Genomic DNA, 57,671 nt, shown 5'->3' on the forward strand with positions numbered 1-57,671 from the left:
CAGATGGAAGATCCGAAAGCGACGAAAGGGCTCGTCAAACGTGAAGTCATCCAAGTCATCACGCCGGGTACATATATGGCTGCGCTCGGTGAGAAAGAGAACCGGTATTTACTATCGGTCGTGAACGTAGCAGGCCGTTTCGGGATTGCCCGTGGCGATGTGACGACAGGTGAGTCATGGTTAACGACGTTGTCATCGCAAGAAGCTGTGTCCCGAGAAGTGGAAGGGCTTGCGCCGAGTGAGATTATTGTTGCCGACGACGAATTAAGACAACAACTCGCTCCGCTAGGCATCCCGTTGTCGGTGCAAACGGAGCGGCTAGCGAGCCCGTTGTCGAGCGGGGCAAAAGACGAGGCCCAAGTGAGCGCGTTCGAACTGCTTTTCGCGTATTTGACGCGGACGCAAAAACGTGCCCTCGACCATCTCCAACCGGCCGTCGCCTATGAAGTCGAGGCCCATATGCAACTCGATGCGAATACGGCTCGGAACTTGGAATTGTTCCGGTCGGCCCGGTCCGGTGAACGGAAAGGGTCGCTCCTCGCCCTGCTCGATGAGACGACGACGGCGATGGGCGGACGGTTGCTAAAACGTTGGCTCGAACAGCCGCTCTATACCGAGCAGGCGATTCGGGACCGGCAAGATGCGGTCGAGAACTTGGTCGATGATTTCATGCTTCGTGACCAGTTGCGTGAACAGTTGCGCCACGTCTATGATATCGAGCGTCTCGTCGCCAAAGTCGGATACGGGACAGCCAACGCCCGTGATCTCGTCCAGTTGCGGAACACACTCGAGCGTATTCCGACGGTACGTGCCTTGCTCGAAGGCGTCACCGCCTCACGTCTTCGTCAAATCGATGCCACGCTCGATACGTTCGACGACTTGGCCAGCGTGCTCCAAGCGGCGCTCGTCGAGGCCCCACCCATCTCGATTAAGGAAGGCGGTATGATTCGTGCCGGCTACTCGACCGAACTTGACGAACTGCTTGAGGCGAAAGCGAACGGAAAGACATGGATTGCCAACCTCGAACAACAAGAGCGACTCGCTACGGGTATCAAATCACTGAAAATTGGCTATAACCGTGTCTTCGGTTATTACTTGGAAGTCACGAAAGCGAACGCGCGCTTACTCGAAGAAGGTCGTTACGAACGGAAGCAGACGTTGACGAACGCTGAGCGTTATGTCACACCCGAGTTGAAAGAGAAAGAAGCGCTCATCCTTGGGGCCGAAGAGAAGAGCTGCACGCTCGAATACGATTTGTTCGTCGCCTTGCGTGACCTAGTCAAGCAAGAGACGAAACCACTCCAGCAACTGGCGCGCTCGCTCAGCGAACTTGATGTCTTGCTCGCGCTCGCTATCGTTGCCGAAAAACGGGACTACGTCCGACCCACGACGTCGACGAACGTACAAATTGACCAGGGACGCCATCCAGTAATCGAGACGGTGCTACCGCGCGGTGAATATGTCGCCAACGATTTGACGCTCGACGATACGCGGCGCATGCTGTTGATCACGGGACCGAACATGTCCGGTAAATCGACGTATATGCGCCAATTCGCCTTGATCGCCATCTTGCATCAAATCGGATCGTTCGTGCCGGCTGAAGCGGCCGAGATTCCGTTGTTCGATCGCATCTTTACCCGCATCGGTGCGGCGGATGATTTGGTGAGCGGCCAGTCGACGTTCATGGTCGAGATGACGGAGACGCGCCAAGCGGTGACGGAAGCAACAGCACACAGTCTCATCCTGCTTGACGAGATTGGGCGGGGGACGTCAACGTATGACGGGATGGCACTTGCCCAAGCCATCGTTGAGTACATCGCGTCAACTATTGGAGCGAAGACACTGTTCTCGACCCACTATCATGAACTGACCGTGCTCGAAGACACGATTCCCGCCCTTGAGAACGTACACGTCCGCGCCATCGAGCGTGACGGCCGCGTCGTCTTCCTGCATGAGGTCCATCCAGGACGAGCTGACAAATCGTACGGAATTCATGTCGCCGAACTCGCCGAACTGCCGCGTGATTTAATTGAGCGGGCGCGGACCATCTTGTCTGAACTCGAGACAGAACCGAAAACGGGGCAGCTAACTGTGAAACAGTCGGTGCCGGCTGAACCAGTGGCTCAGCTGTCGCTCTTTGAGGCGGAAGACGAGATTAAACGACAATTGCTCGCTCTCGATTTGTTAGCGATGAATCCGATCGAGGCGATGCAGGCGCTCTATGCGCTCCAACAATCCGCGAAGAAGGGGTGAGTCGATGGGAATCATTCAAGAGTTACCGGAACAACTGGCCAACCGGATCGCTGCTGGAGAGGTCGTCGAACGGCCGGCCTCGGTCGTGAAAGAACTCGTCGAGAACGCGATTGACGCCGGTGCCACGAAAATCGAAGTCGATTTGGAGGAAGCGGGCATTCGTCTCATTAAAGTCCGCGACAACGGTCACGGATTTTATGAAGAAGACGCCCCGCGTGCCTTTCTCCGCCATGCGACGAGTAAAATCCGAGACGAACATGACTTGTTCCGGATTCGTACACTCGGCTTTCGGGGAGAGGCACTCGCCTCGATCGCCTCGGTCAGCCATGTGACGCTTAAGTCACGTCGGGCCGAGGAAGACGGATTCGAGATGACACTTCAAGGGGGTGTCGTCACAGCCCAAACACCGGCTGCGACGAATGTCGGGACGGAGATTGCCGTCAGTCAATTATTCTATAATACACCGGCCCGGTTGAAATATTTAAAAACGTCGGCGACAGAACTAGCGAGCATCACGGATACGTTGAACCGGATCGCTTTGTCTCATCCGGAAGTGCGTCTTACGGCGTTCCACGAAGATAAGGAACTGCTCAGGACGAGCGGGAACGGGGACGTTAAACAAGTCATGCTCGCCATCTACGGTCGACAAGTCGCCGCTCAAATTGTCACGGCTTCGAGCAAAACGAACGACTATAGCTTGAGCGCCCATCTCGTCCGGCCGGAAGTGACGCGTTCGAACAAGCAGTACGTGACGCTCATTTTGAACGGGCGTAGCATCAAAAACTTTGCGTTGACCCAAAGTGTACTTGAAGGCTACCACACCTTGCTTCCGATCGGACGTTATCCGATTGCCGTCCTTGAGGTGAACATGGACCCGATGCTGATTGACGTGAATGTTCACCCGACGAAACGAGAAGTGCGGCTCTCGAAAGAGAAAGAGTTATGCCAATTGATTCGTGAGACGGTCCAACTGACGCTCCGGGAACAACGTTTGATCCCGTCGGTCAAACCGAAAGAACGACCGGCGCCCCGGACCGAACAAGAACGACTTGATTTCACGGTCGAACGCACCCCTGTTATGGTCGAACGCAACTCCGTCGCGGATGAACCGCCAACGTGGAACTATCCGATTCCGCGTGAACCGGTCACGTCACCGAGTCGTTGGTCGCCGACCCCGCTCATTAACGAGAAGACTGAACCGACAGCTCCAATCGTCGAATCGGAGGAAATCGAGACAGCGGGAGAGCGACTTCCACAGCTTGACGTCATCGGTCAATTGCACGCAAGTTATATCGTCTGTGGAGCCGAGGATGGGATGTATGTGATCGACCAACACGCGGCCCAGGAACGGATCAAATACGAATTGTTCTATGAACAGCTCGGTAATCCGGACAAGGAGTATCAATTGTTGTTACTGCCGCTCACGCTCGAGTTCACGCAAGAAGAGACGCTCGCCATCGAGGAAGTCTCTCCGCTCTTAAAAGAAGCAGGCCTCGAGTTGGAGCCGTTCGGCGGCAACACGTTCCTCGTCCGGGAGATCCCGACATGGTATCCGCAACACGATTTAGAAGGGACGGTCCGTGATTTGATCGAGATGGCGATTCGGGATCGCGCCATTGACATTGCCAAATATCGAGAAGACGCCTCGATTTTAATGGCGTGCAAACGATCTATCAAAGCGAACCATCCACTCAACCACGACATGATGCGACAATTGCTACACGATCTCAATCGGACGACGTCTCCATACACGTGCCCGCACGGTCGTCCGATTTTGGTGAAGTGGAGCACATATGAACTTGAAAAGCTCTTCAAACGCGTCATGTGACATGCCTGTAATCTTTTTTTAATCTCCTGTTACGTTTATGGATAGGTGCCTCTGGGAACAATATACACATGTCACTCAACACATCGAGGTTGAGAGGTGGCTTTTTCACTGCCTCACCCTCAAGATGTAGACATGATCGATAAACCAGTAGGGGGAAAAGATTATGGCAGACACGCTTAAAGTAACGAAACGAGAATTACGACCACGTTCGGTCCGGGCAAACTTACGTAAAGAAGGAAAAGTGTTAGGTGTCGTTTACGGCTACAAAGTTGAAAGCACACCGGTCGCATTCGAAGAGATGGCACTACGTAAAATTCTTCGTGAACACGGCGACAATGCTTTGATCGAACTCAATATCGATGGTAAAAAAGTGAACACGCTCGTTCACGGGACAGAAGTCGACCCGTTTACGAACGAATACAAGCACGTCGAATTTATGGCAGTGAAGATGGACGAAGCGACAGAAGTCGAAGCGGACGTCACGCTCGTCGGCGATGCAAAAGGTGCTAAAGAAGGCGGCTACTTGGCGCAGACGCTCTACAAAGTAACGGTCTCAGCGACACCAGCCAACATTCCGGAGCGCATCGAACTTGATGTTTCTGAACTCGGCATCGGTGACTCGCTCACAGTGGCCGACATTCCAGCGAACAAAGATTACGAAATCGTATCTGAAGGTGATCTTCAAATCGCATCGGTGAATGAACCGGTTGCGGTCGAAGAAGAGGAAGAAGCGACAGAAGGCGAAGCTACTGCGTCAGAACAGTCAGCTGAAGAGTCTGAAGAAGCCTCTGAAAACAAAGAATAATCGTTTTGAACGACCCTTTGCGAAGGGTCGTTTTTTTGTGGTCACAAATCCGACAAATGTAAACGATTACGATGTGAAAAATGTATCAACATATGGAAGGGACGATTGCAATTTAATCGATTCGGGCTTATATTGTTAATGATTTCACATATTTGTTCTTATTATAATGGTTTCATTCAAACAGAAAGAAGGGTTTGTGACATGGCATCAATGGAAATCCATGCACTCGAATCGTTGCGGAAAAAAGCGCAGGCTTCTTCGCAAATGATTCATTATCGACCAATGGAATACTTTTTACGGGCAATGCTCGCGGGGATCTTTATCGGATTCGCTTCAATTTTCACATTGAAAGTCGTCAACGGGATGTATTTGATCGACTCCCCGTTCACAACACTTATTGGTGGGTTCTCTTTCGGAATCGCCCTCGTCATGATCATCTACGGCGGAGCCGAGTTGTTCACAGGGAACACGATGTATTTCACGACGTCGACGTTGCGCGGCTATACGACGCTCAGCGACACGATGCTCGTCTGGTTGCTCTGTTTTGTCGGGAACGCCCTCGGCGGCATCTTGTTCGCTTTGTTGCTCGCTCCGACCGGTGTCATCCAAGAACTAGGGATGAACAACTGGTTGTTCGCGGTCGTCGAAAGCAAGATGCACCATACGACGGTCGAGATTTTCTTCCGTGCCATCTTCTGTAACTGGATGGTTTGTCTCGCCATCTTCTTACCAAAACAGATGAAAAATGAGTTCGCGCAAATCTTCTCGATGATTTTCCTCGTTGCCGTCTTCTTCGCGTCTGGTTTTGATCACGTCATCGCCAACTTCGTCTTGTTCGCGCTCACACTCGTCGTCCCACACCCTGAGGCGATCAGCTTTGCAGGCGCGATTCACAACTTGATTCCGGCTACGTTCGGGAATATCATCGGCGGCGCCTTGTTCATGGGTGCGATCTATACGTGGTTGAACGCGAAAGGATTGCGGGAAGCTCAGGAAACAGAAGAAAAGGAAGAAGTTGAATTAAAAATTGTGAAACCGGCCAAATAATGGTGAGTAGGTTTATCTCAAGGAACAGTCGAGTCCCAAACTAGGGCTCGACTGTTTTTGCGAATATCTCACAGTCAACGCTCACAATTTCGACTTCGCATTTTAACGGTGAAACGTGACATAATCTATATATAGAACATAAGAGAGTTAAAAACTCTTTTATAATCAATATATAGTGAGGTGATGCGGAGTGAATATGCTCCAGCTTTATGAAGATGTCTGTGTTCTCCCAGATCAAGATCTCGTACAAGAGAACGCCAACGTCGACGGGAAATCACCACTTGGCAAACTGGCGCGGTTATCCTCAGAAGTGTCGAAACAGTTGTCGACGTCGTACTTGTTGTCAGAGCGGTCACGTCAGGCCGTCGCGGACAATTTTTTGTATATCCATGATGCCGACTATTACGTGACAGGGTCGACGACGTGTTGTCAAATCCCGCTCGGCGAATTGCTGACGAACGGATTTCATACCGGACACGGGACGATTCGCCCGCCCCAAGACATCCGCTCGGCGATGGCACTCGCTTCAATTATCCTTCAAGCGAATCAGAATATGCAGCACGGAGGACAGGCGTTCCCGATGTTCGACGTCGATTTGGCTCCATATGTCGAAAAGACGTATGAACGTCAACTGGAGCGGCTCAAGAAGCTTCCAGTCGAATGGTCGAGCGAGCAACTCATTGAAGTCGCTGAGGCCGAAACAGTCACAGCAACGTATCAAGCCTGTGAGGCGTTCATTCATAATGCTAATTCGATGCATTCACGAGGCGGTGGACAAGTACCGTTCGTCTCGATCAACTATGGGACCGATACGAGCCGTTGGGGACGGATATTCATCCGGGAGTTGTTGCGTGCAACCGAACGGGGGCTCGGCAACGGGGAGACACCGATCTTCCCAATTCAAATCTTCAAAGTGAAAGAAGGCGTCAACTTCCATGAGGACGATCCGAACGTCGACTTGTTCCGACTCGCTTGTCGTGTGACCGGCAAACGGTTATTCCCGAACTTCTCGTTCGTCGACGCCCCGTTCAACCTGCAGTACTACGACGGGACGCACGCCTCGGAAGTCGCCTACATGGGTTGCCGGACCCGGGTGATGGGGAATCGGCATGGCGCCAAGACGTCGATTGGCAGAGGGAATTTATCGTTCTCGACCTTGAATTTGGTTAAGTTGGCACTCGTCGCTTCAGACATCCATTCATTTTATGAAACGCTCGACGTCTATGTCGACGTCGCCATCGAGCAATTGCTCGAACGGTTCGATTATCAAGCGAAGCGCCATGCCGACGAATTTCGCTTTCTTTACGCCCAGCACGTCTGGCGGGGGAGCGATACGCTCGGCCCGGAAGATGATCTTCGTGAGGTGTTGAAGCAAGGGACGCTCTCAATCGGATTCATCGGTCTCGCTGAGGCGCTGCGGGTGCTCACTGGGGGCACGCATGTCGAATCACGTGAGGCGGAACGGCTCGGCCTCGATATCGTCACGCATTTACGTAATCGGATGAAGCAGGCGTCGGAGCAGCACGATTTGAACTTTTCATTACTAGCCACTCCGGCAGAAGGGTTGTCTGGTAAATTTGTGGCAAGAGACCAACAAGCATTTGGAATCATCGAAGGGGTGACCGATCGCGCCTTTTACACGAACTCATTCCATGTACCTGTGTATCAATCGGTCTCGATTCGTGATAAGGTCCGTCTCGAAGCGCCGTACCATGCGCTCTGTGATGCGGGGCATATCACGTACGTCGAAGTCGACGGATCGCTCGCTCATAATCCGGAAGCGGTCGAAGCGATTGTCCGGCTCATGCGGACCGAAAACGTCGGCTACGGATCAATCAACCATCCCGTCGATCGGTGTGGCCGTTGCGGTCTCGAAGGCATCATCGATGAATCTTGCCCAACGTGCGGCGAGCACGAGCGGATTGAACGGATTCGTCGGATCACCGGCTATCTGGTCGGCACGATGGACCGGTGGAATTCAGCAAAACGAGAAGAAGAACGAGCGAGGGTGAAGCATCATGCGCGTCCTATCCGTACTTGACGAATCGGTCGTCGACGGGCCGGGCATTCGTTCCGTCATCTTTACGGCAGGCTGTCCCCACCGGTGCCTAGGGTGTCACAATCCAGAATCGTGGAATCCACGCGGAGGTCAAGACGTCTCGGTCGAGGACTTGCTTGGTCGAGTCGAACAGTCCGGCTGGGGCGGAGTGACGATTTCAGGCGGAGAACCGTTTCTGCAGCCGAAAGAACTGGCCCGGCTCGTCAACGGGTGTAAAGAGCTACAGAAAAATGTCTGGGTGTATACTGGTTATACGTTCGAACAGTTACAAGCCATGGAAGACGAGCATATCTCGAGCGTGCTCGACCGTGCCGATGTGCTCGTCGACGGTCGCTTCGAACAGCCGCTCATGGACCGGTCGCTCCGATTTCGGGGGTCGAGCAATCAGCGAATTATATTCTTGAACAAAGCGTAATCGGGGCCGTCGCGCCCTGATTTTTTGTATACTAGCAAAAAAGGGGGAATTTTGATGAAATGGTGTAGTTTTCAAGTTGAAGGAGAGCAAAGGGTCGGTGTCGTAGCTGGGGAGTTCGTTTATGACGTCAGCGATCAATTACATACGACTTCGCTGTTAGAAGTCATCGCGCGTGAGTTTGAACCGGACGTCGATTTAGACGTCGCGCCCCGGTCAACACTGAACGACGTCACGCTCGTCGCACCATACCGACCGCTTAAAAACGTCATCTGTATCGGAAAGAACTATGAAGAACATGTGAAAGAAATGGATACGGCGGGAGCAGGGAAACTCGTCATCTTCACGAAAGCACCGACTTCGGTCGTCGGGCCAGGGGCTGTCATCGAACGTCATCCTGAATTGACCGATCAACTCGATTATGAAGGCGAACTCGCCGTCATCATCGGAAAGTCGGGCCGGGACATCGATCACGTTGACGCTCACATTTTCGGTTATACGATTCTGAACGACATCACGGCCCGGGACGTCCAAAAACAGCACGTCCAATTTTTCCGCGGTAAATCGTTCGACACGTTCTGTCCGCTCGGACCGTATATCGTCACACCGGATGAACTTGAGTTCCCACTCACGATTCAAACGGTCGTGAACGGCGAGACACGTCAATCCGGCTCGACGGCGGATATGATTCGCCCAATCGAAGAGTTGATTCGGACATTGTCAAAAGGGATGACACTTGAAGCAGGTGATATCATCGCGACCGGCACACCGGCTGGGGTCGGCCACGGCATGAAGCCGCCTGTCTATCTACAATCAGGAGACACGGTCGAGGTAAGCATCACGGGGCTCGGGACGCTAAAAAACGTCATCGTTTGACCCAATTGACGCAAATTGTGAAGAATCTTGTAATCGATGCTTCATTTCCACAAATCGATGACTAGGCCTCTTATACTAAGGGTAGAACAAAGAGGAAACATCATATGGGAGATGATTACACATGGAACACAATGATCGTCCAACAGAATCAAATGAATCGAATCAACGCGAGGATTGGCTTGATACCGAGCTCGGCTCGTCGGAACAGCGACAACAACCGTCGCGCGCAGAGCAACCAGCCCGACCATCGTTCGTCGGACGGATGTTCCCTGGGTTTGTCGGCGGTGTCATCGGCGCCGTGTTGACCGGCGCGATCGCTTTCCCGTTCATCGATCAAATGCCGACGAATGTGTCGGATACGAACGTGACGTCGGAAGGGTCACCGGTCCAAACGACATCGACGAAGGCCGATAACTCAGTCACTGATGCCGTCGCAACTGCACAGCCGGCTGTCGTGACAGTGAATAATTTCGCGTCAAACGGTTTTTCAAGTGAAGCTGTCGAGGCCGGGGTCGGCTCGGGCGTCATCTATAAGAAAGACGGCGACTCGGCTTATATCGTTACAAACCATCACGTCGTCAACGGGGCCGATCGCTTGACCGTGACGTTCAATGACGGGTCAACGGCAGACGCCAAACTCATGGGTAGCGATGCCACCTACGACTTGGCCGTGCTTGAAGTCGACGCGGACAAAGTGTCGTCTGTTATCTCGATTGGTAAGTCTAGCGAGTTGAAACCGGGGCAGACCGTCGTCGCCATCGGTAACCCGCTCGGTCAGTTTGAGAACTCGGTCACACGCGGTGTCGTCTCGTCGACGTCACGTCTCGTACCGGTTGATACGGATGAGAATGGACAAGCCGATTTTAACGCCGAGGTCATCCAGACGGATGCTGCCATCAACCCGGGTAACTCTGGTGGCGCGTTAATCAACGAATCGGGACAGTTGATTGGAATCAACTCGATGAAGATTGCGACTGATTCGGTCGAAGGGGTCGGTTTCTCGATCCCGGTCGATATCGCCTTACCGCTCATCAATCAAATCGAACAGACTGGCGAAGTGAATCATCCATCGCTCGGCGTCTCGCTTCGAGACGTTTCGGAGTTCCCGCCGGGGTACTTGACCGAGCAAATCAAATTGCCGGAGTCGGTGACGGCGGGCACGATCATCGTCGAAGTACAGGCAAACAGTTCGGCCGCACGGGCAGGACTTGAAGCGCGCGATGTCATCGTGAAAATCAACGATCAGGCGGTCTCGTCATTCATTGATCTGCGGAGTGAACTGATTCGCGATACGGACGGAACGGTCACAATCGAATACGTTCGTGACGGCAAGACCGAGACGGTCGATGTCGAGATTCAAAACGCGAATGGAGACGCACTGTAAAGATGGGCACACAGCCCATCTTTTTTGTTATGCTTAGAAAAAAGGAGGGGTTCAGTTGATTCGTAAACTATATGGGATGTTATTTTTAGGGGCAGGTGTCATGCACTTCGTTCAGGAACGGGCGTTCATGTCGATTATTCCGAAGTCGTGGCCGTTTAAACGGTTCATGGTGCAGGCAAGTGGGGTCATCGAGGTCGTCTATGGGGTGTTGTTGCTCATGAACAAAGGGACGCGCTTCGTGAAAGGGACGTTACCTGCTTTCTTAATCGCGGTATTCCCAGCCAATATCAATATGGCGCTCAAACCGTCGAAACTTGGCAAAGTGCCACTCCCGAAATGGGTCACGTGGGCTCGATTGCCACTGCAGTGGGTCTTAATCAAAGGGGTCAAAAAAATATAAGTACATATGGGGGATCGATCATGACGACGAACGTATTGAACTGGTTTGAGCATTTTCATGCCCATCCGGAAGTGAGTTGGAAAGAAGTAGAGACGACGAAGACGATTGCCGACATCTTGACGTCATGGGATGTTCGGCACGAGACGTTTGTGGACGTGACCGGGGTCATCGCTGAGATTGGGAAAGGAGACGACGTCATCGCCGTTCGGGCCGATATCGATGCGCTTTGGCAACAAGTCGACGGTACGTTTCAAGCGAACCATTCGTGTGGCCATGACGCCAACATCAGCATGGTGCTCGGCGCGCTCGATGAGTTGAGACATGAGACGCTATCGAAGCGGATTCGCTTCATTTTTCAACCGGCGGAAGAGCAAGGGAACGGCTCACTCGCCATGATTCAACACGGGGCATTAAAAGACGTCAGTCAGCTGTACGGCATCCATTTGCGTCCGCTCGAGGAATTGCAGCGCGGACAATATACCGCTGCGATTCAACACGGAGCCGCATTTTTCTTAAAAGGCAAAGTCAGTGGCGATGACGCCCATGGTGCGCGTCCGCATCAAGGTCAGAACGCGTTAGATGTCATCTTCACGATTCAACAGATGTTAAAAAGCATGTACTTGTCGCCGTTCGAGCCGTATTCGATCAAGTTGACGGGTGTCCAGGCCGGTAGCGACAATTTGAATATCATCCCCGGGAACGCGACGTTCTCACTCGATGTCAGAGCACAACAAAACAAGGAGTTGCTGGCGTTGCGTGACCGGGTCGAGACGATGTTACAACAGATCGCTGTCCTTCACGGGGTCACCATCGACTGGGAGTGGCAAGACTTCACACCAGGTGCTGAAATTGGCGAACGCTCGAGCCGACATGCCGCTGAAGCGATTATCGACCGCTTTGGGGAACATGCGCTTGTCGACCGCATCATCACCTCAGGCAGTGATGATTTTCATTTTTACACTGTCGAACAACCGAATCTTGATGCGACGATGATTGGGATCGGTGCGAACTTGACGCCTGGGCTCCATCATCCTCACATGACGTTCGACCGTGATGTCTTACCGGAGGCGGCCGCTTTGCTCGCTGACACGTTACGACGGGCCGCAAATGATAACTGAATGAATGAACTAGATGGACGTGCTGAACAAGCCCGTTCATTTTTTTATTGCCAACTCTATATGTAAGCGTTATCATCTACTTATTAGCGACAATATAACGACAATTCTGAATTTTTCGCTATCGGGGAGGAAGAGACATGGAACAACAGGGGAACAAAGTAGACATGAAGCTTCGCTGGGCGGTATTACCGCTACTAGTCATGATCGGGGTCATGCTCGTAGCCATCGTTAAATTGGAACAAGGGCCACACATCCCGCTCATCGTTGGGACGGCGGTCGCATCGCTCGTCGCGTGGCGACACGGGTACAAGTGGAAAGAAATCGAGGAGATGATGTACAAAGGGATTCGGCTCGCACTACCGGCTGTCGTCATCATCATCTTAGTCGGTTTAACGATCGGTGCCTGGATCGGGGGAGGCGTCGTCGCGACGATGATTTACTACGGATTGACGATTATTTCACCAGCCTATTTTCTCGTGACGATTTGTATCATCTGCTCGGTCGTCGCGCTCTCGATTGGCAGCTCATGGTCGACGATGGGAACGATCGGTGTCGCCGGGATGGGCATCGGGCTGAGTATGGGGATACCAGCACCGATGGTCGCCGGAGCGGTCATCTCAGGGGCATACTTCGGGGATAAGATGTCCCCGTTGTCGGATACGACGAACCTCGCGGCGGGTTTGACGCACACGAACTTGTTCGAACATATCCGACATATGCTGTACACGACGATTCCAGGACTCGTCATCGCGCTCGGCGCCTATTGGTGGCTCGGAAGACGATTCAGCGAGACGTCGACGGATTCCTCTGAAATCGTCCAGACACTGGGTATCTTACAGGACAGCTTCGTCATCTCGCCGTGGCTACTGTTGATCCCGCTCGCTGTCATCGTTCTCGTCGCGCGAAAAGTACCGGCCATTCCGGCACTCGTCGTTGGAATCACACTCGGCTTTCTCGCGCAAGTCATCGTCCAAGGGGGTTCGCTTGCGGACAGCGTCGGGGCGCTCCAGAGCGGCTATGTAATTAATACTGGTAACGAACTCGTCGACAACTTGTTCAGCCGGGGCGGGCTCGACGCGATGATGTACACCGTCTCAATGACAATCGTCGCCATGACGTTCGGGGGTATTCTAGAGTACTCGGGAATGCTGCAATCGATTATGAATCAAATCGTCAAACTCGCGAAGACGGCCGGTTCGATGATTGCATCAACGATTCTCGCTGGTGTGGCAACGAATGCGACGTGTTCGGAACAATATATCTCAATTGTCGTCCCGTCTCGCATGTTTGCCGGTGCCTACGAAAAGATGGGGCTTCACTCGAAAAACCTATCCCGGGCGCTCGAGGACGGCGGGACGCTGACATCTGTGTTCATCCCGTGGAACACGTGCGGGGTGTTCATTCTCGGGACGCTCGGAGTCGGGGCATTCGAATATGCGCCTTACGCGATCTTGAACTTCATCGTTCCGGTCATCTCGATCATCTATGCGTTCACAGGCTTCACGATTGCGCGGATTGCTGTGCAAAGTGTGGAGGCACCGCTCGAACAACAAGCGGCACAATGAAAAATTTCCCGGCCTATTCAGGTCGGGAAATTGAATTTATAGACGGCACGCGGTCGTCCTTGGTTGTAACTCATCTCTTCACCAATCACTTCAATCAGTTGCGCATCGTGCAGTTTTTTGATGAGACGTTCCGTCGTTCGTCTCGAGACGGCGAGGTGGTCGGTCAACTCTTTCGCCGTGAATTCGAGACGGCGCTTTGAGAACTGCATAATTTTACCGATGTTGACCGGGCTGATCCCGGCTTGTTTGATCACGTCAAACACCGACGCTTCAGTCACGCGATAAGGGATGTGATCTTCGCGATTGGGGAATGACAACCGTTTTGAATCGTCAACAATTCGAATGCGTTCTTTGCTCGCGGCTGACCGGGCAATTTCAGCATGTTCGTATGCTTGTTGATACTGAGTGCCATAGCCGATGCCGATTTGATATTCTCCTGGTGGGGCGAGCGTACTCGCCTCGAGGGCGTTGTTGACCTCGCCTCGTGTCGTGAGCAACGTGACGCGACCGTCTTCGGTCGATTCGATATGTCCGCCAAGATAGCGGACCACTTTCAAATGGTCGAGTAATGATTTGGCTCCGGTCTCGAAGCGAATGATGGCGAACTGGGCGTCGTCCGCAAACTGACGTCGAATTCGCTGAATCAACATATCAAGATGGCGCTCGACCGTGGTGCGTGGTTCGATCATTAGTAGACTATGATACCCATCGCGGACGAGTTGACGATGAACTTGTTCGATGCTCGTCACGGCCAGTTTCGCCTCTTTGGCCCGGTGCCCCGCATGAAAAGTGATCACGTCTTCGAAAGCGATATGCGGTTCGATTTTCATCACGGCAGGAGTCGAGGCACGATCCGGGAACGAATCAAGGATTGACGTCAAGCGCTCCGGCTCGACTAAATCGATGGATAAATGATCAAGAGAAATTGAGTGGGTGAGTGTCGCATACAGAAGTGTCGTCAACAGGACCGTCTCATCTTGGACCACGTGATGGGTCGCCACGTCCTGAAGGTAGGGGGCCGCGTAGGTGAACGGAAACGAACCGGAAAAAAAGACACCGTCGAACGAGCCAAGTGTTCGTGCGATCGTCGCCGCTTCGTGCGGATGTTCATACGGATGGTAAACAAACCGGACGTCTTCTGGTGAACCGAGCGAGCGAATCGTCTCCACGAATTCGTACGATCCGACGATGGCGATATGGATGGACATCAAAAACTCCTCCTTGCAATTTAGCGACTATTTAACGACAATATAACTAATGACACGTATGAAGTAAAGGAGAATAAATATGAGAATAGAGAAGATAGAACTATTTGCGATTCGATTGCCGTTAAAAGTACCGTTCATTGTCAGTTATCATCGTTATGATGATATGCCTTCCGTTATCGTGAAACTGACGACCGAATGTGGTCATGTCGGTTACGGCGAGGCCGTTGCTGACGAGCACGTCACAGGTGAGTCGCTCGATAGTACGATTAGCGTCATCCGACATGTGCTTGGACCGCTTTTAATCGGACAAAACCCGATGCATATGGAGCGGCTTCATGACATGATGGATCGTGCCATCCGAGACGTTCCAGCGGCGAAGGCAGCGCTTGATATCGCCTGTCATGACGTCGTCGGGAAAAAACTCGGTCTGCCTGTGTATGAACTGCTCGGTGGTCGATATCATGACGCGTTCCCGGTCACACATGTCTTGAGTATCGGGGAACCTGAAGCGATGGCGGCCGAGGCACGCGAACAAATCGAACAAGGCTATACAGCCGTCAAGATGAAAGTCGGCGTCGATGTCACTTCAGACGTGCGTCGTGTCGAGGCGGTTCGTCGGGCTATCGGAAAGGACATCCCGATTCGGGTCGACGTCAATCAAGGCTGGGTGAATGCCGCCAAGACGCTCCAGGCGATGAAGCAACTCGAGCCATTCCAGATTGACTGGGTCGAGCAACCGGTCAAAGCCGACGATTTCGAAGGGATGGTCGAGGTGAAAGGGAAAATATCGGTCCCGCTCATGATTGACGAAGGCGTAAGAGGCGTACCAGAGATGCGTCGACTGACGATGATGCAAGCCGCCCATAAAGTGAACGTTAAGCTGATGAAATGCGGCGGCATTTATCCGGCGAAAAAACTGGTTCATATGGCCGAAATGTCGGGGATCGAGTGCCAAATTGGATCGATGGTCGAATCGTCGGTCGCCTCGAGTGCAGGCTTCCACGTCGCTTTTTCGAGTAAAATCGTCCAGTCGGTCGAATTGACAGGACCGCTCCGCTTCGCCGAAGATATCGGCAACTTGGCGTACGAACTACCATTCATTCGACTGTCAGAACGAGCAGGACTCGGTATCGACGTTGATGAATCTGTCTTAGCGCGTCTGACGACTGCGACGTATGTCGTCGGAGGGTCCGACCATGTGGCGCGGTGATTGTAACGGCCTCGACATCGAGGTCATGTATTTGGCGCCGACAGATTTACAAGAAATCGAAGCAGTACAACAGGCGGTGATGGACGAGATGAGTGAAGGGAGCCACTATCAGTCTCTGTCGACTGAGGAGTTCGTGAAGCTGTTGACCGACCGGACGCTCATCGGCGCATATTACAAAGGCACGTTAATCGCGTTCCGCGCGCTTCTGATCCCGCCGCTCGATGACGAGCATCTCGGATATGACATCGGTTATCCGTTTGATGCACTCGACCGCATCTTGTATCAAGAAGTGACGAACGTCCATCCGGACTACCGCGGCTACGGTCTTCAACAGCATCTCGGCAAGATCCTTATGAAAGAACTTGAACATGGTAGCCGATTCGACCTCATCTGTGCGACCGTGGCGCCATTCAACATCCCGAGTCTGAAGGACAAGTTCGCCCTCGGGCTTCGCGTCGGTGCCCTCAAACAAAAGTATGGAGGAAAGTTGCGTTACATCTTTATGAAAGAATTGCACGACGACTGGCGGCCAATCGGTGAAACGACATGGCTCGAGATGGGCGATACAGAGCAACAGATCGCCTTGTTGAAGGCGGGTTGGTACGGAACGTCCATGACGCGCGACGGGGAGAACTGGCTCGTCAAATATGAACGATGAAAAATGGCCTGATCGCGACGATCAGGCCATGTTGCTTATTCGAGGATGAACAATACGTCCTCGGCTAACTTCTCATATGTCCGGTCGCTCGGATGGAACTGGTCGGTCGCAAGGTCACGTGAGACGTCAGAGACGTAAGCGAACGGATCGATCACATCGATGCGTTGCGCGTTTCCGAACGTCGCGGCCGAGGCGTTCCAATCGAGAATCAATTGATTGAACGCCTCACCGTTCTCGTTCTCTTGGAACGGGTTATAGAGGGCGATATAAACGATTTGCGCCGTATCGTTCAATCCGCGAACTTGTTCGAAGATGTCATTCAAGTTCGTCTTCGCATCGGTTACAACTTGTTCGATATCGACCGATTCGAAGTTGTCGACGTTTTCCCCACGGTTGAACAAGTCGTTGCCGCCGATCGTGAGCGTGATGTAGCGGGCGTTCTCAATCGTGCGTCGTACTTCCGGCTGTTCGAGTTGCGCCAATAAGTCTTCCGTCCGGGCGCCGGAGACGGCCAAATTCTGCGTCCGGATGTCATTCTCTTCGAGCGCTTCGCCGACCGGTTGAACGTAGCCTGCGCCTGACGTCGATCCGACCCCACGCGTCAACGAATCTCCGAGTGCGACGTACACGTCACCAACCGGTTCAGGTCTCGTGTCTTCACTAATCGAGAGTGTCCGTTCCGGTGGATTGACGATATCTTGATAACCGATCCATAAGCCGTACAAGGCGATGCCTGTCAAGAAGACAGAACCGATTAAAAACGAGTACCATTTCCCATTCTTCATGTAATTCCCTCACTTTCTATGAGACTATCATATCAAATAAGTACGAACCTGCCCTATGTGAATGTTCGAATAGGACAGATGCGGTTGAGTCCGATAGAATGTAGGAGAGGTGAGATGATGCAACCAACATTGAAAATAGACCATTTGACAAAAGTAATCGGTAAGAAAACAATCATCGATGACATCTCGTTCGATGTGTTCCCTGGTGAAGTATTCGGATTTTTAGGTCCGAACGGGGCCGGCAAGACAACGACGATCCGAATGATTGTCGGTTTGATCAAGCCAACGAATGGGACCGTCTCGATTTGTGGGTTCAGTGTCGAACGACAATTCGTTCAGGCGATGAATCAAATCGGGGCTATCGTGGAGAACCCGGAGTTGTATAAATTCATGAGCGGGCGTGAGAACTTGAACGCCTTTGCCCGAATGTTGCCTGGAGTTGATGAGGCTCGGATTCAAGAAGTGATTGATCTCGTCGATTTGACGGCGCGGATCGATGATAAAGTGAAGACGTACTCACTCGGGATGCGGCAACGGCTCGGTATCGCCCAGGCCATGTTGAATAATCCTCGCGTGTTGATTCTCGATGAACCGACGAACGGGCTCGACCCGATGGGAATTCGTGACTTACGACTCTTCATCCGACGTCTCGTCGAAGAGACCGGCTTGAGCGTGCTAGTATCGAGTCATATCTTGGCTGAGATTGAATTGTTGGCGGACCGTGTCGCCATCATGTCACGCGGGAAAATCGTCAAGGTCGGAACGGTCGACGAATTGATTCATGAGTTGGCATCGACCGTCGATGTCCATGTAGCCGACAGTTTTGAGGTCTTGCCGATCGTTCGCGGATTCGAATCGATTGACCATGCCGACGTCGTCGATGAACGGACGATCCGGGTCTCGATGAACCTTGACGATACGGCCCGTTTGAACCGCTACTTGCTCGATCGTGGTGTCGACGTGTTCGGGCTCGAACGACGCGTCCAGACACTCGAAGAATTATTTATCTCATTGACTGGGGGTGACCATATTGTCTAATCCGTCAATCCTTGGCCTTATACGAAATGAAGTCTTGAAGATCCATAAGAAGCGACGGCTCCTCGTCGTCTCCATCATCTTGATCGTGCTCGTCTCGATGTTCACGTATGCGAACTATCGTCAAATCGAGAAACAACGGGAAGAACAAGGGACGATCGATTGGCGCGTCGACTTACAGCAAGAAATCGTTGATACGCAAAACCGGCTCGCTTCGGCGAACGTGCAGGACGAGTTCCGCCAAATCTTGGAGTTCCAGGTCCAACAGAATCAATATTACTTAGATAACGATATCAACCCGAACTATCCCGGAGCCCCGACGTTCATGCGTGTCTTCTTCTCGCAAGGGACGACGCTCGTGCTACCGCTCTTCATCATCGTCCTGATGGCGGATATCGTCTCCGGTGAACACAATGACGGAACAATTAAGACGTTGCTGTCCCGTCCGGTAAGGCGCTTCAAGATTTTGCTCGCCAAATGGATGACGACGCTCCTTTACACGTCGATTCTCATCTTTATCACAGCGTTCGTCAGTTATGCCATCTCTGGTATCGTGCTCGGTTGGGACGGATGGACTGCGCCAATCCTGACGGGATTCCAGGCCTCATCGACCGGGACATTCTCGACCGACTTCGTTCATACGCTCCCGATGTGGCAATACTTGCTCATGTCGATCGGGTTATCCTGGTTCGTCGTCGCTGCCGTTGGGACAATCGCACTCATGATCTCGGTCATCGTCAAAAACACGGCGACCGGTATTGGGATCATGATGGCCGTCCTTATTTCAGGACCGCTCCTCACGTCGCTCGGGTCAAATTGGGACAGCTCGAAATATTTGGTCAACGTCAACTTCGGTCTTCATACCTACCTTGAAGGGCAGGCCCCACCGATTGAAGGGATGACGTTGCCGTTCTCGCTCATCGTCATATTCGTGTGGTCGCTAGCGGCTCTAGCGTATGCGTTCTACCATTTCACACAAAAAGATGTCTATTGATGACTGGCGTCACCTTCCACGGTGACGCTTTTTTGTTACGGCTGATACGACTAGAGAAAATAATGGGTTAGTGCAAATGTCTTAATAATTTGAATTGTCAAAATAATTAAAAAGTTGGATACCTTCATTGTGGGAAACTATGTAAAGTAGGAGACACCACATAAGGAGGGAAACACATATGAAAAAAGTTTTATCGACATCACTCATCGCAGGCGTCTTGCTCGTGCCACAACTTGTCGGCGCGGCGGAACTCAAGTCGGGCACGCTGACGAAACCATCGAACGAGGCCCCGACGACAATCGTCAAAGAATACGCGAAGGCGAAAGGCGAATTCAAAACGCTCGAATCGAAACGTGACAAAGTCGGACAAGTCGTCAAATTACAACAGACGGTTGACGGCGTGCCGGTCTTCGGCGGAATCGTCGTCGGTGTCGTCGATAACAATGGGCAGTTGAAAACAGTCGTCGATGACACGAAACAACTCAAAGGATTACATAAATCGATCAAACTGAATGAACAAAAAGCGGTCGCTCGTTATAAAGCGTTGGTCGGCCATAAAGGCGCATACGAGCTTGAGCCAGCAGCTGAACTCGTCGTCTATCCGAACGGGGAAGAAGCAGCCTACGCGTATGAAGTAACCGGGACGATTCTTGAAGCGGATGAGCCGTCACGCTGGACGTACTTCATCGATGCGGCAAGCGGGAAAGTGTTGAACAAATACAACCAATTGGCGCACGCCAAACCGACGAACGGTGTCACCGGGACGACATTCACGGGAACGGGAATCGACGTTCTCGGACAGAGCCAAACGTTCAAGACGACGAAGAGTGGCTCATATTACTACCTTCAAGACTCGACACGTGGCAAAGGCATCTATACGTATGACGCGAAAAACCGGACGACGCTTCCAGGATCGCTCTGGGCCGATGTCGATAACGTATTGAACACGACGTACGACCGGGCCGCGGTAAGCGCACATGTCAACGCGACGAAAACGTACGACTTCTTCAAAAACACATATGGACGCAACAGTTACGATAACAACGGCGCGGCCCTCAACTCGACGGTCCACTATAGCCGCAGCTACAATAACGCGTTCTGGGACGGCAGCAAGATGGTTTACGGTGACGGGGACGGACAAACGTTCACATACCTCTCTGGTGCACTTGACGTCGTCGCTCACGAATTATCACACGCCGTCACAGAATATACGGCAGGTTTGATCTATCAGAACGAATCGGGCGCCATCAACGAGGCGGTATCCGATATCTTCGGTACGGTCGCGGAGTATAGCGTCGGCTCGAACTTCGACTGGTTGGTCGGGGAAGACATCTACACACCAGGCGTGGCCGGGGATGGTCTTCGTTCGATGTCGAATCCGGCAGCATACGGTGACCCAGATCACTACTCGGTCCGCTACACGGGGACGCAGGACAACGGCGGCGTCCATATCAACTCAGGAATCGTCAATAAGGCGGCGTATCTCCTAGCGAGCGGAGGTTCACATTACGGCGTTTCGGTCCAAGGCATCGGCGTCATGGAGATGGGGGACATCTACTACCGTGCTCTCACCGTCTACTTGACACCGACTTCGAACTTCTCGAGCCTGCGCCAAGCAGTCGTCCAATCGGCTAAAGACTTGCACGGTGCGACGAGCACGCAAGCGGTCGCTGCGGCCAAGTCATTCGACGCGGTCGGTATCAACTAAGTGTGATTTAATCCTTTTCGCTTCGGCGGAAAGGATTTTTTGTGTGCCGCTATTTTTAATCGAAACAGGGTAAATATGAGATGTGCTTAGAATTTAATTGAGTCAAGGAGGATATATGGACATTCAATCTTTTCGCATTGACCATAACAACGGGATTCGCCTGAGCGATTTCCCCACCACGATACAAGACCGTCCGTCCGATGAGACATTACAGAATGAATTGATCCCAAAGAGCGTCGAACGATTGAAAGAGTTGCATTGGAAGCTTTACGCGGAGTCGAAGAAAGGAGTCGTCGTCGTCTTGCAGGCACTCGATGCCGGGGGCAAAGATGAGGCAATCAGTTATATTTTTTCGAACTTGAACGCGCAAGGGCTGAAGACGAACGCGTTCCAAAAACCGTCGGACACGGAAAAGAAACACGATTACTTATGGCGGATGCATGACCTCATGCCGGAACGAGGCCAAGTCGGTATCTTGAACCGGTCTCACTATGAAGAAGTGATCGCCCCGCGCGTCCATGACCTGCTCGGAGAAGAGGTCATCCCGGATGAGGAGGACAAAGAGTCGGTATGGAAGGTCCGCTATCGCCAAATCAATGACTTTGAACAATATTTAGATGAAAACGGATTTAAAGTCATCAAATTTTTCTTTAACGTCTCAAAAGAAGTCCAGCGTGACCGCCTGCTCGAACGACTGAAAGATCCGACCAAGAATTGGGAGTTCTCGTTCAATGATGTCGAAGAGCGAAAGCATTGGGACGATTATCAAGATATTTTTGAGGATATGTTATCGAATACGGCGTCGAAACATGCACCTTGGTTTGTGCTCCCGGCGGATGATGACTGGTACGCCCGTTATGTTGTCTCCACGATTATGATTGACGTTCTAGAGGACATCGATCCGCAATTCCCGACGTTTACAGAAGACGAGCAGGACCGAATCGATGAAGCGATTCAAACACTCGAAAACGAGTGACGTTTGTCGAGTCCGTGAACGTCCATTTCTCCACTTGCACTGAAAGCGAATTCACGATACAGTGGACGTAGATAAAATTAGACGTCAGACATCTGTACGAAGGAGCAATGAGTGTGGGGAATATTAGTTTATTATTTGGTGGCGTGGCACTGTTCATTAACAGCCTCGTCTTATTTGGGAAAGTGGACGTCAAGAGTGCGGGTGTATTCAGTCTTTTCACAGGACTATTGCAGACGTTCATCGCGACATGGCTCGTCATTGGGGCGAGTTCGGCGGAAGTGTTCGGTTATGCGAGTATTTATTTGTTTGCCTTCACCTATTTATACGTCGGTGTGACATTTTTGTTCGACTTAGACGGGCGTGGCGTCGGTTGGTTCTCGCTATTTGTTTCGATTTCAGCGCTTTTTTATGCCACGATCTCGTTCACGACGGGTGATTCGATGGGTGCCGTCACTTGGTTGTTCTGGTCGTTCCTGTGGGGACTGTTCTTTATGGGCATGGGTCTTGGGCGCCAAATTGATGGGTTGACGGCCCGGGTCGCATTCGTGCTCGCTTGGCTGACATTGATCATTCCGGCAATGTTCGGTCTCGCTAACTTGATGACGCCGCTCTATAGCGTCATGTGGTGGGCCGCTAGTGGCACGTCGATCCTTTATTTTGGATTCACCATCTGGCGAGCGCGCCGTTTTCTCGAAGTGACACAATGAACGATGCTCCTATGAGAGTGTCGTTTTTTTTGCGCATTCAATTGTGTCTAAAATGTGAAAAGTGGGAATGGGGTACGTAAAGGAGGCGACCATGGATGAGTGACGGCTTAATTTTATTGATGGGATTATTATTATGCGGATGGATGCTGTTTGCGGTCGTGTTTGATGATACAATTAAAAGAAGAATTTAACGGACCGTTTCCTTTTTGGAACGGTCTTTCGTTTGAGGAGTGACAAGGATGGAACAAACACCAGTCATCGTACTCGTCGGACCGACGGCTGTCGGGAAGACGAAGACAGGGATTGAGCTCGCAAAAGCGTTCAATGGTGAAATCGTATCGGGTGACTCGGTCCAAGTGTACCGAGGAATGGATATCGGTTCGGCGAAAGTAACAGTCGAGGAAGCGGAAGGGATTCCGCATCATTTGATCGATCTATGTGACCCGGACGAGGCGATGAGCGTCGCCAAATTTCAAACGCTGGCCCGGGCGGCAATCGATGACATCTATGCGCGCGGAAAATTGCCGATTTTAGTCGGCGGGACCGGTCTGTATATCCGAGCCATTCTTTATGACTACGAGTTCACAGAGCGACCGGTCGATCACGCCTTGCGCGAGTCGCTTGAAAAAGAGGCAGAATCAAATGGACCCGAGGCGCTACATGCCCGACTGCAGTCACTCGATCCGCGACGGGCCGAGAGCATTCATCCGAATAACGTGCGTCGGGTCATCCGGGCCCTTGAAGTCGCTTTGCAAGGGGACGAGCAGGCGATGGATAGCCTTCCTTCCCAGCATTACGCATACAGGTTGTTCGTGCTTCACGCCGATCGAGACGTACTGTATGAGCGGATCAATAATCGAGTCGACTTGATGCTCGAAGCGGGTCTCGTTGAGGAAGTCGAGCGCTTGCTAGCGGCTGGTTACCGGGAGACGCAAGCGATGCGGGCCATCGGTTATAAAGAAGTCATCCCGTATCTTGAGGGAATGATCACGTACGAACGGATGAACGAGACCCTCAAGCAGCACACCCGTAAGTTTGCGAAGCGTCAATTGACATGGTTCCGTCATCAATTTGATGGGATTTGGGTTGATATGGGAAGAAAATCATTTGAACTATCGTATCAAAATATTTATGATGAAGTTGAGGAGTTTTTTCGAAAATTCCGATTATTTGAAAGAGACATAGACTAGGGGGAATGCAACATGAAGGCTAGTTATAACATCCAAGACCATTTTTTGAATCAACTACGTAAAGAAATGGTGCCGACGACCGTCTTTTTAGTCAGCGGATTTCAAATTCGGGGAGTCATCAAATCGTTTGACAACTTCACGGTCATCGTCGAATCAGAAGGGCGCCAACAGTTGATCTATAAACATGCGATTTCAACGTTCTCACCAGCGCGTAACGTCACGTTGTTCGAACCGGAAGCGGTCGAAGTGACAGAAGGATAATTCAAGGCATAAAAAAAGAGCGGCCCGGGGACCGCTCTTTTTTTATGCCGTTTTGATGTTCGGGTCAAGATCGAGTGCTTCAATCACACGATGGACGGCGCAACCGCCGAGCAGTGAGTCGAGCTGGTCACAGAGCTGCGTCGGTGCCGACCGATACAAGTGGGTATATGTCCGCTTCCAAGATCGTTCTGCCGATTGAATCCGCACGAGCAAGTCGGCATGACCGAGTTCTTTCAGTTTCTCGATGTTCATCCGGTTCGTGCGTGCGAACGCCGATAAGACGACGGCTTTGGCGAGCGGTGTTTGGATCGGGTAACCGACGACAAGCAGGACAGCCATCGCCCCTTTCATCTCATGTTCGATGACCGAGTCGACGAGTTGGTCTGGCGTATATGGGTTGCCGGCATGCCCTGAGACCGCTGTGACGAGCTCTTGATTCGAGACCGGGCAAGTCGATGCCTGTAAAATGCTTGCGATTGTCGAATGCGTAGTGGCGTAACGTGTCGCTTCCCCTGTTGCGATCAACCGTTCATACGTATCTACCAATGAAATCATGTGAGTTCCCCCTTTATCTAACTGCCTTTATCGTAACAATTCTAGTAAGCGCTTTCAATATAATTCAGGAAACTTCTGGACCTATAACGAAAGTATGTTCGCCTCGAAGCGGAAAACACGATACAATGGGCAAAGAGAAGAAGGAGGGCAATGTACATGAACTATTACCAACAGATTGATCCAATTGCAGGGGGCGGATTTGACCGAACACGGTTCCAACTTCCGGCCGTAGAGAAGTCGACGACACGGCTATCGGACCTGACAGACGGAACACCGGTTCAGACGAAAGCGCTCGTCAGTTCGGTCGAAGTTCGAGAAGGCAAATCCGGGGCGAAATGGCTACAACTGAACTTGACGACATCGAGCGGACTCATTCGTGCCAAGCAGTGGTTGCGCGGTAACGAAGAGCAGCTGTTACCGATCTATGAATCAGGCGTGATCGAGCTTGAAGGAAAAATCGACGTCTACCCGAAACCGGACGGCGCCAAATCAATCACCATCGACCGGGCCAAACCGATTGCGCGAGACGAAGCGGTCTCGTTGCTACCAGGTCTTCCTGGAGACGAGACGATGGAACAATACGCCGACGAGCTGTTCGCGATTCTGTCGACGCTCTCGCCGGACTATGAAGCGATCGCGATGTCACTGCTCGACCGCTACTGGGACGATTTCGTCCTAGCACCGGCCGCACTGTATCATCATCACAACTATGTCGGCGGCCTCTTGAAGCACACGGTCTGTATGCTTCGACTCGGTTATCGCTTCCAAGAACAAGACGACCATTTGGCGATGGCGTTCCGGGTCATCAAAGAAGCTGAGCAGTTGCACAAAGTAGACGTATGGAATACGATGAACGGTGTAAAAGTTGAACAGGCATTCCGAGGCACGTTCGAGTCGCTCTATGCGGCCTGTGAGGCCATCGCCGAGTTGAAAGAGCCGCTCCGTTGGGACGAGCTCGCGCTCGGGATCTTGTTCCATGATATCGGTAAGTTATTCGAGTACAGTCACTTGCTGTCGTCCCCGAACCGGTTCGAGCAACTGTTCTCGGTCAGTGGAACGAGTGAGACGACCGGGATCTCCATCAACCCGATGGGAAGCTTGATTGGACATATGCCTTACGGCGGACTGTTGTTCGAGAAGAGTCAACATGCTGCCGGCGTCACACTTCCGCTCGACGTCCATCACCGGATTTGGCATATGATTTTGTCCCACCACGGCAAGCGCGAATGGGGTTCGAGCGTGTTACCGGTCCCGACGGAAGCGTGGATGCTTCATTTGATCGACTTGTTGGATGCTCGTTACGAGAAATGGGCGCGGGTCCACGAAAATTTATAAGGTGAGGTGCAGTACATGATTCCCGTACAATTGGTGACCGGTTTTTTAGGCGCCGGAAAAACGACTTATATGAATCGCTTACTAGAAGCGACAGACGAGCGATTGCTCGTCATCGTCAACGAACTCGGCTCGGTCAATATCGACGAACAGTTGATCGTCAAAATGGATCAAGAGCAGATCGAGTTGTCGAACGGTTGCATCTGTTGCTCGATTCAAAGTGATTTGAGCAAGACGTTCTATCAGCTCGCATCGAAAAACACGTTCGACCGCATCGTCATCGAGACGACCGGTGTGGCCGACCCGGCACCAATCATTCAGACGATTTATTACGATGATTACTTACGGACACGGTTCAAGCTGACGGCGATTTTGACGGTCGTCGATGCCAGTCAAATGGACCGTGAATTGTTTATAGAAGGAATCCATCAAATCGCCTATGCGGATGTGATTCTGATGAATAAAGTCGACCTCGTCGATGACGCTACGCTCGAACAAGCGCATGAGCGGATTAAAGCGCTGAATCCGACGGTACGGGTCATCGAAACGGTCCAGACGGCCGGGGACTATGACTTGACGGAAAACACGTTCCAACTCTCACGAGTCGACGAACAGCTTCTCGGTCAACTGACAGACGGACACACCTCCGTCTCTTCACTACGGGCCATCACGCTCACGACGGATGTGCCGCTTAAACGGGAACGCGTCACGCAATACGTGCGTGAAGTGCTCATGCACTATGAGGACGACGTCTATCGCTTGAAGGCGATTGTCCGTTTAGACGGAGAAACATCAAAATTCGTCGTTCAAGCGACGAATCAACTGATGGGTGCGACGTTCGCGAACGAACCGAGCGACGACTCGCGTTCCGTCTTCGTCTGGATCGGGAAGAATCTCGACCGAGACGCGCTCGCGCGCGGATTACAAGCTTGTGAGGTGGATGCATGATGAAATTGATGTTGGTCGACGGGTTTAATCTCCTGTCGCGTTATTATTTTGCCACAGAGCGTCGTCGGGCGCTCGACCCCGATGTGACGTTGAAAGGACTGCTCCGTAAAGTTGACGGGTGGACGAACGACTTCACGCATATCGCCTTCTTTTGGGATGGACCACGTGAGACGACACATCGTTATGCTTTGTTTCCGGACTATAAAGCGACTCGCACCGGCTTACCGGAACCGTTGTTCCACGATTACGTCAAGTTGCGCGCGGCGTTGAGCGAACGAGGGATTTTTCAATCGGAGCTCGCCGGTTACGAGGCCGATGATTTGATTGGGGCCGTCGCGACCGCGTTCCCCGGTCAATCGTATATGTATTCCTCCGACCGTGACTTGCATCAGTTGCTTTCCGGGAACGTGTTTCAAATCGTCCCGAAAAAAGGGGAAGAGATGATGATGAACCAGGACGTATTCGAGACGACTTATGGAATACGGCCCGAGCAGTTCGTCGATGTGAAGGCGCTACAAGGTGATGCCTCGGATAACATACCAGGCGTCCGTGGTATCGGACCGAAGTCGGCGACGATTCTCGTCCAGTCGTATGACACGGTCGAAGCGCTATATGACATCGTGAGACAAGAAGCACTTCAAGAGGCGCACCGGAAGTTTGCGAAGAAACTCGAGGGGCAAGAAGAAGTGGCGCTCCTATCGAAACGTCTCTCGCTCATCGATATTCATGCACCGATCGAAACGGATTGGGAGGCGTATCGCTTTGGTTCACATTTATTTTGATGCGGCGACGAACCAAGAGCTAGGTGAGAACGGTCTTGGTGTCTGGATCAAGACGACGGACGGCACGGTGTCCACGTACATTGCCAAACGTGAAGGGCTGACGAGCGTTCAGGCCGAACTCGCCGCGCTCGCGTTCGCCCTCGAACAAGCGCACGAGCTCACGGACGAATCGACGTTCATGTTCTATTCAGACGCCGAGACGGTCGTGCGGGCGCTCGAACAGCGTTTCCTAAAAGATCAATCGATGCGTCCGTTGTTCGTCAAAGCGTTGACGCTGTATGACGAATTGCCGAATAAGTTCATCAAATGGATTCCGCGTGCAGAGAACCGGGCCCATGACGTGGCGAAACGGGCATTGATGACAGGATAAAAGTCGGGCGCGGGCCCGACTTTTTGTCAATTGCAGGGGAATGATTTCTTTTTTGCAAAAGTTTCGCTAAAATGAAAGCGTAGTCAAATAAAGAGGGGGAATTTTCATGGAATATCGGATCGAACGGGACACGATGGGGGAAATCAATGTTCCGGCTTCAGCCAAATGGGGAGCCCAAACACAGCGCAGTCTAGAGAACTTTAAAATCGGGACGGAAAAAATGCCGCTCGAGGTCGTACACGCCTTCGCGATTTTGAAAAAAGGTGCCGCACTTGCCAATGCCGAGCTCGGTGTATTGGAGCAAGCGAAAGCTGACGTCATCGCCGAAGTCGCCGATGAGATTGTCGCTGGACAACATGACGCCGAGTTCCCACTCGTCGTCTGGCAGACAGGTTCAGGGACACAATCGAACATGAACGTCAACGAAGTCATTGCCCACTTGGCGAACGATAAGTTGAAAGAGCGTGGTCAGACGCTCACAATCCATCCGAACGACGACGTCAACAAGTCGCAAAGCTCGAACGACACGTATCCGACGGCGATGCATATCGCAGCCATCCTTGCGGTCGAGGACCATGTGTTGCCGTCGATTGAGGCGCTCCACACGACGCTTGCGAAGAAAGCCGAGTCATTCATGGACATCGTCAAAATTGGTCGGACGCACTTGCAGGACGCGACGCCGGTTACACTTGGCCAAGAAATCAGCGGTTGGGTCCGCATGCTCGAGCTGTCGAAGCAGATGATTGAGCGCACGCTCGAACCGTTGACAGAGCTCGCCCTCGGCGGGACAGCGGTCGGGACGGGCATCAACGCTCATCCCCAGTTTGGCGAAGTCGTCGCTGAAAAGATTTCGCAAGAGACAGGCAAACGCTTCGTTACAGCCGTCAACAAGTTCCATGCGCTCACGAGCCACGATCAGCTCGTGTTTACACACGGTGCCCTGAAGGCACTCGCCATGGATGCGATGAAGATTGCCAACGATGTCCGTTGGCTCGCTTCTGGCCCGCGTGCCGGTATCGGCGAGATTTTGATTCCGGAAAACGAACCGGGTAGCTCGATCATGCCAGGAAAAGTGAACCCGACGCAAAGCGAGGCATTGACGATGGTCGCGGCGCAAGTGCTCGGCAATGACGCAACCATCGGATTCGGGGCGAGCCAAGGCAACTTCGAGCTGAACGTCTTTAAACCGGTCATCATGTACAACTTCTTGCAGACGTGCCGCCTGTTGACGGACAGCCTGCATTCATTTGACGTACATTGTGCCGTCGGCATCGAACCCGACTTGAACGTCATCGCGCACAACGTGGATCGTTCGCTCATGCTCGTGACAGCGCTCAACCCGCATATCGGTTACGAGAATGCGGCTAAGATTGCGAAACTGGCGCATAAGACCGGGACGTCGTTGAAGGAAGCGGCTCTAGAGACGGGCTTATTGACAGAGGATCAGTTTGAAGAGTGGATTCGTCCAGAAGAGATGACATCTCCTAACCTAAAAGTTGGAAAATAAGGAAAGAGCGGTTTTAGACCGCTCTTTTTCATCGTTTAATGAGTCGTAAGGACTATCTTTCTGTCAAACAATAGGTAAAAAATGAGGAAATAGTTGTATTTTCGTGGATAAAGTCGCATAATCATAGACATAGTATATATCGGGGAGAACGAAACTGGGGGGTCAGGAATGAAGCAGCAGCAACTCACAGATCGTATACATAGCATCTTGGCGCAAATCACGAGCGCGAGACAAATTCAGACAACAGAAATCGAGTTTTTATTAGATTGGATGAAGCAAGAAGTAAGACGTCGTCGATTGATGCACTTGCTTGAGATTTTCAGTCGTGCCGAGTCTGATGTCCGTGAATTGCCACCGGTCTTGACACAAGCGGAGGCTATGGCTTTGATTGCCCCAGTAAAACGTTATATCCATACCGTGTTAGGCATCGAGCAAGAAGACGAAGATCTCGTGCTCGTTTTATCGAACAGTTTTTCGACATTTAGTCGCTATAAACCGCGAGTCGAGAAACTTGGAGCACGTCCGGTCTTTTTGCAGACATTAGAAGAGGCCGTTGAATATGATTATGAAGACGTCCCAAAAGCCATTATCATGGACGTCGAATTGTGGGCCCGTTTTCCGGAGCGGGTGATTCAATCGTTCGTCAGTAAGATGAAGAAGCTGTACGTTCCACTCATCGTGATTGGCACGAATGAACATTATCGTTTGGCTGCCTACTCCTACGGTTTTGATGATTATTGGGAAGAGTGGGTCCCGATGGAAGAGCGGGTCATTCGACTCGGACACCATATCGAGAAGGCTCGTCTCGTCTCGAATGCGCTCCTCGTCGATGAATTGACAGGTGCCTTCAACCGAAAATATTTAAAAGCGACGTTTAGCCGCTTTATGTCACGACTTGAGCGTTCCGGTGAGAGTTTCACGCTCGCCCTGCTTGACATCGACCACTTTAAACAACTGAACGATACGTTCGGTCATGCGTACGGGGACGAAGTCTTGCATCGCGTTGCCGAGGAGATTCGTCTTGCCATCCGCTCGAGTGACGAGTTGATCCGTTACGGTGGGGAAGAGTTTCTCATCATCCTGAACGTATCTGAACGTCACGTTGTCGATGCAGTGCTCGAACGGGTCCGCCGACGGATTGAGGAGATGACGTTTACATATGAACACCACGTCACAGTGTCGATCGGCTATACCCGTGTTTGTCAGACCGGAATGACTCTCGGGGAATGGTGTGCTTATGCTGATGAGGCGCTTTACAAAGCGAAGCGTGATGGGCGCAATCGAATCATCCGCTATTCATCAGCTGTCCGTGAGGAGAAGCGTCTTGCGTACGTGACGATGAGTCCTGAGAAGTATGCCATGCTCGCCGAACAGCTGCCCAAACAGCATCGCCGCTATGAGGTCATCTATCGTCCATACGACCGTTACGCCTGTAACGACCATATGGAGATGTTTATTTTAGACGAATCGACTACGATGGAGACGAGAGGGACGCTCTCGGCTGTCAAAGAACAGCGTGGTAAATACAGTCATGTGTTGGCGTTGTCAAAACGAACGGCATTTGAACTCGGGACGCTGTACGACGACTTGGCCGAGCAGGACCATCATGACGCCATCGCTGAAAAAATCGAGCAATGGCTCGAGAAATTGCCAGATTAAAAGGGACGTCGACTCAGTCGATGTCCCTTTTGTCGTATTGTCGGAAAGTGAAGCTGTAAGCATGTCGTTCGTCGACCGGATGGAATTGTTCGTTCGTCACGATGAGCCCGTCCGGCAAGGGCGAATAAAACGTATCGGCCTCAAACGCGCCATCGACTTCAGTGACGTAAAACCGGTCCGTCATCGGAAGCGTCTGTTCATAGAGTGTCGCCCCGCCAATGATATAGAAATCTGTCGTCTTTTCTGTTTTCAATGACTCGAGGTCATGCCACACGTCGACCCCTTCAGCCGAGAAGGTGCGGTCCGACGTGACGACGATATTGCGACGATTCGGCAGCGGGCGACCAATCGATTCAAACGTCTTTCGTCCCATGACGACCGTTTGACCCGTCGTAATCACTTTGAACTGTTTCAAGTCATCGGGCAGACGCCACAACAAGGCGTTATCTTTTCCAATCTCACGATTCGTTCCGATGGCGACGACGTGGATAATCATACGCTCACTTCTCCTTTAATGTGCGGATGCGGGTCATAGCCGACGATTTCGAAGTCTTCGAAGCGGAAGTCCTCGATGGAGGCCACGTCGCGCAAAATGTTCAATGTCGGGAGCGGGCGTATGTCACGCGTCAATTGAAGGTTCACTTGTTCGAGGTGGTTATGATAAATGTGGGCGTCGCCGAGTGTATGAACGAAGTCTCCGACTTCAAGACCGGTCACATGGGCGACCATATGCGTGAGCAAGGCGTAAGATGCGATATTGAATGGGACACCGAGGAACGTGTCGGCGCTCCGTTGATAGAGTTGGCACGATAGTTTGCCGTCCGCGACGTAAAATTGGAACAACAGGTGACAAGGCGGCAGCGCCATGTCCTCGAGTTGGCCCGGGTTCCATGCCGAGACGATGAGGCGACGCGAATCAGGGTTCGTCTTAATTTGCTCGATCACTTGAGCAAGCTGGTCGACAGTCGTGCCGTCTGGTTTCGGGAACGAGCGCCACTGCGCCCCATAGACCGGTCCGAGATTGCCATCCTCGTCGGCCCATTCGTTCCAAATGCGGACTCCGTTGTCTTGGAGGTACTTGACGTTCGTATCGCCAGTGATGAACCAGAGCAATTCATGGATGATGGAGCGGGTATGTAGTTTTTTCGTCGTAATCAGGGGGAAGCCTTCCTGAAGATTGAAACGCATCTGGTAGCCGAACACGCTCGTCGTCCCGGTCCCGGTCCGGTCCTCTTTGACGACACCGTGCTCAAGGATATGGGCACATAAATCGTGATATTGTTTCATTGGGAAATCCCCTTTCTCGTTTAAAAAATTAACAAAAAGTCGCACTTATTATAACACAATATATTGACGACATAACGCTTCGATTTCTATATACAGATTTTGTAACCGGTATAAGCGCGATTTTGCACACAAAACAACGTCATTGTAGGAAGTGACTAGTCTGTATAGAAAACTATGGGTCAAGTTCATGATAATCGAACTAATTGAAATCTTTTCCATAAATAATGTGGGATAGCTTATAATGTAGAAGAGAAAAGATTCTACCTTGTCATACATATCGTAATACGTTCAAAAGGAGGAGTATCGTGAGAAAGCACGCACTCATATTTTCACTATCCCTATGCTTATTCATGCTTGGCTTAATCGGAAATCTCGTTTTTGAAGCAATGGATTTTTTCCCAAATCCGACCGTTCATGTGATCAGTGTCCCTATCGCATCGAATGCGGGGTATTTTATACCGGGATTGCTTGTGCTTGCTATCATTCTTCTTGGGTTATGCCTACTTCCTTTCGCGTTGAATCGAAACAAAGTAAAGACCACTGCCATTTTTCTTTTGGCGGTCATTCTCATTCCTCAGCTTATTTAATGAAAAGATACATTCCTTGAACCAGATGACTTTTCCATCTGGTTTTATTTTTTTGAAAGGGTGAATTCATTAATAACAACTTCATATCCTAAGAGGAGGAATAAGATGAGAGCAGTGATTTGTACCGCATATGGGCCACCGGATGTGTTACAGCTTCAAGAGATTGACAACCCTGTACCGAAAGCGTTTGATCTGTTGATTAAAGTCCACACCTCTGCGGTCCATTCAGGTGACCGTCGATTACGGGCACTTGATGTACCGGCCCTAGGCAAGCTACCGATGCGAATCGTTGTAGGTTTCAAGGCACCTCGCCAGCCGATTCTTGGTGTCGTCTTGGCGGGGGAGGTCGTCGAGACGGGTAGTCACGTTGAAGACTTCAAGGTCGGTGATCGCGTCTATGCGCTGACTGGGATGCGGTTCGGCGGGTATGCCGAATATGCGTGTGTCAAAGCGAGTAAATGTGTCGAACACATGCCTCAAAACGCTAGCTATATCGAAGCAGCTAGCCTACCGTTCGGCGGGACGACCGCCCTTCATTTTTTGCGTAAAGTGAACATCGAACAAGCGAAGACCGTATTGATTTATGGGGCTTCCGGGGCAGTCGGTTCGATGGCCGTTCAAATCGCCAACTATTATGGGGCTCACGTGACGGCAGTCTGTCGAGAGCGGAACTTCGAACTTGTGAGAAGCTTAGGCGCGGACGTTGTAGTCGACTACGCGAAAGCAGGATTTGACGAAAAACTGACCACATACGACGCCGTGTTCGATGCGGCCGGAAACATCGATAAGCGGATGGCCCGGAAGCATGTGACCGCTCACGGGAAATTCAGTTCCGTCGCCGGACAAGGACCTGCGAGTGAACGGAAAGAGGATTTGACTTTCCTGAACGATCTGTTTGAAGCCGGCCGAGTAAAGGCCGTCATCGATTCGGTTTATCCGCTCGAGGAGATCGTCGCGGCGCACCGCCACGTGGACACAGGACGAAAAGTGGGAAATGTCATCGTGACAGTGACAGGAACGGACTAATCAAACAAATCGCTCAAGTTGAGAGGCGTGCGTTTCGTCAATCGTCCCTGTTTTCGCCACGTCGCTTATAGGGTATACTTGTGAAAGACAAATAAAGGGAGGGATTCGATGCAATTACAAGGTAAAAATATTTTGCAAATCGTCAGCGACGACTTCGAAGACTTAGAACTATGGTATCCGGTCCATCGATTACGTGAGGAAGGTGCAAACGTCATCCTGGCCGGTGAGAAGGCAGATCATGCTTACATCGGTAAATACGGTGTTCCGGCCAAGTCAGACATCGCGTTTGATGACGTCGACATCTCATCATACGACGCTCTGCTCGTCCCGGGTGGCTGGTCACCTGACTTGTTGCGCCGCTTTGATTCGGTGAAAGGGTTCGTCCGTTATATGCATGACGAGAAACGGCCGATCGGTCAAATCTGTCACGCCGGCTGGGTATTGATTTCAGCCAATATTCTCGATGGCGTCAATGTCACGAGTACTCCTGGCATTAAAGATGATATGGAAAACGCAGGTGCGATTTGGCATGATGAGCCGGTCGTCGTCGACGGCCATATCGTCTCAAGCCGCCGTCCGCCTGACCTGCCTGACTACATGCGAGAATTCATCAAAGTCATGGCTAAAAACTAAAAACAAAATAAAGGAGCTAGTCCCAGTTGAACTTAAAATCTAACCCAGTTCTCCGTAAATCAATGGAGTCAACATCTTATAGCGCCACGCCGATGACGAAAGCCGGTACGTGGTCGAAAGTGTTCACGTTACTCTTGCTCGTCACGGCAGCCGCCGGGACGACGTGGATGCTCGTGCCGACAATCGGGGAAGCGTTATTGTTCCCGCTCATGATCGGCTCGCTCATCCTCGGCTTGGTCTTAGCGCTCGTCATCACGTTCAAACCGAGAACGGCACCGGTCGTCGCGCCATTGTATGGCATCGTCGAAGGGGTGTTCGTCGGGTTGATCTCGTACTTCTTCGAAGCGATGCTTCCAGGCATCGTCGGCCGTGCCGTCTTGACGACGTTCATCGTCGCGTTCGCAATGTGGTTCGTCTACTCGACGGGTCTCGTCAAAGTGACGCAAAAGTTCCGCGCCGGTGTCACGGCCGCGATCTTTACGGTCATGTTGCTTTATCTCGTTCAAATCGGGATGAGTTTCTTTGGTTCAGGACTCCCGTTCATGACGGGCTCGTCACCGCTTGCCATCGGCGTGCAATTTGTGATTGTCATCATCGCCTCACTCGCGCTCGTGCTTGATTTCGACTATATCGCTCGTCAAGTCGAGAGCCGGGCTCCGAAAGAGCTCGAATGGGTCGCGGCGTTCGGGTTGATTGTAACGCTCATCTGGCTCTACATTGAAATTCTTGATTTACTGTACCGCCTCGCCATGCGCGACTGATCATCGGCCTTCGGGCCGGTGATTTTTTATAGAAAGGATGTGAAGCCATCATCGAACCGATGAGGGCGCGAATGTTATGAAAAAAGTGATTGTGATTGGATCAGGAATCGTTGGCATCTCGACCGCGTACCATCTGGCCGGACAAGCCGACGTCACCGTCATCGACCGGAAAGAAAAGGGTCGAGCGACCGACGCGGCGGCGGGCATCGTCTGCCCATGGATCGCCCAGCGTCGGAACAAGGCGTGGTACGCGCTCGCCAAAGGTGGCGCTCATTACTATGCGACCGTCGTCGACGATTTGAAGCGAGAAGGGGAGACGGAGACCGGCTATAAACGTGTCGGGACGCTCGCCTTGCACGAAGATAAAAAGTTGAACGAGATGCAAGAACGGACGGCGCTGCGCCGGGAAGAAGCCCCGGAAATCGGCGACTTGAGTCGACTGACGGCGGAAGAAGCGATGTCGCTGTTCCCGCCGCTCTCGGACGAATATGACGCCCTCCTCGTCGCAGGCGGAGCCCGCGTCGATGGGGAGAAGTTAAGAGCGGCGCTCGAGCGGGTCGCCGTGAAACGTGGCGTGACCTTGATCGACGGTTCGGCCGTCCTCGTTGAAGAAAACGGTTATCATGTCGAATGCGACGGGGTCCGCTACGAAGCGGATGAAATCGTCCTCGCCTGCGGGGCGTGGTTGCCCGAGTTGATGGAACCGATCGGGTACACGGCCCGTGTCGCTGGGGAGAAGGCACAAATCGTGCACGTGCAGCTCCCGGAAACGGACGCGTCCGACTGGCCGGTCGTCATGCCGCCACGTCGTCGCTATTTGCTCGGGTTCGAAGACGGCCGAGTCGTCATCGGCTCGACGCATGAGCGGGACAAAGCGTTCGACGCACGCCCAACGGCGATCGGGATTCATGAAGTGCTCTCAAAAGGGCTAGAATCGGCCCCGGGACTCGCTGAGGCCGAACTGATTGAGACGCGTGTCGGCTTCCGCCCGGTCACGCCGAACTCGATTCCAATTCTAGGTCGCGTACCGGGAGCGGAGCAGTTGCTCGTCGCGAACGGTCTCGGTTCGTCCGGTTTGACGGTCGGCCCGTTCATCGGGAAAGTGCTCGCCGATCTCGTTCTGACAGGGGACTGCGAGCTCGATATGTCGCTTTATCCGATTGAAGATTTCATCTATCTGACATGAAAAAACAAGCGACCATCCTCTTCGGTGGTCGCTTGTTTGTCGTCAACGGCTCATGATGCCGTTCAAGAAGAAATGAAAATAGTCTTGCATCAACGAGCTCATGTCACCTGACGGGAATGACGGATCGGACAAAATCGCCTGCTGTACGAGTTGGACATAGCGAAGATACGAATCGGTCGATAAGTCCGGGTCAATGGCCCCGCTCGTCTTCCCATACTCAATCAGTTGCCGGAACGCGGCGTAGCCTCGTCCTGCCAACTGTTGCCATGATGGGTCCGCTTGAATCATCGAAGTGATCGTCTCATCGAACAGCGCTGCCGTCTCGATTTTACGAGACAAAATCTCGATCAGCAATTGATCGAACGGGACATGGTCAGCGATTTGTGACTCAATCCATCCCATCTGTTCTTCCGTCATCTCGGTCAAGACGACGATGATCACTTGTTCTTTGGAGCCAAAATAATTATAAATCGATACCGGTGAGACCGAGGCGGCGCGTGCCAGCTCACTCACCGTGAAACGGGACTGTTTCGTGGCCATCAGTCGAACGGCCGCGTCTAAGATTGCTCGTCGTTTCGTTTCAGTTCGTTTTGTGAATCCATCCATGATGACCCTCGCTTCTCTGATGTTTTGTAATCAATATACCATTTCCATTTCAAAAAATAACGTGATATACTAGTTTTGTAATCATATATATAATAAATTTCAAAACTAAGGAGTGAGAGCGATGATTCAAATTAAAGGACTGACGAAGCGTTTCGATGCGTCACACGGTATCTTCGATGTGTCGTTCACCGTCGAGCCGGGGACCGTGTTCGGATTTATCGGACCGAACGGGGCGGGGAAATCGACGACGATTCGTCATCTGATGGGGTTGCTCCATGCCGACGCTGGCACAGCCACCGTCATGGGACACGACTGTTGGAACGAGAGTGAGACGGTGAAAGCGCTCGTCGGTTATTTACCAGGTGAGATTAATTATCCGCAAGACATGACCGGAGAAGACGTCATTCGCCTCACCCGGAAATTGCACGTGACGAGCGCGGAGCGCGAACGGACGTTGCGTGACGTGTTCGCCTTCGACACATCGCTCAAAGTGCGCAAGATGTCGAAAGGAATGAAACAAAAACTTGCCATCGTCACGTGTTTCATGAAAGATGTGCCGGTTTATATTCTTGATGAACCGACGAGCGGACTCGACCCGCTCATGCAGGAACGGCTCGTCGATTGGGTCATCGCTGAGAAAACAGCGGGCAAGGCGGTCTTGATGAGTTCCCACCACTTCCCGGAGATGGAGAAGACGTGTGACCGGGCCGCACTCATCCGTGATGGTCGGATGATTATCGAAGCGGAGATGTCAGAGTTAAAACGGCATAGTCAGAAGACGTATCGGATCGAATTGAAGGACGAGGCGGCAGCAATGCGGTTGAGCGAAGAAATCGGTTCGCGTGACGGTGTGGTCGTCACCGTCACTTTGTCGACGGTCGAAGAGTTGAACGACTTGATTCATCGACTCGCCCGTCACGAAGTCCAATCGTTGTCGAGCGGCACGGACGAACTCGAGCATCTGTTCATGCAATATTATGGGGAGGCGAAATAAATGGTTCTCATCTCGGCACTGTTTAAACAAAATCGTAGCTGGATTCTTGGGTACTCGCTCGGGACGAGCCTCTACTTGTTCTTTTTGGCGGCGGTGTTCCCGTCCATCCAAGAGACGGGGCTGATTGAAGGAAAGTTGGATTCGTTGCCACCCGAGTTGCTAGAAGTGTTTAAAATCGACCCGAACTTGGCGATGGACAACGTCATCAATCTGCTCGCGGGCAATTACTATGGGCTCATCTTTTACGTATTGGCCATCCTGTTCACGCTCACGTTCGCCTCACGACTCATGGCTAAACCGGTCGATTCGGGTGAGGTCATGCTTTATTTGGCCGCACCGATTTCACGTGGCGGTTACGTGACGGCTAGTATGGTGTTGCTTGTGATCGCGAGTGGTATGCTCGTCGGATTGAACGGGCTCAGTCTCATGCTCGCCAACATCCTATTTGATTTACAGATCGACATCGGCTTACTGTGGACGCTTCAGTTGAACGCAGGACTGATTCTAGTCGTCCTCGGGGCGCTCGCCTATGTGCTCGCAAGCCTGTTCGACGACAGCACACGGTCCTATATGGTCACGGGTGGGATTTTCGCGCTCTTCTTGATGGCGAACGTCTTCTCAGGATTTAGTGACCAGCTCGATTGGCTAAATACGCTATCCATCTTCTCGCTGTTTGACGCCAATGCTCAAATCCAAGGAGAGTCAGCGTTTCGTTCTTTCATCTGGTTGGGGGGACTTCTCATCGTCGCCATGCTGTTGTCTTATGGACGTTTCACTCGAAAAGATTTGACGATTTAGTTTTTCGAAATAGGAAGACGGGTATGATACAATCAGCTCGAACAGTTTGGAAAGGGGAATGATTGTATGCAACTCGCAACGTTACGCAACGGAGTCAAAATTCCGATGATCGGATTTGGGGTATGGCAAGTTGACAATGAGACCGAGGCTCCAAAAGCTGTCGCCGAGGCACTCAAAGTCGGATATCGCCATATCGATACGGCAGCCGTCTATAAGAACGAAGAAGGTGTCGCCAAAGGGATTCAGGAATCAGGCGTCGCTCGCGGCGACATCTTTTTGACATCGAAGATTTGGAATGAGGACATCCGTCAACGCAGGACGAAAGAGGCATTTGACGAATCACTCGCGCGTCTCGAGACAGACTATTTGGACCTCTGCCTCCTCCACTGGCCAGTCGACGGGTTCGTCGAGGCATGGAAAGATTTGATCGACCTTTACGAAGCGGGGAAAATCAAAGTCATCGGTGTCTCGAACTTTAAAGAACACCATCTCGAAACGTTGAAAGATGCGGGTCTCATGACGCCGTTCATCAACCAAATCGAGTTGCACCCACAACTCCCGCAACCGGATCTTGTCGAATACTGCCAAGACGAGGGCATTCAAGTCGAGGCATGGAGTCCGCTCATGCAAGGCAAGTTCCTCGACATCCCGACTTTCGCTGAAATCGCGGAGAAACATGGCAAGACGCCAGCACAAGTTGTGCTTCGCTGGCATTTGGACACGGGGAACGTGGCGCTTCCGAAATCGGTCACGCCGCATCGGATTCAAGAGAACTTCGATGTGTTCGACTTTGCCCTCGATGCGGACGACTTGGCGAAAATCGACGCCGTGGCGACGCATGACCGCCTCGGTCCGGACCCGGATGAAATCGACTTCTAAACAATTGAGGCTATTGTCCATGAACTCAGGTGGGCGATCCCGAATGCGGTGACATTACCGCTTTTTCAAGACGACTCAGGCTAACGCCGGGGTCGTTTTGTTATATGTCTAGAGATTCGCCTATAAGCTAGTCCAGATGTGTATGAGCGTTGGCACATGGGTATAGAAAACTATGCTAAAAAAGGAGGTGTCAGGTCTTCTTCGGAGGATCCTACTTATGGACTTATCAAAATGGCCTTTAATCAACTGGCTGGCGTTTTTGGCGACGGTCGTCATCAACTACTTTGCGAGTGGTGAAAATGCGGCAGTGTCGGACCGAATCGACATTTACTTCAAACCGGCCGGCTACGCGTTCTCGATTTGGGGCGTGATTTATATCGCGATCGCCGTCTGGCTCGTCTTACAACTAAAAAAAGGATCGGTTGCGAACCGACAGGCGAATCGGATGAAAGCGGGTTTTCTCGTCTCGTGTATCTTGAACGGTCTCTGGTTGCTCACGTTCACGAACGAGTGGTTCATCGCCTCGCTCGTCGTCATGGTCGCATTTCTCGCGACGCTCGCCTGGCTCTATTACATCGCCTTCCGGACGTCGACAAGTTGGCTCGACCGGTTCCCGTTCTCGATTTATATCGGCTGGGTGTCCGTCGCGACGATCGTCAACGTGTTCGTCGTCATGAACCGAGAACAAGTCACCACGTTGCTCGGGCTCGACGAACTGGCTTGGACGTCGCTCATGCTCATGGTCGGGGTTGTCCTCGCACTCGTCTTCATGTGGTGGCATCGTGACTTCATCTATCCGCTCGTCTTTGTCTGGGCGTACATCGCCATCTTCGCGCGAATCGACAACGCGACGCTCTACGTCGTCCTCGTCAGTGCTCTGATTTTGCTCACCCTCGGTTATGTCGGATTAATCATTTGGAAAAAGCCGCGGGCGTTCTTGCATCACTCACGAAAAACGGTTGAATAATATCGAAAGCAGAAACGGTAGCCCTCTAGGACTACCGTTTTTTTTGATTATTTTTATGTTCGTATGAACCTATATATTAATATATTTTATGGATAAATATTCTTTATGCATTATAACATGTTTTTAAAAATAGCTTGTTAAAGCTAATGTATACGCTTACAAAAATAAACTATGCTAATTGAATTATGCATAATAGTATACAACCCTCTTGATTTATCAGAATATTTAGAACAAAATAAAATTTACGAAACAAGATCGAGAGAGAGGGGTTGATTCGATGAAGCGAACAGGCTTGTACGATTCACGATTCGAAAAAGACGCATGTGGCATTGGGCTATATGTCAACCTAAACGGAGAGAAGAAACACGACATTGTCAGTAAATCGCTCTCGATGCTCTGTAAACTTGAGCACCGGGGTGGACAAGGCGTCATCGATGCGGGAGACGGTGCGGGGATTATGACCGAGCTACCCCACGAGCTGTTCCTTGAGACGATGAACTTGCCGACGCCAGGTCGCTACGCGGTCGGGATGGTCTTTTTCCAACCTGACGAAACAAAGCTGCAAGAAAAGCAACGGCAGATGGAAGCGATTGCCGATGAGTTTGACTTTGCGACCATCGCCTGGCGTGAGGTCCCGGTCGACAGTTTGGCTATTGGGGAACACGCCCGGGTGACACAGCCGACGATTTATCAATGGTTCGTTTCTTGTCCATTCGCAGACTACGACTCGAACGAGCGGACACTTTACCAACTCAGACGTACGATCGAGAAGACCGAGGACTTGAATCTATACATGCCAAGCCTATCGACGAAGACGATCGTCTATAAAGGGATGCTGACGCCTGAACAGATCGAGCGGTTTTATCTCGACTTACAGGCGCCGGCCTATAAGAGCACGTTCGGTATCGTCCATTCTCGCTTCTCGACGAACACGTTCCCATCATGGGAGCGGGCCCATCCGAACCGCATGATTGTGCACAACGGAGAAATTAACACACTCCGCGGCAATATCGACGCGATGCGAGCGCGCGAAGGCGTGACATCGACCGATTTGTTCGAGGACGTGAATCAACTGTTCCCAGTCCTTCAAGAGACGGGCAGCGACTCATCGATGCTCGACAACGCCTTCGAATTCTTCACACGGACCGGACGTTCCATCGCTCATACGGCGATGATGCTGATTCCAGAACCGTTTGCCGAGGTATCGATGGACCCGTTCAAAAAAGACTTCTACCAATATCATTCGTCCATCATGGAACCATGGGACGGACCGACGGGCGTCGTCTTCACGGACGGACGTCAAATCGGCGCCATCTTGGATCGGAACGGACTGCGACCGATGCGTTACATCGAAACGCTTGATGGCGAGCTCATTCTTTCGTCAGAGAGCGGCGTCATTCCCGTGCAAGCCGAGAATGTGAAGTCGAAACAGCGACTTCGCCCAGGCCAGCTCCTATTGATCGACTTGGAGTCGAAACGCCTCATTCCGGATGCGGAAATCAAACAGACGATCGCGCGCGCCGAGCCGTATGGGAAATGGCTGAAACAGATGACTAAGCTTGAAGAGTCTCCTGTCGAAGAGCCGCTCGTCGCCGAACTTCATCAAAAACAGCGGGCGTTCGGTTACACGAAAGAAGATATCGAACAATATCTCGTCCCACTCATCCTTGAGAAGAAAGACCCGATTGGTTCGATGGGTCATGACCAACCGGTCGCGGTCTTGTCTGAACGGCCACGCTCATTGTTCCATTACTTCAAACAGCACTTCGCCCAAGTCACGAACCCGCCAATCGATGCATTGCGTGAGAAAATCGTCACGGCCACGTTCACGTGGCTCGGACCACTCGCGAACCCGGTCCACACCGGTCGCGGTCATGCGCGTCGCGTTTGGCTCAAACATCCGTTCCTTGATGCGGCCGCGGTCGAACAAGTGAACGAGACGCTTCGCGTCGAACGGGTCGAGACGACATACGAACACGACCTCGAGGCTGCCCTTGAGACATTGTTCGAACGTGTCGAAGGGCTCGTCCGCGATGGGGCTGAAGTCATCATCTTGTCAGACCGAAGCATGAACGAAAACCTGCTGGCGATGCCGTCGCTCCTCGTCTTGAGCGCCGTCCACCAACATTTGATTCGCGTCAACCTTCGCGCGTCGTGCAGTCTCGTCGCTGAGAGTGGCGAAGTGCGTGAAGTGCACCAAGCGGCCGCCTTGATTGGATACGGCGCTGACGCCGTCTATCCGTATCTCGCCTATGCGACGATTGCCGAGGCGGTCGAGGCCGGTCAACTGCCATACTCGTTCACAGAAGCCGTTCGCCGCTATCAGACGGCATCGGTCGATGGCATCGTCAAGATCATGTCGAAGATGGGGATCTCGACCGTACAAAGTTATCGTGGGGCCCAAATCTTTGAGGCGGTCGGCATTGACCGTGCCTTGATCGAACGCCATTTCCGCGGGACGACATCACAGTTGTCCGGTGTCGGTTTCACTGAACTCGAAGAAGAGTCGCGCCGCCAGCATGAAGCTGCCTATGAGCGGGAACGACCGCTCGAGGCCGGAGCCGATTTCCAGTGGCGAGCTGATGGGGAAGAGCATGCCTTTAACCCGAAGACGATTCATTTGCTCCAGCGGGCCTGCCGCGAGAACGAGCGCCGGTATTATGACGCTTACGTCAAACTCCACGAGTCGTCAGGCCAATTCTTACGTCAATTGTTCGCGTTCAAACAACAAGATGCGATTTCGATTGATGAAGTCGAGTCGGTCACTTCGATCGTCAGCCGCTTCAAAACGGGAGCAATGTCGTTCGGATCCTTGTCGAAAGAGGCGCACGAGACGCTCGCCATCGCCATGAACCAAATCGGCGGCAAGAGCAACTCAGGAGAAGGCGGGGAGGACCGGAATCGGTTCACCCCTGATGAGGACGGCAGTGAACGCGTCAGTCGCATCAAGCAAGTCGCAAGTGGACGTTTCGGTGTGACGGCCGAATATTTGTATCATGCTGATGAAATTCAAATCAAGATGGCGCAAGGTGCGAAGCCGGGTGAGGGTGGACAATTGCCAGGGAACAAAGTATATCCATGGGTCGCCGAAGTGCGCGGCTCAGTCCCAGGTGTCGGACTCATCTCGCCACCGCCGCACCACGACATCTATTCGATTGAAGATTTGGCGCAGCTGATCTTTGATTTGAAGCACGTCAATCCGAACGCGAAAATCAGCGTCAAACTCGTCTCGAAATCAGGCGTCGGGACGATTGCGGCCGGTGTCGCCAAAGCGAACGCCGACACGATTGTCATCAGTGGCTATGACGGAGGAACCGGGGCGTCACCTCGGACATCAATCAAACATACGGGACTCCCATGGGAGCTCGGTCTGCTCGAGACGCACCAGACGCTCGCGTTGAACGGACTCCGGGGCCGCGTCACGCTCGAGACCGACGGTAAGCTCATGACCGGGCGTGATATCGTCCTCGCCGCCATCTTCGGGGCCGAAGAATACGCGTTCGCGACGGCACCGCTCGTCGTGCTCGGTTGTATCATGATGCGGGCGTGTCACCTCGACACGTGTCCGGTCGGTGTCGCCACACAAGACCCGGCCTTGCGCGCGAAGTTCATGGGCAAACCCGAACACGTCGTCAACTTGATGACGTTCCTCGCCGAAGACGTGCGAGAGATTTTAGCCTCGCTCGGCGCGAAATCGCTCCGTGACGTCATCGGCCGGACGGACTTGTTAGAGGAAAGCGTATGGAAACAAGAACATCCGAAAGCGAGAACACTTGATTTGGCCCCGATGTTATCGATTCCGACAGCGTTGCCAGAAAAAGAAGAGCTGCCGCATCCGGCCTATCAGTCGTACGACCACCGGAAGTTGATCCCAGCTGTGTCGCGATCGATCAAGTCTCTCCAACCGACGTTCTTCGTCGGTCGCGTCCGCAACACGGATCGTGCCGTCGGGACGATGCTCGGGCATGAAGTGACGAAAGTGCATGGCAATGTCGGTCTTGCCGAGGATACGATTTCACTTCGTCTCAGCGGGTCGGCCGGTCAAAGTTTAGGGGCGTTCTTGCCGAGCGGGATCACCATCTCGGTCATCGGCGACGCGAACGATTACGTCGGAAAAGGCTTGAGCGGCGGGAAACTCGCCGTTATCGCTGAGAAACACGCCCCGTTCGAAGAGAGTGAACAAGTCATCGCCGGTAACGTCTGTCTTTACGGCGCGACTTCTGGGATGGCGTTCTTCAACGGTCATGTCGGGGAACGATTTGCCGTCCGGAACTCCGGTGCCGTTGCGGTGACTGAAGGGGTCGGCGATCACGGTTGTGAGTACATGACCGGTGGGACGGTCGTCGTGCTCGGAACGGTCGGTCGTAACTTCGGGGCCGGGATGTCGGGCGGAGTCGCCTACCTTTACGGGGACCAGGCGTACGAACAACTTGTCAACGAAGAGCTCGTCTCGATTGATCGAGAGTTGACCGATGAAGATGCCGAACAGATTTACGCGTTGCTCGAGATGCACCAGTTCCATACGGACAGTGTGAAAGCGAGAGCTGTACTTGAGGCGTTTGAGCAAGAACGAAAACGCTTCGTCAAAGTCGTACCGCGTGACTATGCAAACGTACTTGACGTCATGCGTCACATCGAGGCGACGCGTCCGGAGTTGAGTGACGCGGACCGCGCCCTCGAACTATTCCGCGTCGTGACTGAAGGAGGGGGAGCATGAGACATAAATTTATCGATATCCCACGGGAGACATTGCCAGAACGTTCCGTCCTCGAACGGATTCATGATTACAGTGAATATGCTTCACGGATGGAAGACGGACCAATCGTCAAACAAGCCGAGCGTTGCATGGATTGCGGCACCCCGTTCTGTCACGTCGGGGACATGATCGGTCAAGAGACGATCGGCTGTCCGATCCACAACTTGATTCCCGAATGGAATAAGCTCGTCTCGGATCAAGATTGGTATCGGGCCTACGAACGATTGATGGAGACGAACAACTTCCCAGAGTTTACGGGGCGTGTCTGTCCGGCCCCGTGTGAAGGGTCGTGTACGCTCGGCATCAGCGAGGATCCGGTCGCGATCAAATCGATCGAACGGACGATCATCGACCGCGCGTTCGAGGAAGGGTGGGTCAAGCCACGCCATGTCAAGAAACGGACCGGACACCGTGTCGCCATCATCGGCAGCGGGCCGGCCGGACTCGCGGCAGCCGATCAATTGAACCAGCTCGGCCATGCGGTCACAATTTATGAGAAAGCGGATGAGGCGGGCGGCCTGTTGTTCTATGGCATCCCGAACATGAAGCTTGAGAAGGATGTCGTCCGGCGTCGCGTACGGCTACTCGAGGCAGAAGGGATTCGCTTCAAGACGGGCGTCAACGTCGGGACCGATGTGACGATCGAGTCACTCCGTCACACGTACGATGCCGTCATTCTCGCGACGGGCGCACAGAAACAACGGACGCTCGGCATCGATGGGGATGATGCCACAGGCGTCGAGCCGGCGATGGATTATTTGACGGAATCGACGCGAGTGCTCGGAGGGAAATCGCTCGACGCTCGATACGACGCGAACGGGAAAGACGTCATCGTCATCGGTGGCGGGGACACGGGAGCGGACTGCGTGGCGACAGCGATTCGTCAAGGAGCCAAGTCGGTGACCCAATTCGGGAAGCATCCGGAGAAAGGTATGTTCCGGGCGCCAGAGCGGCCATGGCCACTTCAGCCGGACACGTTGTCGACCGATTACGCCTATGCGGAAGCCATCGAGCATTTCGACCACGATCCTCGCACGTATTTGATTCGGTCGAACCGGGTCATTAAAGAAGGGGACCGTGTCGTCGGGATTGAGACGGAGCGGATGGAGAAAATCGTCAAACCGGACGGACAGGCGACGTTCTTCGTCGTCGACGGTTCGGTCAAGACGTATCCAGCCGATCTTGTGCTCGTCGCCATTGGATTCGAACGACCGGAGCGAGAGCTCCGGAAAGTCGGTATCGAGGCGAACCATGACTATACGTCGAACGTCGAGGGTGTGTTTGTCGCAGGGGATGCGAGACGGGGACAAAGTTTGATTGTTTGGGCGATCCGAGAAGGCCGAGAAGTCGCGGATACCGTCGACGGATACTTGAATACTTGTCAACACCAGCTAAAAACTTCATCATGAAAAGGAGCGACGAAATCGTCGCTCCTTTTTTACATGGATATTTAGGAGGAATCAGAGATGATTATAGAAATCCTCATGTATACCGGGATTTGGTTTTTATTCGTACTCGTCTTGCTCGGCACGATTTACGCACGGCGCAATCGGAAGTGATTACAACACCATGGCGGCGATCAAGCCGAAGACGATGAGCGGGATGTTGTAGTGGAGGAACGTCGGCCACACCGTCTCACGCAAGTGGTCGTGTTGACCGTCTGCATTCAATCCGCTCGTCGGTCCGAGCGTCGAGTCACTCGCCGGGCTACCAGCGTCACCGAGTGCACCGGCCGTTCCGATAATGGCGATTGTCGCCTCGACCGAGAATCCGTATTGGATGCAAAGCGGGACGAAGATGGCCGCGATGATTGGAATCGTCGAGAAACTCGAACCGATACCTAGCGTGATCACGAGTCCGACGAGGAGCATGACGAGTGCGGCGACGAATTGTGAGTCGCCCATGATACCGCTAGCGCCACTGACGAGCGGGTCGATGGCACCGGTCGCGCGAATGACGGCGGCGAAACCGCTCGCTGCAATCATGACGAAGCCGATGAAAGCCATCATGCGCATCCCGCTCGTGAAGATGTCGTCTGCCTCTGACCAAGGGATGAGGCGAAGCAGCGTCAACAAGATGAGTCCTGTGACGGCCGATGCGATCATCGATTCGGTCTGAAGTTGAACGACGAGCACGACGAGGACGACGGCAGCTGTGAGCCAGATTTTGAGCGGGCTCAACGTCCGAATCTCGTAATCGGTTGGCCCGAGTTGAATCGTATCGTACGTCCGCGGCTTCCGGTAGTGGAAGAAGGCGGTGACGAGACCGACGAGCATCCCGAGGGCTGGGATGGCCATGATGCTGACAATATTGACATCACCGACGGCCATGCCGTTCGTTTCCACGTTTGGTAGCAAAATCTCATTCAAGTAAATGCCGCCGAATCCGACCGGAAGTAACATATACGGCGTGACGAGACCGAACGTAAGGATCGTCGCCACGAGACGACGGTCGAGCTTCAACTCGTTAAAGAGCACGAGGAGCGGCGGGATGACAATCGGGATGAACGCGATGTGAATCGGTAAAGCGTTCTGCGAACTGATGGCAAGCAATAATAAGAACGATAGCAATAACGCCTTGACGCGCGCCACGCTCTTCCCGGTGACGTCGCGACCGGACATGCCGATCAACTTCTCGGCGAGGACATCGGGTAGCCCGGTTTTTGACAAACCGACGGCGAACGCGCCGAGTAGCGCGTAACTGAGGGCGATGGTTGCCCCTCCGCCAAGTCCGTCACTAAAGGCGGTCAACGTGTCGTTGAAACCGAGTCCTCCGACGAGACCGCCGACGATTGCGGCGAGGATGAGCGACAAGACGATGTGAACCCGACTGATCGCGAGAGCGAATAATACGATAACAGCTAATAAGACAGCATTCATCATTTCCAACACCTTTCTTTCAAAACTCTTTCTCTTGTTATCACTTTAATATGATAAAGACTTTTGAAATTTAACATAGGTTTTTCGGGTTGTCAAATCGATTGTTCAAAAAAAAGCGATAACTCCGAAAAGTTATCGCTCGTTCGTCATCCTTCAACGTTATGGTATACCTGGCGTACGTCTTCGAGATCTTCGAGAACGTCGAGCAGTTTTTCAAACTGTTCTTTCGACTCGTCGTCGAGGGCAATCTCGTTTTGTGGCAGCATCGTCAACTCGGCGACTTCAAACGTCTCGATGCCTGCTGCTTTGAAGGCAGTCTGGACGGCATGGAACGCTTCTGGTTCCGCATAGACGATCACCGTCTCATCTTCTTCGATGACATCACGGACGTCGAGGTCATGCTCCATCATGAGTTCGAGTACGTCGTCAGCAGACATGCCGTTGACACCGATGACGGCCGTCGCGTCGAACATGTAAGCGACCGACCCGCTGACACCCATGTTGCCGCCGTTTTTACCGAAAGCGGCGCGGACTTCAGACGCCGTCCGGTTGACGTTGTTCGTGAGCGTGTCCACGATGAGCATCGAGCCGTTCGGTCCGAACCCTTCATAGCGGAGCTCGTCGAAGTTCTCTTCGTCGCCGCCCTTCGCTTTGTCGATGGCGCGGTCGATGATGGCGCGCGGGACGTTGTACGTCTTCGCTCGTTCGACGACGAACTTGAGCGCTTGGTTTGATTCTGGATCTGGTTCCCCTTGACGGGCGACTACGTAGATTTCACGGCCGAACTTCGCATAGATGCGACTCGTATTGGCGTCTTTTGACGCTTTTTTCTCTTTAATGTTGTTCCATTTACGACCCATTACATGTCATCTCTCTTTCCATTGTTCGATTGATTCATCCTCGATTATATAAGAAGACGTGGATGTTGACGAGCAAAAATCATCCCTCGCTCTTGTCCATCTTCTCGACGATCTCCGTCAATGTCTTCAAGCTGTCAATCAATCGATCCGTCTCTTCCTCGTCTAAAAAAGCGAGGCGGTCCTCGAACAAGCGTCGAAACGAGTCGCGACGCTCGCGAAGAACAAGCTCACCTTTGTCTGTCAACTGGTTCCAGATGACACGACGGTCGCGTTCGTCCGGCACGCGGGTGATGTACCCCTCATCGACGAGCTTCGTGATGAGCGGCGTCACGTTCGGCGGGGCGATCGAAAGCGTCTCGCTGATGTGTCCGTTCGTCACGGCGCCTTCATCTTCAATCAACATGAGCAGATGAAAGTGGGAAAAGTTCAAGTTTGGGATTTGCGGGAGGTCGGAACGGCGTAACAACTTCCTGCGGATTAATGGGATCAGTTTTACGAACTGATCGGCTGCGTCTTGTCTCGGCATAGTCAGTCACTTCCTAATTAGGTTCTTTCCTCATTATACACGACCGAGGGCCGGGTGGACGACCAATCCATTTCGAGTGACAAATTGCACAAGAGAAACGACATTGGCTCGTCATATATAATGTAAGCGTTTACATAGAGAGGGCGACATATTTTCATGAAAACGCATACGATTTTACTGAGCGTCTAATCAAAAAGCAAGACCTATCCTCATTCTTCAAAAAAATATTGTGAAAGAGTTCACATTGTTGTCACGCACAAATGACCGAAAACGTTGTATTCTATGAATGTGAAGGAAAGCACAAACTCTTATCAAACGAACGGCTCGTACCCAGTGCTTCCCATCAAGTCAGCAGTATAAGCTCTCATTCATGAGGAGGAACCTAACATGGCAGTTAAAGAGAAAGCAGTAGTGGAAACATCAGCAGAACAGATGGTCGACACGCTCGTCACACGAGCACACACGGCGCTCGAGACATTAATGACGTTTGATCAAGAGAAAATCGATGCAATCGTTCAAGCGATGGCGCTCGCAGGACTCGAGCAGCACGTTGCACTTGCAAAACATGCATATGAAGAAACAGGTCGTGGTGTATTTGAAGATAAGATGATCAAAAACATCTTCGCGACAGAATATATTTATAACTCACTTCGTGGTGAGAAGACGGTCGGTGTCATCGAAGATGATGAGCAGAACGGTATCACATACATCGCCGAGCCGGTCGGTGTCGTCGCCGGGGTCACACCGGTCACAAACCCGACATCAACGACGATGTTCAAAGCGATCATCGCCATCAAAACACGTAACCCGATCATCTTCGGTTTCCACCCGTCGGCACAACAGTGTTCAAGTGAAGCGGCCCGCATCCTTCGTGACGCAGCCATCGAAGCCGGTGCACCGGAACATTTAATCCAATGGGTTGAAAAACCGTCACTCGACGCAACGAAAGCACTGATGAACCACCCAGGAGTCGCTATGGTCCTCGCAACAGGCGGTGCGGCGATGGTCAAATCAGCCTATTCGACTGGTAAACCGGCCCTCGGTGTCGGTCCTGGTAACGTCCCAGCCTACATCGACAAGACAGCAAAAGTAAAACGTGCCATCTCGGACGTCATCTTGTCGAAAACGTTCGATAACGGGATGATCTGTGCATCTGAACAAGCGATTATCGTCGACCAAGAAGTTTACGAAGAAGTGAAAGCCGAAATGACGGCGCTCGGTTGCTACTTCTGCTCACCAGAAGAGAAAGCAAAACTCGAGACACTCGTCATTAAAACAGACACGTGTGCGGTCAACCCTGAAATCGTCGGGAAGCCGGCAGCCTGGATTGCTGAGAAAGCTGGACTTACAGTTCCAGCCGATACGAAAATCTTGATTGCCGAACTCGAGACGGTCGGTGCGACGGAGTTGCTCTCACATGAGAAACTCAGCCCGGTGCTCGGAGCTTATAAAGTTCAATCACGTGAAGAAGGATTCGCCATCGCTGAGAAGATGCTTGAAATCGGCGGTCTCGGACATACAGCTGCGATTCACTCGACAGATGACGACGCGATTCTCGCATTCGGACTCCGGATGAAAGCTTGCCGGATCATCGTCAACTCGCCAACGGCACACGGCGGAATCGGTGACCTCTATAACGAAATGACACCATCACTCACACTCGGTTGTGGGTCGTACGGTAAAAACTCCGTCTCTGAGAACGTGACGGCGAAACATCTACTCAACGTGAAAAAGGTGGCGAGACGTCGCGTGAACATGCAATGGTTTAAAGTCCCTGAAAAGATTTACTTTGAGAAAAACTCGGTCCAATACCTTCAATCGCTCACATCGAAAAAACGGGCGATGATCGTCACGGACGAAATGATGGTCAAACTCGGATTTGCCGATAAAGTCGTCAAAAACTTGCCGGCTGGTGTCGAGTACCGCATCTTCGACCAAGTCGAGCCAGACCCATCGGTTGAGACGGTCATGCGTGGTGCCGAAGCGATGCGTCACTTCCAACCAGACATGATTATCGCACTCGGTGGTGGATCACCGATGGATGCCGCGAAAGGCATGTGGCTCTTCTACGAACGCCCAGAAGAGAAGTTCTCGAACCTTCGCCAAAAATTCATGGATATCCGCAAGCGGACGTACAAGTTCCCGACACTCGGCAACAAGTCGATGTTCGTCGCCATCCCGACAACATCAGGTACGGGTTCTGAAGTGACACCGTTCACGGTCATCACGGATAAGAAACGCAACGTCAAATACCCGATCGCTGACTATGCGATCACACCGGACGTCGCCATCGTCGACCCTGAGTTCGTCATGACGGTCCCAGCTTCAATCACGGCTGATACAGGTATGGACGTATTGACACACGCCATCGAAGCGTACGTTTCGGTCATGGCAAACGACTATACAGACGGACTCGCGCTTCGTTCGATGAAGATGATCTTCGATTACCTCCCGAAAGCGTATGAGAACGGCAGTGACGCCGAAGCGCGTCAGAAAGTCCACAACGCATCGACAATGGCTGGTATGGCGTTCGCGAACGCGTTCCTCGGTATCAACCACTCGATCGCACACAAAATCGGTGGCGAGTTCCACGTCCCACACGGACGGACGAACGCGATCCTTATGCCGCACGTCATCCGCTATAATGCGACACGCCCATCGAAACTCGCGGCGTTCCCGAAATATGAGTCATTCATCGCCGACGAGCGTTACGCTGAAATCGCGCGCTACCTCGGACTTCCAGCCAGCACGACGGAAGAAGGCGTCGAGTCGCTCATCCAAGCGGTCATCGAGCTCGGCCAGCGCTTGAACATCAAGCTCTCGTTCAAAGCACAAGGCATCAAGAAAGCGGACCTCGACGCGAAAGTCGACAAGATGGCAGTCGACGCGTTCGAAGACCAATGTACGACGGCCAACCCGAAAATGCCGCTCGTTGAAGAATTGAAAGAGATTATGTACGCTGCATACGAAGGCGTATAAAGAACGAAAGGCGACCACTCAAACGAGTGGCCGCCTTTTTTATGCAATCAGGGAGAGTCCCATGAACAGGAGAATAACGGATAAAGCGATGACGTTGATCCAAACGACGATTGCGATGGCAATCTCGGCCCACTTTTTTCCCCGTAAGCCGAAATAAATTAGGAACGCATAAAAAATGAGACCGCCGACCAATCGATACACGGAGGTCATGTCTGAACTCATATCGTATACATGTTGCACTGTATTGAGTAGAGCCAGGAGGAGGAAAGCGTATAGGTAGCGTTTTTTCTTTCGTTGTTGATTCGGATAAATCGAATTCAAAGGCTGCACCAACCATCTCTTGATTTTCATATTTCTGTCTTTCCAATGTAGAATACCTTGTCACTATACCATTTAAGAGCGGTGAGATGGTGAGAACAAACGGTTTCGCCTTCTACGTTCATTAATCCCTAAGGAGAGCGAGCGAGTAAGACTGAAGCAAAGGAATGCTATCCAAATCCCGTGGTTCCCGACGGTTGGGAAGAGCATGATGACTAGGCTTGTAAAGACAACGAACGCATAAATGATTGAGTTACGGACGGGCCGTGCGTCCCCGATTCCAGCAAAGACACCTTCATATAACATGGCCAAACCACCGACGAGCGGATAAATCAGAATCCACATATAGTATGTTTCAATCGTTGAGCGGAGCGTTATATCTTCCGTGAAGAGGCGAATGATTCCTTGTTGTGCCACCGACAACAATAAAGTGATCCCAATTGTTGACCATACGATAAACCGTGAGGCGATTTGAACGGTAAGTCGATAGGATTCTATCGATTTTTGCCCGATCGCGCGACCAATCAAGACGGTAGCAGCTTGTCCAATCCCACTGAACCAATAGGCGATTAAGTACTGCAATTGAAACAAGATGGCGTTCGCACTTAACGTCTCGACGCCTTGTCTCGCACCGAGCGACGTGAACCAGGCCGTCATGAGAAGTAAAAAGACAGTCCGGATGAACAAGTCACGGTTGACGGTCAAATAAGTAAAATAGGCACCGACGTTCATCAAATCGCGGGCGCTTTGAGCGGAGTAAGTAATACGGCCATGAATGAACAACCAACCGAACCCGAACGTCATCACTTCTGACAAACTCGTCGCGACAGCGATTCCGGCGACCGGGTCATCAAACATACGGATGAACCAAACGTCTAAGAGGATGTTGAGTACATTCCCCCCGATTTGAATCACTAGAGCAGTCCGCACACGCCCGTGTCCGATTAGCCAGCCGAGTATAACATACGTGCCGAGTGAGAAAGGAGCAGCGTAAAGTCGCGTCGTGATGTACGTCCGAACTGAATCGGCCATCGACGCATCGGTCACGAGTAGATGGATGGCCGATTCCCGAATCGGAATCAAGAACAAGACAAAACTGGTTCCGACGAAAAACGCGATGACGAGTGGCCGGAACAAACTCATTTGAGCAAGGTTCAAGTCGTTTTGACCGAGCGCTTGCGCCGTGAAACCGCTCGTGCTGATTTTTAAAAACCCGAATAGCCAATAGAGCGTGTTGAACACGACCGCACCGATGGCGACCGCACCGATCGCGGTCAATTGGCCCGTGTTCGCAATGACGATTGTATCGACGACGCCGAGCAGCGGTGTCGAGAAGCCGGCGAGCACAAGCGGATAGGCGATGAGCCAGAATGATTTAGCCGAGACCATTCAAGGACCGACCTTTCTCGACAAAGGCGTCACGCAACGCGGTCGTGTATGGATGGCGCGCATCGTCAAACAATTCATCGGTACAGAATGCGTCGACAATCGTCCCTTCAGACAAGACGAGAATCCGATTGCACAGTTTCGATACGACCGATAAATCATGAGAGATAATTAAAAACGCCGTGGATTGGTCGCGATGATAGGACTGTAGCATCTCGACGATATGATGTTGGGTGAGCGTGTCGAGCGCTGTGGTCGCTTCGTCTAACAGGACGAGTTGGGGATTGAGGCTAAGTGACCTGGCGATGGCGGCCCGTTGCTTCTGTCCTCCGCTCAACTCTCGAGGATACGAGGTCATACATGTGTACGGAAGTTCCACGATATCACACAAATGGGCCAACTTGGTCGCTTCTTCACTCGGTTCAATCATTCGAAAATGACGAAGCGGCTCCAAAATTGAGTCTGTTAGCGTCCATCGCGGATTGAATGACTCGGAGCTATCTTGAAACACGGCTTGAACGCGTTGCCTCATTGACTTGATTTCTTTACGTGAAGCGGTGTGCCAAGACAGATCACATAAGCGAATCTCGCCAGCATCGATTGACTCCAGGCCGAGAATACAACGGGACAACGTGCTCTTCCCACTTCCGCTCGTCCCAATCAAACCGACCGATTCGCCAGCCTGAACCGTGAACGTCACATCACGTAGCACGGGCTGGTCATTATAGTTCTTCGAGACGTTTTCAACGTGTAATAACATGTTCGAGTCGATCCTTCCGTTTTAAAACTGGTGCCGCCTGAAGTAAGGATTGGGTGTACGGGTCCGTCGAGGTGAGTAGGTGCTCGCGGTCTCCTGCGTCGACGATGCGTCCGTCTTTCATGACGAGAATGTGGTCGGCATAGGTCATCGCCTCGGCCAAGTCATGGGAGACCCACAGCATGCTCGACGTTTGCCCGATCATCGCCTTCAACCATTCGGTGACCTGCCGAGCCGTCAATACGTCGAGCGAGTTCGTGATTTCGTCTGCGATGATGAGCTTCGGCTGAAGAATACTCGCGAGCAACAGGCAAAACCGCTGCAACTGACCACCGCTCAGCTCGCCCGGATAGCGATACAAAAGTTCTTCCGATAAATGAACTTCGGCCATGATGGCACGGATTCGGTCTTCGTCGTACGCCTGGTCATGACTGGCGAACAAATCTCGAATATGCGCATCCATCGTCAAGAACGGGGCGAACGAAGTCGTATACTGTTGTGGGATATAGCCAATCTCGCATCCGTAAATTGAACACGTGTTACTAGCCGCTTCGATTTCTTGGTCGTTCCAAAAAATCGACCCAGTCGACTGAAGAGTGGCCGGAAGCATCTGCAGAATCGATTTGACGAGAAGCGATTTGCCGCTCCCGCTTGCGCCAACGAGGCAGACCCATTCGTTTCGTTCGATGGCGAGGGAGACGTCTTGTAGAAGTAAACGCTCGCCTTGCTTGATGGAAAGGTGATCGATGAGTAACATACGTTTCCTCCTCCTTCTCAAATTTGAAAATGACGTGTCAACTTTGCCGAGAGTCTCGTCGACCCGATAATGGTTAACACGATGCATAATGCCGGCCAAAAAACGAGCATCGGGTTCGTTACAAGATAATGTCGTCCTTCACTGATCATTCCGCCCCACTCAGGGAAAGGCAATTGGACACCCAATCCGATGAAGGAGAAGGCGGAGATGAGCAAGATGACCTTTCCGAGGTCGAGACTCATGACGACGAGAACATGCGGACAGACGGCAGGCAGCACGTGCCGGAGGGCGATCTTCGGTTTCGTAAGACCGTTCACGCGCGCAGCGAGAACGTGTCCTTTCGTGCTCTCTTGCAAGACGAGCGTATGCACGAGCCTCGTATAGGACGTCCACTTAATCAAACTAATGGCGAGCACAAGGCTTTGAATGCTTGGACCTAAGACTCCGGCGAGCACGATGGCGAGTACGGTATCGGGAAAGATGATGGTCGCATCTGTCACTTTTGTGACGATTGGTTCCAATCTGCGATAGACGAATCCGCTCATCGTGCCTAATAGAACGCCAATTGTCGCTGTGACGAGGACAATGGCAGTACTCAATCCGACCGTGATCCCGCCTGCGAGAAGAAGTCGCGAAAAAATGTCTCGACCTAAATGATCGGTGCCGAGTAGGTTCTGTTGCGACGGTTCGGCGAGTCGATTTGTCACATCCGTCACGAACGGGTCAGCCATCGAGGTGATCGCATACAGCACGGCAAAAAATAAGCACCCGCAAATGATGAAAAAGTGCTTTTTCATCGCGACACATCCTTTCGGTAAAGGTGAGGTTGGAGCAGACGTAACATGCCATTGGTCACAAGGTTGATGCTCGCGACTAAACAAGTCGTGAAGACGAGATAGCCCTGTAAGACCGGGAAATCGCGGCGCAACACAGAATCCACCATCAATTTGCCTACCCCGGGATAAGCGAACAACACTTCGAGTACGACGACACCACCCATAAGACTTGCCACGCTTACGCCGAACATTGAGATGACAGGCGGTAACGCTGCGCGGGTGATATAGCGAATCAATACCGTTCTGGAACGGATTCCGCGA

At 52.2% G+C, this 57,671-nt stretch carries 53 protein-coding genes (2 of these 53 only partly in view); 38 read left to right on the forward strand and 15 right to left on the reverse strand.

Going from position 1 to position 57,671, the window contains the following annotated elements; genetic code table 11:
• The 11 genes from mutS to nhaC form a co-directional block, all read left to right on the forward strand.
• Positions 1-2,253: the 3' portion of a DNA mismatch repair protein MutS gene (gene mutS, locus EVJ33_RS02650; protein WP_131434171.1), read on the forward strand. Its footprint begins 273 nt before the window's first position; the window shows 2,253 of its 2,526 coding nt (coding positions 274-2,526); the start codon falls outside the window, past its left edge; it ends in the stop codon at positions 2,251-2,253.
• 4 nt (positions 2,254-2,257) lie between these two features.
• Positions 2,258-4,081, forward strand: a complete 1,824-nt coding sequence (mutL, locus tag EVJ33_RS02655; RefSeq protein ID WP_131434173.1) for a DNA mismatch repair endonuclease MutL — start codon at positions 2,258-2,260, stop codon at positions 4,079-4,081.
• 163 nt (positions 4,082-4,244) lie between these two features.
• Positions 4,245-4,886: a 50S ribosomal protein L25/general stress protein Ctc gene (locus EVJ33_RS02660; protein WP_131434175.1), complete on the forward strand. Its 642-nt coding sequence runs from the start codon at positions 4,245-4,247 to the stop codon at positions 4,884-4,886.
• A 210-nt stretch (positions 4,887-5,096) separates the two neighbouring features.
• Positions 5,097-5,933 carry a formate/nitrite transporter family protein gene (locus tag EVJ33_RS02665; RefSeq protein WP_131434314.1) on the forward strand — a complete coding sequence of 279 codons (837 nt, stop codon included), beginning with the start codon at positions 5,097-5,099 and terminating at the stop codon, positions 5,931-5,933.
• Positions 5,934-6,129: 196 nt separating this feature from the next.
• On the forward strand, positions 6,130-7,974 hold the full coding sequence (locus tag EVJ33_RS02670; protein WP_131434177.1) for an anaerobic ribonucleoside triphosphate reductase: 1,845 nt from the start codon (positions 6,130-6,132) through the stop codon (positions 7,972-7,974).
• Positions 7,952-8,407: an anaerobic ribonucleoside-triphosphate reductase activating protein gene (nrdG, locus tag EVJ33_RS02675; protein ID WP_131434179.1), complete on the forward strand. Its 456-nt coding sequence runs from the start codon at positions 7,952-7,954 to the stop codon at positions 8,405-8,407. Before EVJ33_RS02670 ends, nrdG begins: the two co-directional genes overlap by 23 nt.
• A gap of 54 nt (positions 8,408-8,461) precedes the next feature.
• Positions 8,462-9,280, forward strand: a complete 819-nt coding sequence (locus EVJ33_RS02680) for a fumarylacetoacetate hydrolase family protein (protein ID WP_131434181.1) — start codon at positions 8,462-8,464, stop codon at positions 9,278-9,280.
• Between the two features lie 121 nt (positions 9,281-9,401).
• Entirely contained in the window at positions 9,402-10,664 is a 1,263-nt protein-coding gene (locus EVJ33_RS02685; protein ID WP_131434183.1) for a S1C family serine protease, read from the forward strand.
• Between the two features lie 55 nt (positions 10,665-10,719).
• Entirely contained in the window at positions 10,720-11,064 is a 345-nt protein-coding gene (locus EVJ33_RS02690) for a DoxX family protein (RefSeq protein WP_201739655.1), read from the forward strand.
• A 20-nt stretch (positions 11,065-11,084) separates the two neighbouring features.
• The gene (locus EVJ33_RS02695; protein ID WP_131434185.1) at positions 11,085-12,182 is read left to right on the forward strand and encodes an amidohydrolase; all 1,098 of its coding nucleotides are present in this window, start codon (positions 11,085-11,087) and stop codon (positions 12,180-12,182) included.
• A gap of 164 nt (positions 12,183-12,346) precedes the next feature.
• Positions 12,347-13,747 (forward strand): Na+/H+ antiporter NhaC, encoded by a 1,401-nt coding sequence (nhaC, locus tag EVJ33_RS02700; RefSeq protein WP_201739657.1) that lies wholly within the window; start codon positions 12,347-12,349, stop codon positions 13,745-13,747.
• 17 nt (positions 13,748-13,764) lie between these two features.
• Here the strand turns inward: nhaC and EVJ33_RS02705 are convergent, their stop codons facing one another.
• The gene (locus EVJ33_RS02705) at positions 13,765-14,955 is read right to left on the reverse strand and encodes a hypothetical protein (RefSeq protein ID WP_131434189.1); all 1,191 of its coding nucleotides are present in this window, start codon (positions 14,953-14,955) and stop codon (positions 13,765-13,767) included.
• A gap of 79 nt (positions 14,956-15,034) precedes the next feature.
• On the opposite strand from EVJ33_RS02705, the gene EVJ33_RS02710 reads away from it, so the two are divergent.
• Both EVJ33_RS02710 and EVJ33_RS02715 read left to right on the forward strand, forming a co-directional pair.
• Positions 15,035-16,165 carry a mandelate racemase/muconate lactonizing enzyme family protein gene (locus tag EVJ33_RS02710; protein ID WP_131434191.1) on the forward strand — a complete coding sequence of 377 codons (1,131 nt, stop codon included), beginning with the start codon at positions 15,035-15,037 and terminating at the stop codon, positions 16,163-16,165.
• Entirely contained in the window at positions 16,152-16,823 is a 672-nt protein-coding gene (locus tag EVJ33_RS02715; RefSeq protein WP_131434193.1) for a hypothetical protein, read from the forward strand. The genes EVJ33_RS02710 and EVJ33_RS02715 overlap by 14 nt, the downstream gene beginning before the upstream one ends.
• Positions 16,824-16,858: 35 nt before the next feature.
• Here EVJ33_RS02715 and EVJ33_RS02720 read toward each other — a convergent pair whose 3' ends face one another.
• The gene (locus EVJ33_RS02720) at positions 16,859-17,608 is read right to left on the reverse strand and encodes a GDSL-type esterase/lipase family protein (RefSeq protein ID WP_131434195.1); all 750 of its coding nucleotides are present in this window, start codon (positions 17,606-17,608) and stop codon (positions 16,859-16,861) included.
• Positions 17,609-17,725: 117 nt separating this feature from the next.
• Here EVJ33_RS02720 and EVJ33_RS02725 point away from each other — a divergent pair, with 117 nt between their 5' ends.
• The 7 genes from EVJ33_RS02725 (at position 17,726) to hfq (ending at position 24,479) form a co-directional block, all read left to right on the forward strand.
• Positions 17,726-18,646, forward strand: a complete 921-nt coding sequence (locus tag EVJ33_RS02725; protein ID WP_131434318.1) for an ABC transporter ATP-binding protein — start codon at positions 17,726-17,728, stop codon at positions 18,644-18,646.
• Complete coding sequence (locus EVJ33_RS02730; RefSeq protein WP_131434197.1) at positions 18,639-19,637, forward strand: ABC transporter permease; 999 nt, start codon at positions 18,639-18,641, stop codon at positions 19,635-19,637. The genes EVJ33_RS02725 and EVJ33_RS02730 overlap by 8 nt, the downstream gene beginning before the upstream one ends.
• 178 nt (positions 19,638-19,815) lie before the next feature.
• Positions 19,816-21,345, forward strand: a complete 1,530-nt coding sequence (locus EVJ33_RS02735; RefSeq protein ID WP_131434199.1) for a M4 family metallopeptidase — start codon at positions 19,816-19,818, stop codon at positions 21,343-21,345.
• A gap of 115 nt (positions 21,346-21,460) precedes the next feature.
• Complete coding sequence (locus tag EVJ33_RS02740; protein WP_131434201.1) at positions 21,461-22,321, forward strand: PPK2 family polyphosphate kinase; 861 nt, start codon at positions 21,461-21,463, stop codon at positions 22,319-22,321.
• Positions 22,322-22,434: 113 nt separating this feature from the next.
• Positions 22,435-23,028, forward strand: a complete 594-nt coding sequence (locus EVJ33_RS02745; RefSeq protein ID WP_131434203.1) for an AmiS/UreI family transporter — start codon at positions 22,435-22,437, stop codon at positions 23,026-23,028.
• Between the two features lie 239 nt (positions 23,029-23,267).
• Positions 23,268-24,218, forward strand: a complete 951-nt coding sequence (gene miaA, locus EVJ33_RS02750; RefSeq protein WP_131434205.1) for a tRNA (adenosine(37)-N6)-dimethylallyltransferase MiaA — start codon at positions 23,268-23,270, stop codon at positions 24,216-24,218.
• A 12-nt stretch (positions 24,219-24,230) separates the two neighbouring features.
• A complete protein-coding gene (gene hfq, locus EVJ33_RS02755; protein WP_021067304.1) occupies positions 24,231-24,479 on the forward strand; it encodes an RNA chaperone Hfq in 249 nt (82 codons plus the stop codon).
• A gap of 42 nt (positions 24,480-24,521) precedes the next feature.
• On the opposite strand, the gene EVJ33_RS02760 is transcribed toward hfq, so the two are convergent.
• On the reverse strand, positions 24,522-25,034 hold the full coding sequence (locus tag EVJ33_RS02760; RefSeq protein ID WP_131434208.1) for a hypothetical protein: 513 nt from the start codon (positions 25,032-25,034) through the stop codon (positions 24,522-24,524).
• A gap of 156 nt (positions 25,035-25,190) precedes the next feature.
• Between EVJ33_RS02760 and EVJ33_RS02765 the strand changes: the two genes are divergently transcribed.
• From EVJ33_RS02765 to EVJ33_RS02790, 6 genes are all read left to right on the forward strand, one after another.
• On the forward strand, positions 25,191-26,369 hold the full coding sequence (locus EVJ33_RS02765; RefSeq protein WP_131434210.1) for a DNA-binding protein: 1,179 nt from the start codon (positions 25,191-25,193) through the stop codon (positions 26,367-26,369).
• A gap of 15 nt (positions 26,370-26,384) precedes the next feature.
• The gene (locus EVJ33_RS02770; protein WP_131434212.1) at positions 26,385-27,314 is read left to right on the forward strand and encodes a CobW family GTP-binding protein; all 930 of its coding nucleotides are present in this window, start codon (positions 26,385-26,387) and stop codon (positions 27,312-27,314) included.
• A complete protein-coding gene (locus tag EVJ33_RS02775) occupies positions 27,314-28,096 on the forward strand; it encodes a 5'-3' exonuclease (RefSeq protein ID WP_131434214.1) in 783 nt (260 codons plus the stop codon). The genes EVJ33_RS02770 and EVJ33_RS02775 overlap by 1 nt, the downstream gene beginning before the upstream one ends.
• Positions 28,077-28,466 carry a reverse transcriptase-like protein gene (locus tag EVJ33_RS02780; protein WP_131434216.1) on the forward strand — a complete coding sequence of 130 codons (390 nt, stop codon included), beginning with the start codon at positions 28,077-28,079 and terminating at the stop codon, positions 28,464-28,466. The genes EVJ33_RS02775 and EVJ33_RS02780 overlap by 20 nt, the downstream gene beginning before the upstream one ends.
• Before the next feature lie 106 nt (positions 28,467-28,572).
• Positions 28,573-29,973, forward strand: a complete 1,401-nt coding sequence (gene fumC, locus EVJ33_RS02785) for a class II fumarate hydratase (protein WP_131434217.1) — start codon at positions 28,573-28,575, stop codon at positions 29,971-29,973.
• A 168-nt stretch (positions 29,974-30,141) separates the two neighbouring features.
• Complete coding sequence (locus EVJ33_RS02790; RefSeq protein ID WP_131434219.1) at positions 30,142-31,632, forward strand: GGDEF domain-containing protein; 1,491 nt, start codon at positions 30,142-30,144, stop codon at positions 31,630-31,632.
• 13 nt (positions 31,633-31,645) lie between these two features.
• Here the strand turns inward: EVJ33_RS02790 and EVJ33_RS02795 are convergent, their stop codons facing one another.
• Both EVJ33_RS02795 and EVJ33_RS02800 read right to left on the reverse strand, forming a co-directional pair.
• Positions 31,646-32,128, reverse strand: coding sequence for a dihydrofolate reductase (locus EVJ33_RS02795; RefSeq protein WP_131434221.1), 483 nt, complete (start codon positions 32,126-32,128; stop codon positions 31,646-31,648).
• Positions 32,125-32,919, reverse strand: coding sequence for a thymidylate synthase (locus tag EVJ33_RS02800; protein ID WP_131434223.1), 795 nt, complete (start codon positions 32,917-32,919; stop codon positions 32,125-32,127). The genes EVJ33_RS02795 and EVJ33_RS02800 overlap by 4 nt, the downstream gene beginning before the upstream one ends.
• A gap of 305 nt (positions 32,920-33,224) precedes the next feature.
• Between EVJ33_RS02800 and EVJ33_RS02805 the strand changes: the two genes are divergently transcribed.
• The 5 genes from EVJ33_RS02805 (at position 33,225) to EVJ33_RS02825 (ending at position 37,112) form a co-directional block, all read left to right on the forward strand.
• Complete coding sequence (locus EVJ33_RS02805) at positions 33,225-33,506, forward strand: hypothetical protein (RefSeq protein WP_131434225.1); 282 nt, start codon at positions 33,225-33,227, stop codon at positions 33,504-33,506.
• 105 nt (positions 33,507-33,611) lie between these two features.
• Positions 33,612-34,532, forward strand: a complete 921-nt coding sequence (locus EVJ33_RS02810; RefSeq protein WP_131434227.1) for an NAD(P)-dependent alcohol dehydrogenase — start codon at positions 33,612-33,614, stop codon at positions 34,530-34,532.
• Positions 34,533-34,640: 108 nt separating this feature from the next.
• Positions 34,641-35,165 carry a type 1 glutamine amidotransferase domain-containing protein gene (locus EVJ33_RS02815; protein ID WP_114165640.1) on the forward strand — a complete coding sequence of 175 codons (525 nt, stop codon included), beginning with the start codon at positions 34,641-34,643 and terminating at the stop codon, positions 35,163-35,165.
• A gap of 26 nt (positions 35,166-35,191) precedes the next feature.
• The gene (locus EVJ33_RS02820) at positions 35,192-35,926 is read left to right on the forward strand and encodes a Bax inhibitor-1/YccA family protein (RefSeq protein ID WP_131434228.1); all 735 of its coding nucleotides are present in this window, start codon (positions 35,192-35,194) and stop codon (positions 35,924-35,926) included.
• A 76-nt stretch (positions 35,927-36,002) separates the two neighbouring features.
• Positions 36,003-37,112, forward strand: a complete 1,110-nt coding sequence (locus EVJ33_RS02825) for an NAD(P)/FAD-dependent oxidoreductase (protein WP_131434229.1) — start codon at positions 36,003-36,005, stop codon at positions 37,110-37,112.
• Positions 37,113-37,154: 42 nt separating this feature from the next.
• On the opposite strand, the gene EVJ33_RS02830 is transcribed toward EVJ33_RS02825, so the two are convergent.
• Entirely contained in the window at positions 37,155-37,718 is a 564-nt protein-coding gene (locus EVJ33_RS02830; protein WP_131434231.1) for a TetR/AcrR family transcriptional regulator, read from the reverse strand.
• A 121-nt stretch (positions 37,719-37,839) separates the two neighbouring features.
• Here EVJ33_RS02830 and EVJ33_RS02835 point away from each other — a divergent pair, with 121 nt between their 5' ends.
• From EVJ33_RS02835 to EVJ33_RS02860, 6 genes are all read left to right on the forward strand, one after another.
• Positions 37,840-38,712 (forward strand): ABC transporter ATP-binding protein, encoded by an 873-nt coding sequence (locus tag EVJ33_RS02835; protein ID WP_131434233.1) that lies wholly within the window; start codon positions 37,840-37,842, stop codon positions 38,710-38,712.
• The gene (locus tag EVJ33_RS02840; protein ID WP_131434235.1) at positions 38,713-39,510 is read left to right on the forward strand and encodes an ABC transporter permease subunit; all 798 of its coding nucleotides are present in this window, start codon (positions 38,713-38,715) and stop codon (positions 39,508-39,510) included.
• Positions 39,511-39,576: 66 nt separating this feature from the next.
• Positions 39,577-40,389 (forward strand): aldo/keto reductase, encoded by an 813-nt coding sequence (locus EVJ33_RS02845; RefSeq protein ID WP_131434237.1) that lies wholly within the window; start codon positions 39,577-39,579, stop codon positions 40,387-40,389.
• Between the two features lie 217 nt (positions 40,390-40,606).
• On the forward strand, positions 40,607-41,356 hold the full coding sequence (locus EVJ33_RS02850; RefSeq protein ID WP_131434239.1) for a TspO/MBR family protein: 750 nt from the start codon (positions 40,607-40,609) through the stop codon (positions 41,354-41,356).
• Positions 41,357-41,633: 277 nt separating this feature from the next.
• Entirely contained in the window at positions 41,634-46,073 is a 4,440-nt protein-coding gene (gene gltB, locus EVJ33_RS02855) for a glutamate synthase large subunit (protein WP_131434241.1), read from the forward strand.
• The gene (locus EVJ33_RS02860) at positions 46,070-47,521 is read left to right on the forward strand and encodes a glutamate synthase subunit beta (RefSeq protein ID WP_131434243.1); all 1,452 of its coding nucleotides are present in this window, start codon (positions 46,070-46,072) and stop codon (positions 47,519-47,521) included. Before gltB ends, EVJ33_RS02860 begins: the two co-directional genes overlap by 4 nt.
• 150 nt (positions 47,522-47,671) lie before the next feature.
• Here the strand turns inward: EVJ33_RS02860 and EVJ33_RS02865 are convergent, their stop codons facing one another.
• The 3 genes from EVJ33_RS02865 to EVJ33_RS02875 form a co-directional block, all read right to left on the reverse strand.
• A complete protein-coding gene (locus EVJ33_RS02865) occupies positions 47,672-48,991 on the reverse strand; it encodes a Na+/H+ antiporter family protein (protein WP_131434245.1) in 1,320 nt (439 codons plus the stop codon).
• A 146-nt stretch (positions 48,992-49,137) separates the two neighbouring features.
• Complete coding sequence (locus EVJ33_RS02870) at positions 49,138-49,851, reverse strand: YebC/PmpR family DNA-binding transcriptional regulator (RefSeq protein ID WP_021067327.1); 714 nt, start codon at positions 49,849-49,851, stop codon at positions 49,138-49,140.
• A gap of 79 nt (positions 49,852-49,930) precedes the next feature.
• Positions 49,931-50,377, reverse strand: coding sequence for a MarR family winged helix-turn-helix transcriptional regulator (locus EVJ33_RS02875; RefSeq protein ID WP_034777458.1), 447 nt, complete (start codon positions 50,375-50,377; stop codon positions 49,931-49,933).
• A gap of 387 nt (positions 50,378-50,764) precedes the next feature.
• On the opposite strand from EVJ33_RS02875, the gene adhE reads away from it, so the two are divergent.
• The gene (gene adhE, locus EVJ33_RS02880) at positions 50,765-53,356 is read left to right on the forward strand and encodes a bifunctional acetaldehyde-CoA/alcohol dehydrogenase (RefSeq protein ID WP_131434247.1); all 2,592 of its coding nucleotides are present in this window, start codon (positions 50,765-50,767) and stop codon (positions 53,354-53,356) included.
• Positions 53,357-53,395: 39 nt separating this feature from the next.
• Here the strand turns inward: adhE and EVJ33_RS15400 are convergent, their stop codons facing one another.
• The 6 genes from EVJ33_RS15400 to EVJ33_RS02905 form a co-directional block, all read right to left on the reverse strand.
• The gene (locus EVJ33_RS15400) at positions 53,396-53,566 is read right to left on the reverse strand and encodes a hypothetical protein (RefSeq protein WP_161566885.1); all 171 of its coding nucleotides are present in this window, start codon (positions 53,564-53,566) and stop codon (positions 53,396-53,398) included.
• A gap of 183 nt (positions 53,567-53,749) precedes the next feature.
• The gene (locus tag EVJ33_RS02885) at positions 53,750-55,063 is read right to left on the reverse strand and encodes an MATE family efflux transporter (protein ID WP_131434249.1); all 1,314 of its coding nucleotides are present in this window, start codon (positions 55,061-55,063) and stop codon (positions 53,750-53,752) included.
• Positions 55,050-55,820 (reverse strand): ABC transporter ATP-binding protein, encoded by a 771-nt coding sequence (locus EVJ33_RS02890; protein ID WP_131434251.1) that lies wholly within the window; start codon positions 55,818-55,820, stop codon positions 55,050-55,052. The genes EVJ33_RS02885 and EVJ33_RS02890 overlap by 14 nt, the downstream gene beginning before the upstream one ends.
• Positions 55,804-56,574, reverse strand: coding sequence for an ABC transporter ATP-binding protein (locus EVJ33_RS02895; RefSeq protein ID WP_161566886.1), 771 nt, complete (start codon positions 56,572-56,574; stop codon positions 55,804-55,806). Before EVJ33_RS02895 ends, EVJ33_RS02890 begins: the two co-directional genes overlap by 17 nt.
• A gap of 17 nt (positions 56,575-56,591) precedes the next feature.
• Positions 56,592-57,371 (reverse strand): ABC transporter permease, encoded by a 780-nt coding sequence (locus tag EVJ33_RS02900; RefSeq protein ID WP_131434255.1) that lies wholly within the window; start codon positions 57,369-57,371, stop codon positions 56,592-56,594.
• Positions 57,368-57,671, reverse strand: partial view of an ABC transporter permease gene (locus tag EVJ33_RS02905; RefSeq protein ID WP_131434257.1) — the final stretch only. It continues 638 nt past the right edge of the window; 304 of the gene's 942 nt are visible here — the last part of the coding sequence; the start codon falls outside the window, past its right edge; it ends in the stop codon at positions 57,368-57,370. Before EVJ33_RS02905 ends, EVJ33_RS02900 begins: the two co-directional genes overlap by 4 nt.

The sequence above is a fragment of the Exiguobacterium sp. SL-10 genome (assembly GCF_004337025.1).
Classification (GTDB): domain Bacteria; phylum Bacillota; class Bacilli; order Exiguobacteriales; family Exiguobacteriaceae; genus Exiguobacterium.

Coding starts and splice junctions, on each gene's coding strand:
- mutL (WP_131434173.1), top strand. CDS start 2,258: ATGGGAATCATTCAAGAGTTACCGGAACAACTGGCCAACCGGATCGCT.
- EVJ33_RS02660 (WP_131434175.1), top strand. CDS start 4,245: ATGGCAGACACGCTTAAAGTAACGAAACGAGAATTACGACCACGTTCG.
- EVJ33_RS02665 (WP_131434314.1), top strand. CDS start 5,097: ATGGAAATCCATGCACTCGAATCGTTGCGGAAAAAAGCGCAGGCTTCT.
- EVJ33_RS02670 (WP_131434177.1), top strand. CDS start 6,130: ATGCTCCAGCTTTATGAAGATGTCTGTGTTCTCCCAGATCAAGATCTC.
- nrdG (WP_131434179.1), top strand. CDS start 7,952: ATGCGCGTCCTATCCGTACTTGACGAATCGGTCGTCGACGGGCCGGGC.
- EVJ33_RS02680 (WP_131434181.1), top strand. CDS start 8,462: ATGAAATGGTGTAGTTTTCAAGTTGAAGGAGAGCAAAGGGTCGGTGTC.
- EVJ33_RS02685 (WP_131434183.1), top strand. CDS start 9,402: ATGGAACACAATGATCGTCCAACAGAATCAAATGAATCGAATCAACGC.
- EVJ33_RS02695 (WP_131434185.1), top strand. CDS start 11,085: ATGACGACGAACGTATTGAACTGGTTTGAGCATTTTCATGCCCATCCG.
- nhaC (WP_201739657.1), top strand. CDS start 12,347: ATGAAGCTTCGCTGGGCGGTATTACCGCTACTAGTCATGATCGGGGTC.
- EVJ33_RS02705 (WP_131434189.1), bottom strand. CDS start 14,955: ATGTCCATCCATATCGCCATCGTCGGATCGTACGAATTCGTGGAGACG.
- EVJ33_RS02710 (WP_131434191.1), top strand. CDS start 15,035: ATGAGAATAGAGAAGATAGAACTATTTGCGATTCGATTGCCGTTAAAA.
- EVJ33_RS02715 (WP_131434193.1), top strand. CDS start 16,152: ATGTGGCGCGGTGATTGTAACGGCCTCGACATCGAGGTCATGTATTTG.
- EVJ33_RS02720 (WP_131434195.1), bottom strand. CDS start 17,608: ATGAAGAATGGGAAATGGTACTCGTTTTTAATCGGTTCTGTCTTCTTG.
- EVJ33_RS02725 (WP_131434318.1), top strand. CDS start 17,726: ATGCAACCAACATTGAAAATAGACCATTTGACAAAAGTAATCGGTAAG.
- EVJ33_RS02735 (WP_131434199.1), top strand. CDS start 19,816: ATGAAAAAAGTTTTATCGACATCACTCATCGCAGGCGTCTTGCTCGTG.
- EVJ33_RS02740 (WP_131434201.1), top strand. CDS start 21,461: ATGGACATTCAATCTTTTCGCATTGACCATAACAACGGGATTCGCCTG.
- miaA (WP_131434205.1), top strand. CDS start 23,268: ATGGAACAAACACCAGTCATCGTACTCGTCGGACCGACGGCTGTCGGG.
- hfq (WP_021067304.1), top strand. CDS start 24,231: ATGAAGGCTAGTTATAACATCCAAGACCATTTTTTGAATCAACTACGT.
- EVJ33_RS02760 (WP_131434208.1), bottom strand. CDS start 25,034: ATGATTTCATTGGTAGATACGTATGAACGGTTGATCGCAACAGGGGAA.
- EVJ33_RS02765 (WP_131434210.1), top strand. CDS start 25,191: ATGAACTATTACCAACAGATTGATCCAATTGCAGGGGGCGGATTTGAC.
- EVJ33_RS02770 (WP_131434212.1), top strand. CDS start 26,385: ATGATTCCCGTACAATTGGTGACCGGTTTTTTAGGCGCCGGAAAAACG.
- EVJ33_RS02775 (WP_131434214.1), top strand. CDS start 27,314: ATGAAATTGATGTTGGTCGACGGGTTTAATCTCCTGTCGCGTTATTAT.
- fumC (WP_131434217.1), top strand. CDS start 28,573: ATGGAATATCGGATCGAACGGGACACGATGGGGGAAATCAATGTTCCG.
- EVJ33_RS02790 (WP_131434219.1), top strand. CDS start 30,142: ATGAAGCAGCAGCAACTCACAGATCGTATACATAGCATCTTGGCGCAA.
- EVJ33_RS02795 (WP_131434221.1), bottom strand. CDS start 32,128: ATGATTATCCACGTCGTCGCCATCGGAACGAATCGTGAGATTGGAAAA.
- EVJ33_RS02800 (WP_131434223.1), bottom strand. CDS start 32,919: ATGAAACAATATCACGATTTATGTGCCCATATCCTTGAGCACGGTGTC.
- EVJ33_RS02810 (WP_131434227.1), top strand. CDS start 33,612: ATGAGAGCAGTGATTTGTACCGCATATGGGCCACCGGATGTGTTACAG.
- EVJ33_RS02815 (WP_114165640.1), top strand. CDS start 34,641: ATGCAATTACAAGGTAAAAATATTTTGCAAATCGTCAGCGACGACTTC.
- EVJ33_RS02825 (WP_131434229.1), top strand. CDS start 36,003: ATGAAAAAAGTGATTGTGATTGGATCAGGAATCGTTGGCATCTCGACC.
- EVJ33_RS02830 (WP_131434231.1), bottom strand. CDS start 37,718: ATGGATGGATTCACAAAACGAACTGAAACGAAACGACGAGCAATCTTA.
- EVJ33_RS02835 (WP_131434233.1), top strand. CDS start 37,840: ATGATTCAAATTAAAGGACTGACGAAGCGTTTCGATGCGTCACACGGT.
- EVJ33_RS02840 (WP_131434235.1), top strand. CDS start 38,713: ATGGTTCTCATCTCGGCACTGTTTAAACAAAATCGTAGCTGGATTCTT.
- EVJ33_RS02845 (WP_131434237.1), top strand. CDS start 39,577: ATGCAACTCGCAACGTTACGCAACGGAGTCAAAATTCCGATGATCGGA.
- EVJ33_RS02850 (WP_131434239.1), top strand. CDS start 40,607: ATGGACTTATCAAAATGGCCTTTAATCAACTGGCTGGCGTTTTTGGCG.
- gltB (WP_131434241.1), top strand. CDS start 41,634: ATGAAGCGAACAGGCTTGTACGATTCACGATTCGAAAAAGACGCATGT.
- EVJ33_RS02860 (WP_131434243.1), top strand. CDS start 46,070: ATGAGACATAAATTTATCGATATCCCACGGGAGACATTGCCAGAACGT.
- EVJ33_RS02865 (WP_131434245.1), bottom strand. CDS start 48,991: ATGAATGCTGTCTTATTAGCTGTTATCGTATTATTCGCTCTCGCGATC.
- EVJ33_RS02870 (WP_021067327.1), bottom strand. CDS start 49,851: ATGGGTCGTAAATGGAACAACATTAAAGAGAAAAAAGCGTCAAAAGAC.
- EVJ33_RS02875 (WP_034777458.1), bottom strand. CDS start 50,377: ATGCCGAGACAAGACGCAGCCGATCAGTTCGTAAAACTGATCCCATTA.
- adhE (WP_131434247.1), top strand. CDS start 50,765: ATGGCAGTTAAAGAGAAAGCAGTAGTGGAAACATCAGCAGAACAGATG.
- EVJ33_RS15400 (WP_161566885.1), bottom strand. CDS start 53,566: ATGACCTCCGTGTATCGATTGGTCGGCGGTCTCATTTTTTATGCGTTC.
- EVJ33_RS02885 (WP_131434249.1), bottom strand. CDS start 55,063: ATGGTCTCGGCTAAATCATTCTGGCTCATCGCCTATCCGCTTGTGCTC.
- EVJ33_RS02890 (WP_131434251.1), bottom strand. CDS start 55,820: ATGTTATTACACGTTGAAAACGTCTCGAAGAACTATAATGACCAGCCC.
- EVJ33_RS02895 (WP_161566886.1), bottom strand. CDS start 56,574: ATGTTACTCATCGATCACCTTTCCATCAAGCAAGGCGAGCGTTTACTT.
- EVJ33_RS02900 (WP_131434255.1), bottom strand. CDS start 57,371: ATGAAAAAGCACTTTTTCATCATTTGCGGGTGCTTATTTTTTGCCGTG.